The organism is Campylobacter sp. IFREMER_LSEM_CL2090 (assembly GCF_025771865.1).
GTDB classification, from domain to species: domain Bacteria; phylum Campylobacterota; class Campylobacteria; order Campylobacterales; family Campylobacteraceae; genus Campylobacter_D; species Campylobacter_D lari_D.
In genome coordinates, this window is sequence record NZ_JAKMRA010000004.1 from 57672 (window position 1) to 115342 (window position 57671).

The window sequence follows — 57671 nt, forward strand, 5'->3', positions numbered from 1 at the left end:
GAAAGTATCAATGAACATATTTTAAAAACACTTAGTTTACTTTGTGGGGTTGATAAAGAAAATTTAAGCACAAAAGCTGATTTTTATGAAGATAGTGGGGCTATCCATCATTTATTTTCTGTGGCAAGCTCACTTGATAGTTTAGTTATTGGAGAAACACAAATTGCTGGACAATTAAAAGATGCTTATAAATTTGCTCTACAAGAACAAAGATGTGGTGTGCATTTAACTAGAGCAGTCCATTATGCTTTTAAATGTGCAGCAAATATTAGAAATCAAACTGAAATTTCCAAAAATCCTATTTCAGTTGCTTCAGTAGCGGTAGCAAAAGCTAAAGAGCTTATAAATTTAGAAAATAAAACTGCAGTTGTAGTAGGTGCAGGGGAAATGAGCGAGTTAGCCTGTAAACATTTATTAAATGCTAAAGCTAAAGTATTGATATTAAATAGAGATATACAAAATGCCCAAAAGCTTTGTGAGGATTTGGGTGAAAATGCAAGTTGTGAAAGTATCGCAAATTTAAAAGAAGCATTAAATAAATATGAGATATTTTTTAGCGCCACAAATGCTCCACATGCTATCATAACTAATGACATATTAGAAGAAAAAGATTATAAAAGATATTTTTTTGATATAGCAGTGCCTAGGGATATTGATGTAAAAGCAAATGAAAAAAATATAGTTTATGCTGTTGATGATTTAGAAGAAGTTGTAAGAAAAAATTTAACACTAAGAGAACATCAAGCCCAGATTGCTTATTCTATAGTAGGCACTATGACAAATGAGTTTTTCCAACATCTAAGCAAACTAGCAACCTTACCTTTGGTTAAGCAATTACGCTTGCAAGCTGATGAAATCGCTAAAGAACAATTACAAAAGGCCATAGATAAAGGATATTTAAAACACTCAAATCATGAAGAAGCAAGAAAGCTTATAAGACAGGTGATGAATGCATTTTTACATCATCCTAGTGTAAATTTAAAAAAACTAAGTGGAACTATGCAAAATGACTCTGTTGTAAATGCCATGCGTTATGTGTTTGATTTAAAAAATGAAAGCATGGAAGGTTTAAACTTCTATAAATGTGAATTTAATTTGGAGAATAATCATGAAATTTAGTAAATTTTATGCCATAAGCACAAAAGAAAATCCAAAAGATGCTACCCTGCCAAGTCATATATTTTTAGTTAAGGGTGCTTTTGTAGAACAAATTGGAAGTGGTTTGTATAATTTTTTACCTTTAGGAAAAAGAGTTTTAGATAAGATTAAAAATATCATCAAAGAAGAAATGGATAAAGCAGGGGCTTTAGAAGTAAATTTAAGTTTTAATACCCCAGCTGAACTTTGGAAAGAAAGTGGGAGATTTAATGTTTTTGGTAAAGAGCTTTTACGCTTTAAAGATAGAAAAGAAAATGATTTTGTCTTAGGACCAACCCATGAAGAAGCCATAGTAGCTTTGGTTAGAAATAAAGTAAATTCTTACAAACAACTTCCTTTGCATTTATATCAAATAGGACTTAAATTTAGAGATGAGGCTAGACCTAGATTTGGACTTTTAAGATGTAGAGAATTTTTAATGAAAGATGGTTATAGTTTTCATAGCAGTGAAGCTGATTTAGACAAAGAATTTAATCTTATGCATGAAACTTATAGTAAAATTCTTACAAGATTAGGGCTTGAATTTAGAGCTGTTGAAGCTGATAGTGGGGCTATTGGTGGAAGCGGTTCAAAAGAATTTATGGTTTTGGCTAAAAATGGCGAAGATGATATATTATTATGCGAGCATTGTGATTATGCTGCAAATATTGAAGCAGCAAAAAGAGCTAAAAAAAGTTGTGAAGATGAAAGGCCAGAAGCTGATTTTGCTACACAATTTCACACTCCAAATGTAAAAACTATAGAAGAATTAGCAGAATTTTTTAAAATTAATCCTTACTATACTGTTAAAGCTATTGCTAAAAAAGCTATTTATGAAAATGAAGAAAAAATTGTAGTATTTTTTATACGCGGCGATGATGAACTGCAAGAAGTTAAAGCACTAAATGCAGCAAATGCATTAGAATTAGTTGATGTAAGTGAAGAAGAATTAGAAAAAGCAGGTTTGGTACCAGGATTTATCGGCTTTGTAGGATTAAATGGAGTTGATTTTTATATTGATCGTGAGCTTGAAAATGAAACAAATATGATTATTGGAGCAAATAAAAAAGATTATCATTTAGTCGGAATCAATGTTGTAAATTTAAATAAAGAACGCTTTAAAGATCTTGCAGCAGTTAAAGAGCATGATCTTTGTCCAAAATGTCAGCACAAGCTTAAGCAAAGCAAAGGTATTGAAGTAGGGCATATTTTTAAACTTGGAAATAAATACTCAAAAGCAATGAATGCAAGCTATTTAGATGAAAATGGTAAAGCTCAATTTTTCACTATGGGTTGTTATGGTATGGGAGTGAGCCGTTTAGTAGCTGTCGCCATAGAAGCAAGCCATGATGAAAAAGGTTGTATTTGGAATAAAACTCTAGCTCCTTTTGTTTTAGATATTATCGTTTCTAATATAAAAGATACAAAAGCTATGGAATTTGCCGAGCAAATTTATACTCATTTTAAAGATAAAGAAATTTTGTTTGATGATAGAAATGAGCGTTTTGGTGTAAAGATTAATGATTTTGAATTAATGGGCTTTCCTTATGCTTTAGTTATAGGTAAAGGCTTAGAAAGCGATGAAGTAGAGTTAATCCATAGAAATACCTTAGAAAAACAAGTTTTAAAAACCCAAGAAGTAATTTCACACTTAGAGAAAATTTTATGATAGCAAAAACAAATTTAAGTGCTTTTTTGATTTTAGAATTGATTGCTAGTATTTTATTTATAGTCTTTTTTGGTTTTTTAAATTTTTTTATGATAGTTTTTGCAAGTATGTTTTTAGGAGCAATGTTTTTAGCAAAGACTTGGACAAATCTCATCACTATGCAAAATGCCAATACTAATTTATTTGGTATGATTAAATTATTTTCCTTAACTATAGTTGGAATTTTACTTTTAATACCAGGAATTTTAAGCACATTTTTGGGAATTTTACTCTTATTTTTTATGACGATATTAAAATTATTTACAAAACAAAAAAGAAAATATCATCAAACAAACAACGAAGAAGAAATCATAGATGTAGAAATCATACAGGAGCATAAAAAATGCAATTAATCATCGCAACAAGAAAAAGCCAACTTGCATTATGGCAAAGTGAGTATATAAAAAATAAATTATTACAAACACATTCTGATTTAGAAATTTTTTTAGAGGGTTTTAAAACCAAAGGTGATGTTTTACTTGATTCTCCTTTAGCTAAAATAGGTGGAAAAGGACTTTTTACAAAAGAACTTGAAGAAAGTATGTTAAGAGGTGATTCACACTTAGCTGTGCATAGCTTAAAAGATGTGCCAAGCTTCTTTCCTGATGGCTTAGTTTTAGCTGCTATTTCAAAAAGAGAAGTGGTAAATGATGCTTTTTTAAGTGAGTATTATGAAAGCTTAAATGCTCTTCCAAAAGGTGCAAAAGTAGGCACTACAAGTCTTAGAAGAAGAATGCAGCTTTTAGCGTTAAGACCTGATTTAAATATCATTTCTCTAAGAGGTAATATCAACTCACGCTTAGAAAAACTTAAAGCTAAGGAATTTGACGCTATTATTTTAGCTCTAGCTGGCATTAAACGCTTGGGTTTAGATAAAGAAATAAAATACATTAGGGCTTTTGAACTTGATGAGATGATACCTGCAGCTTCTCAAGGAGCTTTAGGTATAGAAAGCATTGATGATAAACAAATTTTAAAATACCTTGAATGCTTAAATGATAAAAATGCCTTTGTAGAAACTCATATAGAAAGAGATTTTATAAAAACCCTAGAAGGTGGTTGTCAAGTACCTATAGGAATTAATGCAAAAATCATTGATGAAAAAATAGAAATTCGCGCCATAGTGGGCTTACCCGATGCAAGTAAAATTTTAAAAGAAAAAAGAGTAATTGATAAGCAAAATTACTCAAATGCAGGCGAGCTTTTAGCCAAAGAAATGATAGCAAAAGGTGCAAAAGAAATTTTAAAAGAAGCAGAGAGTATGATATAAATGCAAAAATTCGTAGAGCTTTTAGAAAAAAATAATTTATTAAAAACCATCCATGAGCCAGTAGATGTAGAACTTGAAATGGCACATTTAGCTTATATAGAAGTTAAAAAAGAAGACTCTAAAGCCTTGCTTTTTACTAATGCAGTAAAAAATGGCAAAAAATACGATTATCCTGTATTATTAAATACTTTTTGCAGCAAAAAAGCTTTAAATTTAGCATTTGGAAAAGATTATGAAGATGTAGCTAAAGAAATTAGCTCTTTACTTAAAATGCACATACCGCAAAGCTTTGGTGCGAAATTAAATTTTTTCAAAACCTTGCTTGATTTAAAAAATATCCCACCAAAACGCATCAAAAAAGATGGAGAATTTAACTACAAAAGCTTAAATTCTTTATATGAAATACCTATTTTAAAAACTTGGGAAAAAGACGCTGCACCTTTTATCACTATGGGGCAAGTTTATACTCAAAGCATAGATGGAAAACAAAATAATCTTGGAATGTATCGCTTGCAAGTAGTTGATGAAAAAACCTTGCTTATGCATTGGCAAATTCACAAAGACGCGAGCCACTTTTTCCATGAGTATAAAAAAGCAAATCAAAAAATGCCAGTAAGTATAGCCATAGGTGGAGATCCTTTATATATTTGGTGTGCTCAAGCGCCTTTACCAAAAGGTATTTTTGAACTTTTACTTTATGGTTTTATCAAGAAAAAACCTGCCATTTTGGCAAAATGCAAAAGCAATCATCTTTATGTGCCTTATGATAGTGATTTTGTAATTGAGGGCTTTGTAGATCCAAATGAATTTGCACCCGAGGGACCTTTTGGAGATCATACGGGTTTTTATACCCCTGTTGAGCTTTGTCCTGTTTTAAAAGTAGAAAAAATCTTTGCTAAAAAAAATGCGATTTATCAAGCTACTGTTGTAGGAAAACCACCTTTAGAAGATAAATACATGGGGCTTGGTACAGAAAGAGTTTTTCTACCTTTACTTCAAACTAACGCACCTGATTTGATAGATTATAACATGCCTGAAAATGGAGTTTTTCATAATTTAATCTTAGCCAAAATAGAAGCAAAATATCCAGCTCATGCAAAACAAGTAATGCATACTTTTTGGGGGGTAGGGCAAATGAGTTTTGTAAAACATGCTATTTTTGTCGATGAAAATGCACCTTGCTTGCAAGATTATGACAAGCTCATACCTTATATACTTAATCGCTTTGATGAAGAAAAATTACTTATTAGTGAAGGAATTTGTGATCAACTCGATCATGCTTCAAGCACTTATTGTTACGGTGGTAAAGCAGGACTTGATGCGTGTGGCGGTGAGAAAAAAGTTGAACTTGAAATTCTAAGTGATGAAGCTTTGTTTTCACTTTTTAAAGAAAAAGATCAAAATATTTTAAAATTAAAACAATTTTACACCCAAACCTTTGCTCCAATTTGTGTGATCTTAATTGATAAAAAAGAAAAAATTGCTCAAATTTTTGAAAAACTACAAATTTATAAAAAACATTTTAGAATTTTAGTTTTTTTAGATTCAGATGCTATTTTAGAAAATCCTTATATGTTAATTTGGCGTGTGGTAAATAATATCGATGCAAAAAGAGATATATTTATCAAAAAAGATTGTGTTGCAATTGATGCGACAAATAAAGGATCATTAGAAGATTATCATAAAGAATGGCCTTTAATGACAAATTGCTCTAAAGAAGTTATAGACAGACTTATTGCAAAAAAATTACTTGTAAATGATGAAAAATTCTTCAAAAAGTTTGAAATTTTTTAATTTTAAACTTTTTGAGAACACTTTTTGCTTATTAAATATATATATTTTTAATTTAAATATTAAGTTTTTTAAAATTGTGTCGATAGTGTGTTTTAGAGTCTTTTAAAAAGGAGTTTAAAATGGACATTAGCAATATTCAAAGGGATACAAATATAACTCATTTTAACACAAAAAGTGTTGAAAAGCCATCTCAAGAGAATAAGCAACAGGTTGATTTAAATGATCAAGATGAGAATTTAAATGAAAAATTAAAAAACGCAACAGAAAAACTTAATAGACAAATGGAAACATTGGAAACAAATGTGCGTTTTGCGTATAATGATAAAATAAACGAAATGTATGTAAATGTCACCGAAAAAGACACAGGTAGGTTAATACGCAAAATTCCTAGTGAAGAAGTTATGAAATTAATAGAACATTTTAAAGGTGTTATTGGCACCATTTTTGATAAGGAGAGTTAATCATGGCAGTAGGTAGTTTAGGAAGCTTAGGTATAGGTTCAGGAGTTTTAACAAGCGATACACTTAATAAGCTTAAAGAAGCAGAAATGAATGCTCACTTAAAGCTTTATAACACGCAACTTGAAACTAACACTTCAAGACAAAAAGACTTAGCAGAGCTTGAAGCTAAACTACTTGCTTTTCAAACTGCTGTAAATAGTCTTGGCGATACTTCTCAATTTAACAAAAAGAAAGTTTCTCCTAGTGTAAGTGGCGATAGCGCTGCTGCTAGCTTGGTTGTAGGCTCTTTATCTAATCTTTCAAATATGAAAGTCATAGTCGATCAACTTGCTCAAAAAGATGTTTATCAAAGCAATGGTTTTAAAGACAAAACCTCTACCGTCATGGGCAGTTTAGGTATAGAAGGTGATTCTAACGGCAAAGCTTCTTTTACTATTACCCAAGATGGAAAAGACTATAAAATAGAAATTGACAAAAGTACAACCGTAGCTCAACTTGCTGAAAAAATCAATTCCGCCACAGGTGGTAAAATAGAAGCTAAGCTAGTAAATACCGGAGATAGAGACAATCCTTATCGTTTAGTAGTGCAAAGCACTGAAACAGGAACTAAAAATAATATTTCTTTTTCAGGTAATGATGATTTATTAAAAGCTATGGGTTGGGAGCTTGATAAAAATAGCATTAGTGCGGGTGGTTTGTATGGTTTTAGACCAACAGGCACTGAAAATAAAGATAAAGATAAAATAAGTGGAAAATTTAGTGGAAATCTTGATGAAAAACTGCTTGGTGCAGGAGAAAGCACTTCTTTTACTTTTGTTATAAAAAATGGTGAAAGATATGATAGATTTACTATTGATATAGACGAGAATACTACTTATAAGAGCTTAGCAGAAGATCTAAAAAAACAAACTAATGGAAAAGTGGAATTAAGCTTTGGGGAAGATGGAAAATCTTTTACTTTTAGAGCTACCAATGGTGGTGAATTAAGTCTTTTTGATGGTGGTTATGCAACTGATGCTGATGGCAATATAGATCAAGCAAATTATGCTAGAGATGATAAAGCTACTTCACTATTAAGTAGTAAATTTGGCATTACCTTAGATACAAGCACACCACAGGGCTACAATGTAGCTTCAAACAATGAAAATCATATCCAAAAAGGTATGGATGCTATCTTTAGTGTAGATGGTGTTAAGATGATTAGATCAACTAATACCATTACAGATATAGGACCTGATATTACCCTAGAGCTTAAACAAAAGGGTGAAATTAGTTTCAATGTTACTCAAGATACTGAAGCCATAGCACAATCTTTAGAAAGTTTAGCTACTGCTTATAATGATTTAATGATCAATCTTAATGCAGCGACAAAATACGATCCTGATGCAGGGACAAAAGGAAATTTCGTAGGTGTAAGCTCGATTTATAATATAAAATCACAAATTAACAATATTTTGCTTCAAACTATCACAGTAGATGGAACAATCACAGTTGGAGATAGCGATACTTCAGATGGTGTTAAAGTCTCTTCAAAAGTAAGTTTATCTTTAGCTGATTATGGTTTAACTTTAAATGATGGGGTTTTAACCTTTGACTCTGGAAAATTTAATGCCAAATTTAACGAAGATCCTGAAATGGCTGAGAAATTTTTCGTAGGACACAATGGCTTTGAAGACATTGATCTAACAGGAGATAGAGTAAGTAAGCTTGATAGTGGCGATATAGAATTCAAAGAAGGTAATTTTACCATTACTTATAATGATGAAACTATAGATTTAAGTAAAACTGCCAATGGAGATCCTTTTAAACTAACTGGTGCGGATGATATAGAAAAAGCTAAAAATTTAGTTGATCATATAAATAGTTTTGGTTTAGAAGGTTTAGAAGCTAGTTTTGAAATCATTAATCAAGGTAACGAGAATCAGCAAATTCAATTTAGAATCAAAGGAACATCAGGAAGTAACCTAGAAATTCAAGGTGATAAAGAATTTTTGAAAAAATTTGGCTTAAGTCCAAAAACTATATATTCAGTTTATAAAGAAGAAACTGGAACCTTTGGGGTATTAAAAAACACTATGGGTGAGATGATGAGCTCTGATGGTTCTTTTGGTGGTTATAAAGACTCTTTAACTAAAGAATCAAAAAATCTAAACGAAACTATAGAAAATACTAAAAAATCCATAGAAAGCAGATATGACACAATGTGGTCAAGATGGGCAGCATATGATGGTATAATTGCAAAATTAAATAACCAAGCAAGTGTTATTACAAATATGATTAATGCAGCAAATAATCAAAATTCTTAAAAAATAGAGAGGATTTAAATGCTAAATAGTGCAGTATATAATGCGTATTCACAAAATCAAACTGGTGTAGAATCCCAAGAAAAACTTATAGAGATGTTATATAGCGGGATTTTACGCTTTGCAAGTAGGATAAAAATAGCTATTCAAAATGGAAATATAGAAGAAAGAGTGTATTATGTAAAAAGAGCTAGTGCTATTTTTATAGAATTGTTAAATTGCCTTGATTATGAAAAAGGCGGAGAAATAGCACACTACTTAAGTGGCCTATACACTAGAGAATTACAACTTCTTTCTTTGGCAAATATAGAAAATAGTGAAGCAAGAGTAGATGAAGTTATCAATGTAGTCAAAGGCTTGTTAGAGGCTTGGAGAGAAGTTCATCAAAAATGAGTGAAAAAAAATGGATAGATGAGTTTAAACTAGCTGTATATACTGAAGATGTGGAAAAAATAGTTAAACTCATAGAAAAACCTGACTTTAAAGATTGTCCCAATGAGACTTTAGCTCTTACTAATGAGGCAATAGCTTTTATGAAAAAAAAGCAAGATGAAGTAGCAAAAAATTTACAAAAACTCAAAAAAGCATCTGCTTATATGAAATAAAACATGGCGATAAGCCGAGTTCTGTCAAGAGCGATCATTTATCTAGACTTGTTTTTGCAAACAAGTTCAAGCGAAGGGTTATATTATAAGACTAAAACCACCCCTTCTTGCTGCGGATTGGGTTTACATAGCTAGCTTTGTTACCAAAGCTACTGGTAGGCTCTTACTCTACCGTTTCACCTTTTCCATATAATATGGTAGTTTTCTTTCTGTTGCACTTTCCCTTAGGTTACCCTAGCCATCCATTAGATGGAATCCTTGTCTTATTGCAGCTCGGACTTTCCTCTTCAAAAGAAGCGATCGCTTGCCATGTTTAGATAAATTTTATCAAAAAAATCATTTTTATACTAGAGTAAAAATAAGATTTAATGTAATTTTTAATTCATTTTCATATTTTACAAGCTCTAAATTTTTGACTTTTATATAAGGATCTAGTTCTTGCAAAAATTGCATTAAAAAATAAAAATCACCATTAAAACTCAATCTTAAATCATAATAAGTAAAATACTGATCTTGACTTTCATGACTTTGGATTTGTAAAAACCTTACTTTAGTGAGATTTTTTTCTATATTTTTTAAAACACTTTGATAATCTTTACTTTCTTCTAAGGATATTTCATTATCAAAAGATTGCAATTTTTCATCTTTAAAATCAGAAATCAATTCTTGTTTTTGCTCATATTTTGCTTGTAAAATAAATAACTCATCTTTTGATAATTTCATTTGTTTTTCGAAATACTCAAAAATACTCATATAGATTATAAAAAAACCAAATACAAAAGCCATTATCAAAGTCAATATAAATTCGCGTTTAGATAATCTCGTAAAGATATTTTCTAAATTTTCTAAAGATTTTTCAAAAACAAGAGTAATTTTTTCATCGTTAATCTCTTTACTTTTTAACACGAAATGATATTTTTTAAAATCATCATAAAAATCATAATCTTTATTAAGCTTTATGATAAAATCATTATTTTTTATATATAAAGCTTCTATATAACTTTGATGAGAATTTAAGACTTTTAAAAAATTATAAAAATCCTTATAGCAGAGCGTATTTGCATAAAATTTTTGTAACAAATCAATTTTTTGTTCATTTTTTTCTTGTAATTTTTCAACTTCTTGATTTTGTTTTTGATTTATTTTTGCTTGCTCTAAGATATCATCTTGATTTTTGATTAAATTTTCATATTTTATTTTTTCTTTTTCATAAAATGATTTTTGCGTATATAAATACAAAGGATAAACTAAGGCTAGTAAAATCCCGCATGTAAAAGCTAATAAAATTTTAAAACTAAAAGATTTTAAATGATTTATTTTTGCTTTATTGGCAAAATTAATTTTAACTCGATCACATTTTTTTAATAATTTTTGATAGAAAATATTACTATTAAATTTATCAAAACTGCTAAGATTTTGAGTATCGTCTATACTTATGGTGTTTTTATATGTATTTTTTAATTTTTCATCATATATTTTACTATAAGTATTTAATGGCATAACTTTGCAATTTTGAAATTCACATCCCAAATACTCCACTAAAACTATGTATTTTTTCTTAAATAATAATGCAAGATTTTCACTATTTGTATCATTCCTAAAATACACTTCAAAGAGCAGGGGTTCTGGGATTACATAATCAACATCTAAAATATCTTCATATTTGCACAAAAATACATGAGTAAAAGATTTATCTTGAAAATACTTTAGCTCATATGAAAAATCATCTTTAAGACCAAGTTCCTCAAAGCTCTTTTTTAAGATTTCATCTTCACTAATAGGATTTGTAAGTTTTACATATAAAAGTTTTTCATAAGTAAGAAAATCTTTTTTGATGATTTTTTTACTCATCATAAAGGATTTTTTTGAGATTTTGCTCGTTTTTATGCCAATTTTTTTCTAATTGAACGAACAATTTTAGCATTACCTTTTTTTGTGCTAATTTTTCTATCTTCATCCTAGCTTCTTTACCTATACGCTTAATTGTAGCTCCATCTTTACCTAGTATCATTCCTTTATGAGAATTACTATCTGTAATGATGATGGCGTTAATATAATAAATTTGCTCTAGCTCTTTGATTTTTTCTATTTTTACTTCAGTGCTATAAGGAATTTCATCACTTAAATTTTCATATATGGCTTCTAAAATAAAATCTCTATAGATATCCTTTTCATTTGTGGTAGTAATAAACTCAGGATCAAAATAATACGGATGTTCAGGCAAATACTTAATCATCTCATCTAAGAGAATTTTTTTATAAAATTTTTGCTTAGCAGAATAGGGGATAATGGCGCTAAAATGTGAGTTAAACTGAGAATACTCGCTTAATTTTTTAAGTAAGACTTCTTTTTTTACCAAATCAACCTTATTGATTAATACAATATGCGGCACTTTAGGATTTAAACTTAAAAAATTTTCATAATCTTTAATATCATCATAAATACTAGCCACAAATAAAATCACATCACAATCTGCAATGCTTTTAATCGCCAAATCAATCATAAGCTGATTCATAGCTTTAGAGCTTGCATGCAAGCCTGGTGTATCTATAAAAATAAGCTGATGATTCTCATGCATTATAATTGCATTAATCTTTCTTCTTGTGGCATTTTGCTTATGAGAAACCATAGCCACTTTTTCTTCTAATAAAGAATTAAGGATAGAACTTTTTCCTGCATTAGTTCTACCTACTATGCTTATAAAGCCACTTTTCACAAGATATACCTAGCTAAATCTTTATTTTCTATGATATCTCCAAGTTTAACTTGCACTTTAAAATCATCTATTTTATAAACTTTTCCAGCATATTCATCTGCTTCAAAACTAATATCTTCCAAAAGTTTTTCTACCACCGTGTGTAAGCGTCTTGCGCCAATATCTTGCATTTCTTCATTAGCCTTGCTTGCTATTTTTGCTATTTCTCTAATAGCCTCATCTTCAAAAACAAGCTCTACATTTTCAGTTTTTAAAAGCTCAATGTATTGTGTTAGTAATGAATTTTTAGGTCTTGTTAAAATAGCATATAAAGCATCCTCATCTAGCGAATCAAGCTCAACTCTTAAAGGAAAACGCCCTTGAAGTTCAGGGATTAAATCACTTGGCTTGCTTAAATGAAAAGCACCTGCTGCGATAAATAAAATATGATCAGTTTTTAAAGGTCCAAATTTAGTTTGTATAGTACTACCTTCAACTATAGGAAGCAAATCCCTTTGCACCCCTTCTTTGCTTGGATCTTGGCGGTTTGAATTTGAGCTTGAAACTGCTACTTTATCTATCTCATCGATAAAAATAATCCCTTCATTTTCAGCTCTTCTTAAAGCCTCGCCTTTAATGCTTTCCATATCAAGAATTTTTTCACTTGCTTCTTGAGCTAAAGCTATTCTTGCATCTTTTACTTTCATTTCTTTTTTAACTTTTTTATTACCCACGCCAATAACTTTTACTATATCTTGCATAGCACCCATTTCAGGTGGTAAATTTGGATTAGTATCAAACACGCTTTGTGAAATTTCAACTTCTATTGTGCTATCATCTAAATCACCAGCTTTTAATTTCACGCGCATTTTTTCTAAAGAATTTTGATACTCTTCTTGTTTTTCTTCACTAACACCCTTTGGTAAAGGTGGTAAAAGTTTTTCTAAAATTTTATTTTCTATAAATTCATTAATTTTGTCTTTATTTTTTTCTTTTTCTTCGTTTTTTACTAAATTTAAAGCAGCATTAGCTAAATCTCTAACCATGCTTTCTACATCACGCCCAACAAAACCAACTTCAGTATATTTACTTGCTTCAACTTTTACAAAAGGAAGTCCCATCATCTTAGCAAGGCGTCTTGCAATCTCTGTTTTACCAACCCCAGTTGATCCTATCATTAAAATATTTTTTGGCATGATATCATCTTGAAGTTCAGGGCTAAGCTGCATTCTTCTATAACGATTTCTTAAAGCAATTGCTATAATTTTTTTGGCGTTTTTTTGTCCAATTACATAATCATCTAAAAATTTCACAATCTCTTTTGGAGTTAAATTCATTTATCATCCTCAATTACATAAGTTTTAATATTTGTATTTGTATAAATGCAAATTTCACCAGCTATTTGCAAGCTTTCTTTGACTAATTCCTCTTCATCTAAATTTGAATGTTTGGCTAAAGCTCTTGCAGCAGAAAGTGCATAGTTACCCCCACTACCAATAGCAGCTATAGCACCATCTTCAGGCTCAACTACATCTCCAGTTCCTGAAAGTAAAAATATATGATCTCTATCTAATACCAACATCATTGCTTCAAGTTTTCTTAGGTATTTATCCTTACGCCATTCTTTTGAAAAATCTATTGCAGCTTTTAACAAATCACCCTTAGAACTAGAAAGTAGTTTTTCAAACATGTCAAAAAGATTAAAAGCATCAGCGGTGCTTCCTGCAAAACCTGCTAATACTTTTCCATTGTTTAATTTTCTAATTTTAACTGCATTGTTTTTTAAAACAGTGTTTCCAAAACTTACTTGTCCATCTCCACCAATTACAGACTTATTTTTACCTTTATAAGCTAAAATTGTAGTTGCGTGAAACATTATTCTCCTTTAACTTCTAGCTTAAATACAGCATGAATTGCATGGCCTAATTTTGCTGAAATTTCATGCACACCAAGCTCTTTTATGGTATCACATTCTAAGCTTTTTTTATCAAGCTCTATACCTTTTTGATCTTTTAATGCATGTGCGATTTCATCTTTAGTAACCCCACCAAACAAGCTTCCATTAGCTCCCACAGGCTTAGCTATACAAATAGTGATTTTAGATAATTCCTCTTTTAATTTTTCCAAATTTGCAAGTTCAAATCTTAAATTTTCAGCCTTTTTCTTTTGCTCTGCTTCATATTGTTTTAAAACTTCATGTGTAGCAGCTTTGGCAAAACCTTTGGCAATTAAAAAATTTTGTCCATATCCATCTTTTACTTCTTTAACTTCTCCTGCTTTTCCTAAGCTTTTTACATCTTTAATTAATAATACTTTCATTGTTTTCCTTTTTTAAAATTTTCTTCCATTTTTACCTGCGATGATAAATCTCAAAGCATTTAATCTTATAAAGCCTGCTGCATCTTTTTGATCATACACAGCATCTTCTTCAAAAGTACAATAAGCCTCACTAAATAAGCTATCATTTGCGCTTTCTCTGCCTATTACCATTACATTGCCTTTATATAATTCAAGTTTAACTTTGCCATTTATATATTTTTGCGACTCATCAATTAAAGCTTGAAGCATTAATCTTTCAGGCGAGAACCAATAGCCATTATAAATTAAACTTGCATATTTTGGCATTAATTCATCTTTTAAATGTGCTGCTTCTCTATCAAGAGTGATACTTTCTATAGCACGGTGTGCCTTTAAAAGTATGCTTCCACCCGGAGTTTCATAACAACCTCTACTTTTCATACCCACATAGCGATTTTCAACAATATCAAGACGACCTATACCATGTTTTGCACCAAGCCCATTAAGTTTTGCTAAAAGCTGCGCAGGAGACATTTTTTCTCCATTAATAGCACATAAATCGCCTTTACTAAACTCAAGATCTATCACTTCGCTTTCATTTGGAGTTTCTTTTAAATCTTTCACCCAACGCCACATATCCGCTTCAGGTTTAGCAGCAGGATCTTCAAGTACTAAACCCTCATAAGAAATATGCAATAAATTTGCATCCATAGAATAAGGTGACTTACCTGGCTTTTTAGCTATATCAATACCATGTTTTTGTGCATAAGCTAAAAGTTTTTCACGGCTATTTAAATCCCATTCTCTCCAAGGAGCAATAATGGCTAAATTTGGATTTAGCGCCAAAGCACCTAATTCAAAACGCACTTGATCATTTCCTTTACCTGTTGCTCCATGACTAATAGCATCTGCATTAGTTTTATTTGCTATTTCTACTAAAGCTTTTGCTATCAAAGGTCTTGCTATACTTGTACCTAGTAAATATTCTCCTTCATAAATAGCATTTGCTCTAAACATAGGAAACACATAATCTTTTACAAATTCATCTTTTAAATCTTGAATAAAAATATTTTCTTCTTTTACACCCAAAGAAAGCGCTTTTTTTCTAGCAGGTTCAAGCTCTTCGCCTTGTCCAATATCTGCTGTGAAAGTTACTACTTCACATTTATACTCATCTTGTAGCCATTTTAAAATTATACTTGTATCAAGTCCGCCAGAATATGCTAAAACTACTTTTTTAATATCTTTTTTCATTGTCTTTCCTCTTTGTAAAAAAATGATTGTAAAATTTAACGAATTTAGCTTAATATAATGTAAAATATTTAGACATTTTATAACATTTTCTTGTATTTTTTGATAAAATATTTTTATGAGAATAGATAAATTTTTAAATGTAGTTAATATTACTAAGCGTCGTGCTATTTCAGAAGATATGTGTAAAAGTGGTGTAGTAAGTATAAACAATCAAGTAGTTAAAGCTAGTAAAGAAGTAAAAATTGGCGATGAAATAAGCATTAAATTTATAGAATATACCAATACCTATAAAGTCTTAGATATACCAACAACCAAAAGCATACCAAAAGCTATGCAAGAAAAATATGTGGTAAAAATCCAATGAAAGAAATGATTTTAAGCCAAAATGAGCTTTATAAGCTTTGTGAAATTTTACCTAAAAATGGAGTTATTTTACTTCAAGGGGATTTAGCAAGCGGTAAAACTACTTTAGTACAAAATTATGCTCAATTTCTTGGAGTAGAAAAAACGCTTAATTCTCCTACATTTTCTATCATGCAAGAGTATGATTTTCAACAAGGTAAAATGTATCATTATGATATTTATCAAGAAGGTTTTGATGGACTTTTAAAAAATGGCTTGATTGAAAATTTTTTTGAAGAGGATTTGCATTTGGTAGAGTGGGGTGATGAAAAATTAAAAAAATATTTAGATAAATATCAAATTTTTAATATAATTTTACAAATCATTCCTTATGAAAATAAAAGAAAGTATATAATACATGAGTAAGCTAGAAGCTAGAAATTTAGAAAAAATCATTAAAAAAACAAAAATCATACACGATGTTTCGCTAGAAGTGCAAAGTGGAGAAGTTGTAGGACTTTTAGGGCCTAATGGAGCAGGAAAAACTACGAGTTTTTATATGATATGTGGGCTTATTTTACCAACAAGTGGACAGGTGTTTTTAGACTCACAAGATATCACAAAAGAACCGCTTAATAAAAGAGCAAAGCTTGGCATTGGGTATTTACCTCAAGAAAGTAGTGTTTTTAAAGACTTAAGCGTAGAAGAAAATTTACTTTTAGCCGCCCAAGTAATATATAAGGATAAAAATTTATTAGAACAAAAGATAGAACAAATGCTAGAATTACTTAGCATAGAGCCTATTAGGCACAGAAAAGGTATGAGCTTAAGCGGGGGTGAAAGAAGGCGTTGTGAAATCGCAAGATCACTTATGTGTGATCCTAAATTTTTACTTTTAGATGAACCATTTGCTGGGGTTGATCCTATCGCAGTGAGTGAAATTCAAAGCTTGATTAATGATTTAAAAGCTATGAATATAGGTGTTTTAATCACTGATCATAATGTAAGAGAAACTTTAGCAATTTGCGATAGAGCTTATGTGATTAGAAGTGGAAGGTTGCTAGCTAGTGGTAATGCTAATGAAATTGCGCATAATGAAGATGTTAAAAAATATTATCTTGGAAGTGAGTTTAGACTTGAATAATGCTTAAACAAAAAACCTCTATAACACAAAAAGCAAAACTATCACAAACCTTAAGATCTTGGCTTCCTATATTGCAAGCTAATATTGAAGATCTAAAAGAAAGTTTAGATGAATTTGCTAAAGAAAATCCTTTTATAGAGATCAAAGAAAACTCAAGCATTACAAACAATCAAAACAAGTATTATCAAGAGTATTTTAGTAAAAATACCACTACGCAAATGATTGATGCAAAAAGCTTGGAAGTAAAAAATGTATATGAACTTTTAAGCGAGCAAATCATACCACCATTTTTTCCCACTAAAAAATCCCAAACCATTGCTGAAAAAATCATAGAATGTTTAAATCATGAAGGTTATTTTGAATATGATGAAGAAATTTTAGGTGAATTTGATCCTTTAGAAGTAGAAAAAATCAGACAAAGATTTAAGTATCTTGAGCCTATTGGAGTAGGTGCAAAAGACAATCAAGAAGCTTTTATTTTTGCATTAGAGCATTTTGACTTAGATGATGAGCTTTATGAGTTTTGCAAAATGTTAATTTTAAATTTAGAAAATGCAAAAGATTTTATCAAAGATCCTTTGTATAAAAAGGCTATAGCGATAATTAAAAAAATCTCCATTCCACCTTTTTTGGAGTATTTTGAAGAGAGCATGGAAATCATTCCTGATATATTTATTTATCAAGAAAATGGTGAAATTAAAATTAAAATTAATGATGATTATTATCCTGAAATTGCTTTTGAAGCAGATGGTTTAGATCATGAGTTTTTAAGTGCTTATTTAAAAGATGCAAAAAATTTAATCGATGCACTAGCTATGCGTAAAGCTACCCTTTATAAACTAGGGCTTATGATTATAGAATATCAATATGATTTTTTCATGGGTGGGGATATCAAACCTATGCAGCTTAAAGATTTAGCACAAGATCTTGAAAGAAATGCTTCTACTATTTCAAGGGCAATTGCAAACAAATACTTAAGTTGTGATAGAGGTTTAATACCTTTAAAATCTTTCTTTACCACCGCAGTTGATGATGGCGAAACTTCTAATGCTACAATCAAAGATTTTCTTAGTAATTTAATTAAAAAAGAAAATCCTAAAAAACCTTTGAGTGATTTGAAAATTCTTGAACTCACTCAAAAAGAATTCCCAAGTGTGCAACTAGGGCGTAGGACTATCACTAAATATCGTATGCAACTTGGTATAGGAAGCTCAAGTGAGCGTAAAAAATTATATGAATTGATGTAGGAAAAGATGAATTTAGAAAGTATTTTTGAAAAAACCATAAAACAAAATGTGCGTTTAGTAGCAGCTAGCAAGTATGTTCAAGATGAACAAATTCGAGAACTTTTTAAGCAAGGTGTTGTAGAGTTTGGAGAAAATCAAGTCCAAGCTTTAGCTTTAAAAAAAGAAAAACTTCAAGATTTAGAAATCAAATGGCATTTTATAGGCAATCTTCAAAGTAACAAAATCAATCTTTTAATCAAACAAAACCCATTACTTTGGCAATCTTGCAATGGCTTAAAAATCGCCAAAGCCGTAGATAAAAGACTTGATTATAAATTAGATACTTTATTAGAAATCAATACTGCCAATGAAAGTTCTAAAAGTGGCATAGAGCAAAATAAGGCCATAGAAGAGTATTTACAAATACAAGAAGAGTGTAAAAATTTAAACCTTACAGGCATTATGTGTATAGGCTCTATGGATGAGGAAAAAGTTCAAGAAAGCTTTGAGCAAACTTTTAAAATCTATGAAATTTTACAAAAACACGGGGCAAAAATTTGCTCCATGGGTATGAGTGGGGATTTTGAACTAGCTATAAAATGTGGTTCAAATATGGTGCGTTTGGGGAGTATTTTATTTAAATAAACCCCATTTGTTTTGCTTTTTCTATCATAAAATCTGCGCCATTTTCACTTTTTAATCCTTGCAAGGCTATAGATTTTTCTTCTAGTGAGAAATTTTCTACCAAATTTAAAAATTGATGTTTTTCTTCTTGGGTTAAAATTTCACATAAATTACGCTCTTTTAAATACAAAGCATTAAAATATTGATGATTTTTAGCCGCATATGGATAAGGAATAAAAATACAAGGAAGTAAATTTGCACTAAGCTCAAAAAGACTACTTGCACCTGATCTTGATATAGCTAAATCTGCTTTAGAAATTTTATCTATAATGTTTTTATCGAAGTCAAAAAGCTCTACTTTGACATTTAAATCCTCATAAGCTTTTTTACATCTTTCATAATCATTCTTACCACATTGATGGATGATATTTATGCCTTTTTCTTTAAAGTATAAAGCATTTTCTAAAGCAAGGTCATTAATAAATTTAGCCCCTTGAGAGCCACCAAGAAAAATAATATTTTTTAATTCTTTTCTCACTCTTGCTTTTTGAGAAAAAATCTCGCTGATAGGATAAGGACAAAAGAAAGTATTTGCTTTATCAATCTGATCGTCAAAAGCAGTAAAAAAAGCTTTAGAAAAAGGCTTTAAAATTGAATTTAAACTTCCTATTTTTGAATTTTGCTCATGGATTAAAAGTGGGATATTTGCCATTAAAGCACCAAAAGCGCCTGGGGCACTGCTATATCCACCCACACTAAAAACTGCTTTAATATTATGTTCTTTTAAAATTTGTTTTGTTTTTCTTGCAAGTTTTAAAATATGTAAAAATGATTGAACTTTAGCTAAGCCTTTTTTATTAACAACGCCTTGAGAGCTTAGAAAATATTTTTTATAAAAACCATTTTCATTTTCAAACCAAAGTCTATCTTGGCCATTTTCACTTCCTATGTAAATACATTCTATGCCTTGTTTTCTTGCACTTTGCAATAAACATCTAGCTATAGCCAAATGCCCTCCCGTGCCTCCACCTGTAATTGCTATCATTTGTCCTCTTTATTTAGTTTTTCTTCTAAAAATTTAATTCTTTCCTCTAGTTTTTGAATTCTCTCTTTTTGGCTTATTTGAAATTCTTTAATATAAGCAGGTATACCAATAGCTGTTAAATTTGGCTCAACATCTTTTAATACAACTGCATTTGAACCTATTTTTGCATTTTTACCTATGGTAATATTACCTAAAATTTTAGCCCCAGAGCCTATGATCACACCATCTTCTATAGTAGGATGTCTTTTGGTATTTTTATCTAAACTTGTACCACCTAAGGTTACTCCTTGATAGATAATCACATCATTACCAATTATAGCTGTTTCACCTACTACCACACCTATTGCATGATCTATAAATATCCTTCTACCTAGCGTAGCTCCAGGATGCAAATCAACCCCTGTTAAAAACTGAGAAATTCCACTAATCATTCTTGCTATGCGTTTATAATTTTTGATATAAAAAAAATGCGCAAAACGATAATTTACCACAGCCCAAACACCAGGATAGTTAAAAACTAATTCAATCCAAGATCTATATGCAGGATCTTTTTGTTTTGGCATAGAAAAATCTTCTTTGATTAGTTTAAAAATACTCATTTAGAACCTATACTTTTTAAGTATCCATTATCATTTAAAAATAAATAAATTTCACCCAAAATATGTTTTTTTTGATTTTCATTTACAAGTTTTGAAGCATAAATTTTTTCATTAATATTGTCCATAATTGCATGCACATCATAATCAAGATCTTCTAAGGTATCTAAAATAGATTGAGCCTCTAGCACGCTTTCTACTTCAAAACCCTTTTCATTAATACTTATACAAGCTTCAGTTGGATGTGTAAAAAGATTATGCTTCATGCCAAGCACTTCTTGATAAGCTCCCACTAGGAAAAATCCTAAAAAATAATCTTCAGCTTCTACATCAATATCATGTAAAAACAAAGGATTATCTTTAGAATAAGAAATTTCTCCATCGCTATCACAAGTTATATCCCATATACTTGCACTTCTAGTTGGCTTTTTATTGAGTCTATCAAGTGGCATGATAGGGAAATTTTGCTCTAAACCCCAAAAATCAGGTAAAGACTGAAATACTGAAAAATTCACTAAATATTTTTCTTGCACTTCATTTTGCAAACTCGATAAATCAGCTTGATCACCCACCAAAGAAATAGCTTTTCTCATAATCAAATGTACTAAAATTTCACTATTAGAGCGATCTTGTAAATCTACATAACCCAAATCAAACAAGGTTAAAATACTCTCCATATGATCAATGCTATCATGTAAATACTCAAGTGCATTAGAAGCTTTAATGTTTTTATACAAATCATAAAGTTCATCAATAAGTTTTGGGTTTTTATCTTTTAATAAAAGCTTGCTTTCTGTGTATTCTTGAGAAAAAAGCTCTAAAACAGGCGCTACTAAAACAGCATGATTTGCTGCTACAAAACGCCCACTTTCTATAAAAATATCAGGCTCTAAATCTTTTTTTTGTTCTGCAATACCTTTTAAAATAAACACAACATCGTTTGCATACTCACTTAAGGTGTAATTTCTGCTTGTTTCGTTTTTAAACTGAGAGTATTCTACCGCTAAACCTCCACCAAGATTAATAGCTTTTAAATTTTTTGCCCCCATTTTTCTAAGCTCGGTGTAGATATTACCCGCTTCATTTAGAGCTTTTTTCAAAGGATGAATTTCAGTAATTTGTGAGCCTAAATGAAAATGTATCATAGTAAATTGCTCTAAAAGTTTATTAGCTTTTAAAAGATTTACCGCTTCAATCAGTTCAGTGGATGTTAAACCAAATTTTGAATTTATACCACCACTTTTTGCCCAAATTCCTACTCCAGCTGAATGCAAACGCACCCTTAAGCCTATATTTGGCTTTGGCTTAAAACGATTTTTAGCAATTTCAATCATCGCTTCAAGCTCATTAAGTCCTTCCATAGTTAAAGTGATATTATGACCCATTTCACACGCTATAAAGCCCATATTTATGAGTTCTTTATCTTTAAAGCCATTAACTGTTATAGGTGCACCTTCATTGTTATAAGCCATAGCTAGCAAAAGCTCAGCCTTACTTCCTGCCTCTAAGCCATAGTTGTATTCTTTACCTAGATTAACTAAATTTTTTACAAAACCTGGATATTGATTGACTTTTAAAGGATATACAGCGTTAAAAGAACCTTTATAGTTAAATTCTTTTTTTGCTTTAGCAAATTTATTATAAATTTGCTCAATTTGCTTATGGATTAAATGAGGAAAACGAAGCAACAATGGCCCCTTATAACCATCATCGCGCAAAGTATTTACTATATCTATAATGGCAGGTTTTTTACCATGATTTACACATACTTTGCCATTTTCAATGATAAAATTATTTGCACCCCAAATATTAATACCATAATCAATCATAACTCATTCTCCAAATTTGCTAATTTTATATTTTTAGTATCTTTATTTTCTAAATTTTTATAAAAAATCTCTTCTTTTTTCATTTCATCTTCGCCTATACACAAAAAGATTTCAGCATTAGCATTATCTGCTTGGTTTAAATGCTTTGCAAGTTTTTTTGCTTCATAGCTTAAATATACCTTATGTTTTTTTCTTAAAGTATTTGCTAATTTAAAAATAGTATCTATATAAGCTTCATCCATAGCACAAAGATAAATTCCTTCTCTTGATTTTACGCTTTGTTTTTGCTCTAAAATAGCCATAATCCTTTCTATACCCATAGCAAAACCCACGCCATAACCACTTTTACCATCTAAGTATTCAATTAATCTATCATACCTTCCACCACCTGCTACGGCAGCTTTTGCACCGATTTCATCGCTAACAAACTCAAATGCACTTTTAGAATAATAATCAAGCCCACGCACTAATTTTTCATCACATTCAAATTCAACATCATTTTCTTTTAAAAGTTTTTGTAATTTTTCATAATCTTTCTTGCAACATGAGCATAAATTTTCACTTAGTTTTGGCGCATTTTCGATTAAACTTTGACAATGATCATTTTTACAATCAAGCACTCTAATAGGATTTAAGTCTTTTCTTCTTAAGCAATCTTCACAAAAACCTTCTTTAGAATTTAAAAAAGCTATGAGTTTTTCTTTATATACACCCATACATTCTTTACAGCCTAAAGAATTAATCTTCAAACTTGTGTGAATTTCTAAGCGTTTGAAAATTTCATTTAGCATTAAAATAATACTCGCATCCTCATACACACTTGCTACACCAAAGCTTTCTACTCCAAATTGATGAAATTCACGCAATCTTCCTTTTTGTGGCCTTTCATAGCGAAACATAGAGCCATGGTAAAACCATCTTTTAACACTTTGAGCCTTGTCCATTTTAGCTTCTATGTATGATCTTACCACCCCAGCTGTCCCTTCAGGCCTTAAACACACTTCATTGCCTGCTTTATCAACAAATTCATACATTTCTTTGCCAACTATATCAGAGCTTTCTCCAACACTTCTTTTAAAAAGCTTAGTAAGTTCTAAATGCGGACAATTAATAAAAGTAAAACCATAGTTTTTAGCTACTTCTTCACAAGTTTTTACCACTTTTTCATAAAGAGTAGCTTGATCATCTTGTAAATCTTTCATTCCTTTTAAAGCATTAATCATCTATAAATTCCTTAATCTTTTCATGTAAAATTTCAATACTCAAAGAAGCATCTAATTTTAAAATTTTTATATCTATCTTAATTTTTAAAAACTCTAAAGTTTCTTCTAGGGCATTTTGTATATTTAAAAAATATTCAACCCCTCTTTTTTCAATACTATCTAGATCTTTTTTAGAAAGTCTTTGTGCGATAAGCTCTTTAGAGCCATGCAAAAACACAACCTTTTGTGGAAAAAGTCCACCTGTGGCGAAAGAATTTAACTCAAATAAAATATTTTGATCAAAATCACATCTTGCATAAGCCATATTAGAAATAAAACTACGATCTGAAATGATAAGTTTGTTTTTATTTTGTGCTAAATGCATGTCGATTAAATTTGCTCTATCTGCTAAAAAAAGTAAAAGCTCAGCTTTTTTAGAAAAATGTATTTTGCTTTCTAATAAAATTTTTCTCAAATGCACTCCAAGCTCACTTCCACCTGGTTCTTTAGTAAAAAATGCATTATGAAAATATTTTTTTAAAAGTTCTATCTGTGTGCTTTTACCCACACAATCAACCCCTTCAAAAGCTATATACAATCTCTCTCCTTTAATAAAGGTATAATTTCTTTTGGCACAAGCTTGCTCACATCACCATTATGGGCACAAATTGATCTTACTATGGAGCTTGAAATAAAAGAATTTTTTAAATTTGGCATAAGATATATAGTTTCAAAATCTTCCCAAAGCATGTGATTTGCATAGCCAAGTTGTAATTCATACTCAAAATCACTCACCGCTCTTAAGCCTCTTATAATGATATTTATTTGCAAATTTTTAGCAAGATCTACTAGTAAGTTATCAAAAGTTGTAATTTTAACATTTTTTAAGTCTTTTGTAGCAATTTTTACCATTTTTTCTCTATGCTCTAGACTAAACATAGGCTTTTTACTTTCACTTTTAGCTATAGCAACTACCACCTCTTCAAACATCTTGCTAGCTCTAATGATAACATCTAAATGTCCATTAGTGATAGGATCAAATGTTCCTGGATACACACAACTAGCCATCATTGCCACCTTTGGTATAAATTATGCTCAATATTTGCTAAATCAAGCCATTTTCCTATGATAAATTCATATAATTTTTCTAAATTATCAATCTTAGCATAACTTGCCATTACAGGAGGAGCGATGATAACTCCATAACTAGAAAGTTTAGCCATTTGTTCTAAATTTAAAGTAGAATAGGGCATTTCTCTTACTCCAAGTATGAGCTTTTTGCGTTCTTTTAAAGCCACTCCTGCAGCTCTTGTAAGTAAAGTATCATTTATACCGCAAGCAACTTTTGCTAAAGTATTAATCGAGCAAGGTGTGATAAAAGTCGTTTCTATGCCAAAAGATCCGCTTGCTACGCATTGACTAATGTCTTCATTATCTAAAAAATTTACATGTTCAAGCTCAAATTTATCTTTTATGTGTTGCAAAAAGTCTATATTTTGCAAAAGGGAATTTTCTTTTATAAAGCTTATTTTTGCATTTTTACTCACAATAGCATAAATTTGTCCTTTTTCTTTTAAATGTTTTAATAATAAAAAGCCAAGCTCGCAAGAACTAGCTCCGCTAATACCTACTAAAATTTTTCTCATTTTAGCTCCACATAATTTTTACTAATAACTTTACCATGCACGACTTTTCCATCTTTATTTTTAAGGCGAATTCTTTGGTTTAAATTCCCACTTTGCAAGGCTTTTAATTCTATCATCATGCTTAAATCCCCATCTTTGATAATACCATAAACAGAATCATTTCTTTGTATAAGGGTTTTGGTTTTAAACATATTATATTTTAAAATCATATTTTCTCTTATATTGCTTTTGGCTATTAAATTTGTGATTTCATCTTTTTTTAATACACCTTGGGGAGCTTTATCAAAAGGAATTTTTAAAATTTTAAAACTAGCAGGACTTAAATTTTCATTACGCGCAATAGGACGCGTGGTTTGTAAAACTTCTAATTTTGCCTTTAAAAAATACTTAAAAAATATATTTTTTTTAAACTGCTCTGGAGTTTTAAATTCAGCCTTTATAAAACCATCGGCTCTATCAAAATTATGATTACCTAGCTTTAAAAAAATATATTGATTAAAATCAGCAGGCAAACTTGATTGAGTGTTAAGATCCAAAGAAATGATTTCTAACTGCGGATAATTTATTTTAAATTCTTTAATCAAAGCTAATTTTACTTCATCAAAATTCGAAGCAAAACTTAAAGTATAGAAAAATAAAACTAGAATGATTTGTTTAAAAAACAATACAGCAACCTCTTATATAAAATATATTAATTATATAATACATCAAAAAAGTTTGATTTTAGTTAAAAGAAGTGGAGCGGGAAACGAGATTCGAACTCGCGACCCCAACCTTGGCAAGGTTGTGCTCTACCCCTGAGCTATTCCCGCATTTTGAAAGTAGAGTGTGATTTTATCAAAACTTTATTTTATTGTCAAGTTTTTAAAATTAAGGAATGTTTTTTGCTTGTGATTATTAAATTTTAAAAGGAGCAACTCATGCAAGTAAATGATAAAAATAGTCCGCTAGCCTTAAACAATATGACAAAAATCAAAGAAAAAAACACATCTTCAGATGAATTTCAAGCTACACTTAATGCACTTAAAGACAAAGAGGAAAAAGAGTATAAAAAAGATAGCAACAATGCTTTTAGTAATACAGATTTAAATATAGGTTCAATTTCTAAAGATTATAGCGTATATGCTTGGGAGAAATTACGCCAAAGCAAATACCAAAAAAATGAAGAAAATATCTTAAACAATCTTTTTAAAACTTTAGATAAAGCAAGAAGTTAATCATTCAAAATAGGGTAGTGCAATACTCTATTAAATTTTTAAAACTTTAACTTCTTGATCTTTTACTAATTTTGTATCATCAATTTGCGTGATTAAAATATGCGTGTTTTCACATAAAGGTTTTAGCATACCTGAACCAAATTTAGCTTCGCTTGGTTTAAAATACCCATCGACTAATTTTCCAAAAGCAAAATCATTTCTTTGGCCTTTGAAATTTAAATCTTTAGTCAATCTTGCTTTATCAAATTCCAAAAGTTCTTTACCATAAAGTAAATTGAGTATATTTTTTGCAAAAATATGCGTTGAAACTAAAGAGGCCAAAGGATTTCCCGGTAGGGCTAGAAAAAGCATATCGCTTTTGCTAAAAAGTTTTACATGCTTACAAAGTTTAGCATTTACTTTTTCAAAAATAGGGCTAAAATCACACTCAAGTAAAGCTTGTTTGATAAAATCAGCCTCACCCACGCTAGCTCCACCACTGCTTACAAGCATATCAAATTCTTTATTTTCTAAAAGCTTTTTATATGCATTTAAATCATCTTTTATAAGTCCTAAATACTCAACATCAGCATAATCTTGCAAAATAGCATAAATTCCAAAAGCATTTGCATTATATATGCTGTATTCATCAGCATTTTCCCAAGGTTCTACAAGCTCATCTCCACTTGAAAAAATCCCAACACGCAATTTTTTAACGACATTTAACTCATAAATTCCTTGAGCAGCAAGCATAGCTATCATACCTGAAGTGATTTTTTGTCCCTTTTTAAACAAAAGCTCTCCAAGCTTTGCTTCCTCGCCTTTAAAGCGAATGGCATTGTTTTCTTTAGCGTTTTTGGCATTGAGCTTTTCATCTTCAAGCAAAGCTTCTTCAAACATTAAAATGGTATTTGCATTTTGAGGAATTTTAGCTCCTGTCATGATTTTATAGCATTCATTTTTTTCTATAATATAATCATTTTTATCGCCTGCTAAAATACTTCCTTTTATTTTTAGCAATTCATTCTTATGTGTATAATTTAGCGCATAGCCATCTAGGGCAGAATTATCAAAAGCGGGTAGGTTTTTTTTCACAAAAACATCTTCATATAAAATACACCCCAAAGCTTGTGTCAAATTTACTTTTTGAAATTCATTTTTTGTTTTGATTTGTTCTTTTAAAAAATCTAAAGTTGCAAAAATATCTCTCATTCTTCAAGCCTTCTTATACTTGCGCCTAGTTTTTTAAATTTTTCTTCTAAATTTTCATACCCTCTATCAAGATGATAAATTCTATGAATTTTACTAGTTCCCTTAGCTGCTAAAGCCGCTAAAATCAAAGCAGAAGACGCACGCAAATCAGTAGCCATAACATCAGCTCCCAAAAGCTCTTTAGTGCCATTTATAGTAGCAATATGCCCGTTTAATCTTATATCAGCTCCCATTCTTAAAAGCTCACTTACATGCATAAAACGATTTTCAAATAATCTCTCATCAATAATACTTGCACCATTTGCTTTTAAAGCTAAAGCCATAAATTGTGCTTGCATATCCGTTGGAAAACCTGGATATTCGCTAGTTAAAATTTCAACTGGTTTGATTTCTTTAGCAGGATTTATACTAATACTATCTTCATTAATATCAAAACTAAAGCCCATTTGCTCTAGCTTTGCTAAAACTGCGCTAAGATGGCTTGCATTGACTTTTTTTAGAGTGATTTTTGAGTTAGTGATAGCTCCTGCACACAAATAAGTTCCTGCTTCAATACGATCAGGAATGATTTCAAAAGGTTTAAATTCTAAAAGTTCTCCACTTGTGCCATAAATTTCAAGTTCAGAAGATCCTATGCCTTGTATATCAAGCCCAGCCCTAGCTAAAACCTCACAAAGTTGCACTACTTCAGGCTCTTTAGCAACATTTAAAAGTCTAGTTTTACCATGAGCTAGGGCTGCTGCCATAATGATATTTTCACTGCCTGTAACAGTGATTTTATCAAACATCACATCAGCACCCCTAAGCCCTCCACTAGCTACTACATAGCCTTGTTTAATCTCAATATTAGCTCCCATTTTTTCTAAAGCTAAAAGGTGTAAATCAATAGGGCGTTGGCCTATAGCACAACCTCCCGGTAAAGAAACTTCACAATTTCCAAATCTAGCTAGTAAAGGCCCTAAGGTAAGTATAGAAGCACGCATTTTACGCACGATGTCGTATTTTGCTATGGTTTTATTTAAATGTTTTGTATTTATTTTTGCAAAATTGTCTTTAAAAGTATAATTTGCTCCTAAATTTTCAAGCAAAGAAAGTAGGGTACAAATATCTGCTACATTTGGTAAATTTGAAATTTGCACTTCATTTTTAGCTAAAATACTTGAAGCTATCAAAGGAAGTGCAGCGTTTTTTGCACCACTTATTATTACTTCTCCATTTAATTTTTCAACACCATCAATCTCTAAATAAGTCATTAATTTTCCTTGAAATATATACATTTAATGATATAATAATATTTTACTACAAATATTATATAAATTAATAAGATTAAAGGTATTTTTTGGGAGTTTTTCTAGTCATACTTGGTGGGATATTTTGGGCCATAAGTGGGGTTTTGGCTGAGTATTTGTTTAAAAATCATTATTCTGCTGAATGGGTAAGTTTTTATCGTTTGCTTTTTACCGGCGTTATTTTAATAATTTTGGGTGTAAAAAATTTCAAACTAAAATTACTAAAGCAAAAAGAAGAACTTAGCTCTCTTTTAATTTTTTCTATCTTTGGTTTATTGATAACTCAATATGGTTATTTTAAGGCTATTTATTATACCGATGCAGGAACTGCCACGATGATACAATACAACGCACCATTAATCATAATGCTTTTTATGTGTTTTAAAAATAAAATTTTACCTAAAAAAATAGAGCTAATCGCTTTGTTTTTAATACTTTTTGCCTTATTTTTACTTATAACAAATGGGGATATTAATGCATTAAAACTTGACATAAGAGGTGTTATTTGGGCTTTTTTTGGAGCTCTTGGAGTGGCATTTTATTCTTTGAGTGCTAGACTTATCATAGCAAAATATGGCTTATTTTTAATCATGGGTTTGGCTAGTTTATTTGCTTCTTTTTTGCTTTTTGTATTATTACAGGGAAATATCCCAAAACATGATTTTTCTTTAAATTCCTTTTTGGCTATGAGCGCGATTGTATTTATAGGTACAATAGGGGCTTTTTGTTTATATTTAAAAGGAGTTGAATTAATAGGGGCTTTTAAAGCTAGTATGATAGCTTGTATAGAACCTGTGGCTGCTGCTTTTATGAGTTTTTTATTTTTAGGAACTATTTATAGCATAATTGATCTTTTTGCTTTTGCTTTGATTATTCTTAGTGTGTTTTTAAATGCCAAAAAACACTAAGAATAAGTGATTAAAAAATACTAGATAAAACTATCTAGGTTCTATCGTGAAGTTTTTTGGCTACCTCTGCAGCTAATTTTAGCTTTTCATTATCAAAGTGCGTATAAATTCTTGAAGTATTTAAACTCGCATGCCCTAGTGCTTCTTGGACTAAAACTAAATCTTTTTGTTTTTTATAAAGTAGGGTAGCAAAAGTATGTCTTAACATATGGGCTCCATTTTTTTGCTTGCGAATTCCTGCTTTAAATAAAATTTGTTCTACTATACGCGAAACATAAGCTTGGGTTAGGGCTTTGCCATTGCGATTAACAAATAAAAGTCCATCATAAGAAAGATAATTTATCCTTACATCTTTTAAAAGATGTTCTATAAGCTCTTTTTTAATCATCACAACGCGGTATTTATTACCTTTAGCTCTAATGCGTATAATATAAAGATCATTTTCTTCACTAATATCTTTTAATTTTATATTAATAGCTTCACTAACCCTAATTCCTGTAAAAATGATGATTTTAATAATCAAGCGATTGCGTATGGTATTACTTTTAAAATCTGTATTATCAATAGCATCTAAAAATTTACTCACTTCATCTTCACTCATATACTCAGGTAGCTTAACTCCTTTAGAGCCACTTACACCTGCCCAATTTTTAAGGTTGATATCAAAAATATGTGCTTTTTGATCTTCTTCATTTTGTTTATCTAAAAATGCAAAAAAATTAATCACAGCTATACGGTAGTTTTTCTTACTCGCATCAGACAAAGAAGCACTAATACTTGCTAAAATTTCTACTAAAAGCTCTTCATCTATTTGTTTTAGTGAATAAAGCTTATAAAATAACAAATACTCATAAAGTTTTTTCAAAGGATTAAAATATGTATTTACACCGCTAAGTCCTGCATTTCTTGCTTTTTTTACATAAGCATCAAGCTCTTGTACATTTTTAACACCCTTACTTAAGGCTAAATTTACTACAGCCAAGGCTTGGGGGTCTTTTAATTCTTTATTTGATAAAGAATTAAGTTTAAATTTCACATATCTACAAAGCCAAAATAAAAATGACTTTTCAAAATTTTCTTCACAATCTAGAGGATATTTCATCACTCATTCTCCAAAGCTTTCAAAGTAGCCATTTTTGCATGAATATATGCACTATCAAATAGCTTTTTAGAGTTTTCTTTTATAATCAAACCAAGTTCAGTACAACCCAAAATCACTCCTTGAACCTCCGAAAATTGAGCAATCAAATCACATAAATATCTTTTTGATTTTTCATTTATAATACCTTTACAAAGTTCATTAAAAATAATGTCATTAAGCTTTAAAATATCATCATTTTTGGGAATAAAAACTTCAATCTTTGAATTAATTAAAAGTTGTTTATAAAAATCTTCTTGCATAGTGTATTTTGTCCCTAATAACAACACTTTATCGATATTTTGCTCTTGAAGTTCTAAAAGCATAGCTTTAGCTATATGTAAAATAGGAATTTGAATGTTTTTTTGTATATTTTCATAACATTTATGCATAGTATTAGTGCAAATTAATATAAAATCAACTCCACTTTTTTGCAAAAGTAGGGCATGTTGGGTTAAAATTTCACTTGCTTTTTGCCAATCATTCTTTCGTTGGCATTCTTCTATTTCTTCAAAATCAATGCTAGTTAAAACTATCTTGGCACTATGTAATTTTCCTAATTTTTCATTTGTTAATTTATTGATAATTTCATAATAACTAAGTGTGCTTTCATAACTCATTCCGCCTATTAAACCTATGGTTTTCAATTTTTTTCCTTTTAAAATTAATATAAAAATTATAAAAAAATCTTACTTAAAAAATATCAAGCTATAATTATAAAAAACAAAATAGGGTGATGATATGTTTTTCAAGAAAAAAACCGTGCAAAAGCAAGTAAAACAAAACAATATTTCAAAACAAGATAATACTTTAAATAACGACTTTGCACAAGAAAAAAGACTTTACGAATTTAGAGAAAATATGAAAAAACTTAGTAAAAATGAAAATAGTGCTAAACTTTTAGCAAAACAACTTTCAAGATTAATTCAAAAATCCAAATAAAATCAAAAACTCCACACAAGTTAAACTTTTGTATTAATTTCTTTTTTTACTCATCATTTTAACTTTTTTAGTCTATAAAAATATTTTAACTTAAACTTAATATATATGTAAAATTATATGATAAATAGTAAAATATTGAAATTATATATATTTTGTATTGAAAACTATAATTTTCAAACTTTTATATTTATCTGTTCTTTCATAAGTAAAATGTATTTTAAAACACCTATAATATAGTATTTTAAAGCATTTTATTTTTTGGATGAAAATAATTTATCCATAAAAAAATAAGTATAATTTTTTGAAAAATATTATAAGTTATTTTATGCAGCTATAAAAGACTAAAGATGTATATTTTTCATTTCAACTAAATTTTAGTTTATATTTTTGCTTAAATAAATTTGAAGTTTAAAAATGTAGATTAGTTATTTTCTTGACTTTTAGGATAATCAAAAAACACAACTTCCCCGCTGTGTTCTTTTATATCTTTAAATTCTTTTATATCAAATTGCATACATAAAATAGCAGAAGTTGGAAAGTTTTCTAAATCTATATGAGCTAGATACTCACAAAGTTCTTGCAATAAAGGATTGTGCATAATTAGCACTACCCTACTCTCTTTTGATTCTTTTATAAAATTTAACACATCCTTTAAATTACCATCATAAAAGCTTTTTTCTATCTTGATATCTTTTTCTTTTAAAGAAAAGCTTTTACAGAGTTTTTGTGCTGTTTTTATACAGCGCTTAGCAGGACTTGAGATAATGCTTTGGGCTTTAAATTCTAAATCCTTAATCCTATAAATCATAGTTTTTAAATCATCTTTTCCACTAGAACTAAGTTCTCGTTGTAAATCTTGATCGTAATTTTCTTTTTGAGCTTTAGCATGACGAATAAAATAGATATATTTCATCTTATAACCTTAAATTTACCCAAAGCATATCCACATATAAAGCCAAAAATATGTGCATACCAAGCTATATTAACACCCATAAAAATAGGCACAAAACTCATTAACAATATAGCCACAATAAGTCCTTTGGTGGCGGTTTTATCCAAATATGCATAATACCCCATTAAAACACATATAGCACCACTTGCACCCACTACATTTACAAAACTACCATCAAAACTTAAATACACATAAAAAGCACTAAGCAAAGAGCAAAGAATTCCACCGATTAAATAAAGCATGGCAAATTTAAAACTTTTTAAGTATTTTTCAAGCATAGAACCAAATTGAAAAAGCACTATCATATTTAAAATCAAATGAGGCCAATTTCCATGCATAAATATTGAGCTTAAAATTTGCCAATAAAATCCTTGAAAAAAAAATAAATTTAAACCCAAAATAGTATCTAAATTTAAAGAACCAAAATAAAGATAATTTACAAAAATAAATACAATAACATTAAAAGCGATTAAAAATGAAGCTACCATTGCCCTACTTTGTATTTTTAATAATTATAACAAAAAGCTATTTAAATTCTAGCTTACACATAAAATTCACATTAATAAGATACAATATCGTCAAAAATATAATAAGGTTAAAAATGAAAAAACTAGCTTTAGCTTTTTTGATTAGTTTAAATACTCTTAATGCTGGTATAGTCATAGCACCTGATTCTTTGCCGGTAAATATCAAACAATTTATTAAAGATTACTTTAATGCAGAGATTGGTCTAGTAGAACAAGATGGATATTCTTACGAAATTTATTTAAGCGATGGAAGTGAAATTGAGTTTTCACTCAATGGAGAATTTAAAGAAGCTGAAAATTTCAGATCTTTAAATTATGCTATTTTGCCTTTAGCAATACAAAATACCATTAAAAATACCTATCCAAATGCAGCGATTATTGAAATAGAAAGAAAAATTTCATATTACAAAATAGAACTTAATAATCAAATGAAACTTTATATTGATGATAATGGGACTATTTTAAGACAAAAATTTGACGATTAAAATTGTTTAAGATCAAATAAGCAAGTTTTAAATTTTCTTCTAAAAAGGCTTTAACCCTTATCAAAACTTATAAAAATTTCAATTGCTCCGGCAGAATAAGGAGCTTTATCATAGACTCCGTATTGATTTTCTCACCTTAAATATTGCTTTTACTTTGTTTGGACAAAATCATAATTAGTACTACTCTTTGTCAAATTAGATAAACAAATATCAAATTTTTCCTAAAATATTTAGTATAAATGTATTTTCATTATAGGTATATAACTCACACATAAGCTAAAATTTTTTAAATATTTACTCCTCTTGCACTCTTACTATCAGGCTTTTTGGTAGTTTAAAATATTCAATCCATTCTTGTTCTTTTTGTCTCATTTGTCCTTGATCTACCTCATGATCATATCCTTGTAAATGAAGCATAGCATGTATAAAAAGTAATGCCATCTCTTCTTCATTACTGTGTTTATACTCCATTGCTTTTTTACTTACTTCATCTAAATTTATCACAATGCTGCCAAGTAAATTTTCACAATTTTGCATCAAAGGAAAAGATAACACATCTGTAGTTTTATCTATACCTCTTTGACTAAAATTAATCTCACGCATAACTCTTTCATCTACCAAAACAAGCTCTACATTTTGATCGCTCATTTTCTGGGCTATTTTTTCAAGAAAAGAAATATCCATTTCTTCTTCACAAAAAATCATTATTATCCTTTTGATTTTATAATTTCAAATTATATCAAAATTAAGGAAAAGCATGAAAAAAGCTCTTTGTATTATAAGTGGTGGTATGGATAGTACTTTATGTGCATATTTAGCTAAAAAAGAAGGATATGAGATCATTGCTTTACATTTTGACTATAACCAACGCACCATGCTTAAAGAAAGGGAATGTTTTAATAAAATTTGTGAAAAACTTAACATAAAAACAAAATATATTTTAGATGTGTCATTTATAGCAAATATTGGAGGAAACTCACTAACAGATTTAAATTTAGAAATTCCCAAAGAAAAACTACATGAAAAAGAAGTCCCAAACACCTATGTTCCTTTTAGAAATGGTATTTTTTTATCTATCGCAGGTGCTATAGCTGAAAAGGAAAATTGTGAAAGTATTTTTATAGGAGTGGTACAAGAAGATAGCAGTGGTTATCCTGATTGTAGTGCGAAATTTATACAAAAAGCTAATGAATTTATCAATGAAGGTACAACAAAAACTTGCAAAGTACAAATAAAAACCCCATTAGTTCATCTAAGTAAAGGACAAATAGTTGAATTAGCCCTAAAAGAAAAGGTAGCCTTAGAATATACTTGGTCTTGCTATGAAAGAGAAGATAAAGCTTGTGGTAAATGTGATAGTTGTTTATTAAGACTAAAAGGCTTTAAAGAGGCTAATGTAAAAGATTTTATAGAATATGTTTAAAAATTTACTTTCATTTTATTTTAGTTTGTATAATTTGCTTTTTTAAACATTAAGGAGAAAACATGAAAAAAATATTATTTGGTTCATTTTTAGCTGCTTCGATTTTGGCAAGTAGTGCTTTGAGTAAAGAATTTAGCTTAGATAAAGCACACACAAATGTAGCTTTTAAAATCAAACATTTACAAATTAGCAATGTAAATGGAAATTTTAAAGATTATGATGCAGTAATTGATTTTGATAGTGCTAAATTTGAATTTAACAAACTTCAAGCAAATATAAAAGTTGCTTCTATAAACACAGAAAATAAAGCAAGAGATGCGCATTTACAACAAGATGATTTTTTTAAAGCAAAAACTCATCCAAACATTACTTTTACTATGAGTAAATATGAAAAAATCTCTAATGAAAAAGGTAAAATGTATGGCTCATTAAGCATTGCTGGAGTAAGCAAAGATGTTGTTTTAGATACTGAAATTGGCGGCGTTATTAAAACAGATAGTGGCAAAGAAAAAGCAGGTTTTACTCTACAAGGACAAATTAAAAGAAGTGATTTCAAATTTGCTCCTGATACTTCTAGCTTAACACTTAGCGATGAAGTACAAATTAGCATCGAAGCAGAAATCAACGAAAAATAATACTATAAAAGCATTTTACTTTTTGTAAAATGCTTTGATTTTTATTTAGCTACCCAACCTTCTTTTTTCCAAATTTTTTGAGCTTCTTTACTTTGTGTAAATTTGATGAATTCAGCTACTTTTGGATTTTTTAAACCTTTTTGCGTTGGAACTATTTCAGCCGCTCTGTAAATGATTGAATTTTTATCCGCTAAAATAAATTTATTTTCTTTCTCTCCAACTGCTTTAATCCAATGTGTCCAAATGATTAAAGCATCGATATTTTGATTATTTTTCCACTCATCAACCGCTGCTTTTGAATTTTTAGCATATACTTTAATGTTTTTTCTTAATTTTTCTAGGTTTTCAATTTTTCCTGTTTTTAAAGCCATATCCTCATATAAGCCAACCTGCCCTGCTCCATCAACCACCATAACATTAACACCATCTTTTAAAAGATCTTCAAATTTTTTAATTTTTTTTGGATTATTTGCTCTCACAATCATACCCGAGCCTCTAGCATTTAAAACCTGAACATCTTGTATTTTGATTTGTTTTGGCATTGCTTTAACAAAACCATCCATCATAGAAGTATTACCTGAATAAATAATATCAGCATCTGTTTTTGCTTTTTTTATCCATTTAGGTGTTGGTCCTGCATTAATAATAACTTTTTCTCCATGTTTTTCTTCAAATTGCTTAGCAAGCTCTTTCAAAACAGGAGCAGGACCACCTGGACCATAAACTAAAATTTCAGCATTTAATGCAGCTGCAGCAAATAAACTTAAAAATAAAAATTTTTTCATATTTTTTCCTTAAATTAATAAAATAAAATCGTAAATATATCTTTTTAAAGTTGATATTTTTTTAATCAAATAAACTAATTTTTTTCTCTCGTGCTAAAAAATACTCCAAAAACTCTTCTTCGCTTTCTTTGATTAGGCAATATTTAAAATCAAAAAAATTCTTTAATTCACTCAAATTTATATAAGAAAAATCACAAAATAATGAATTTTTTAATGCTATTTTGAAATCTTTAACGCCTTGGAGCTTTTGGCATATAAATTCAAAATCTTTTTCGTTTTCCACAAGTAAAATTACTCTAGAACTTCCACCAAAAGCACAAATTTCATTTTTTGAGTTTAAAAAATATGCCTTAAAAAGATCTAACTTTTTTTCATTAAAATTAAAAGATAGATTTTGCTTTTCAGCAAAATCAATAAATCTAGCAAAAATATCTGCATAAAAAAATGCAAATTTTAAATCTTTAAAATACAAATTTTTACAAAGCAAACTCGTTTGAAATAAAGATTTAGAGCCTAAAATTTCGTATTTACATGCTTTTAAAGTATGAAAATTTGATTTAAGTTTTAAAATAAATTTTTCATCATCAGAGCAAAAGAAAGTTTTTTCTTTTGAATTTTTTAAAAGATCAAAATCTAATAAAATATTTGAGTTTAAGACTTTAAAATTAAATGCCTTTGCAAATTTTAATTCTACATGATTGCAATATATAAATTCATAAGATTTTTCTTCACTTAAAAATCTAAAAAGTCTAAAAATAGTTGCTTCTAAATCATCAACTTGAAGATAAAACACATCTTTATCTTCAAGTTTTAATCTTTCCTCACTTACTATAACATAAGCACCAAGTTTTATAGCAAAGCTTGCTTGTTCATTATTTTTAGCAAAAAAAACACTTGCTTGTTTGACTTTGTTTAAATCTATACTAAAATCATAAACACTAGAAGTTGCTCCATAATTTAAAACTCGAGCATTAATAAGTTCGATAAAGTTAGAAATATTCATCTAGCCTATTAAAGCTCCATTTTCGATAAAGCCTTGCGGGCTTATCAAAACTAATTTTTCATCTTTTTGAGCACTTAAAATCATACCTTGGCTTTCATGACCAAAAATTTTAGCTTTTTTTAGATTTGTAATTACGCAAACTTGCTTGCCTATTAACTCACTAGCTTTATAAAATTTAGCAATACCTGAAAGCACTTGTCTTAGTTCGCCATTTTCAAGTTCAAGTTGAAATTTTAAAAGCTTTTCACTGCCTTCTATATTCTGACAATCTTTTACTAATGCTACTTTGATTTCGATTTTTTTAAAATCATCTATTTTAATTTGAGCTAATTTTGGCTTCTCTTCTAATTTTTCTTCTTTTTTGTTTTCTTGGGTTAATTCAACTTTTGGAAACAAAGCTTCACATGCACTTGATTTTAAATCACATAATTGATTATTTAAAATTAGTTTTTGATAATTTTCGTTTGATATTTCAAAATTTAAAGCCTTTGCAATTTTTAATGCTGTCTTTGGCATAACAGCTGAAAGTAAAATAGTTGCTTTTGTTAAAATATTAGCACATAAAGCCACTAAAGCATTAGCTTTTTGCGTTTGATTATTTTTAATCAAATTCCAAGGCTCATATTTACTAATACTTAAATTTGCTAAAGATAAAGCCTTGAAAAGTTCCTCTAAATAGCGATTTGGCTGGATATTTTCCAAAGCATTGATTGCATTATCTAAATACTCTTTGCATTCATTTAATTCTTGATTAAAATACAAATTCACATCTTTACACTCAATAATATTTTGAGAATACTTAGCACTCATACCGATAATTCTATTTAATAAATTTCCAAGCTCATTGCTCAATTCTGCATTGATTCTAGTGATTAATGCTTTTTGCGAAAAATCCCCATCATTACCAAAAGGAACTTCTCTGAGTAAAAAATATCTAAAAGCTTCTAAACCAAAAGTATCTGCTACTTCTTTAGGCGCTACAACATTGCCTTTAGATTTGCTCATTTTTTCACCATCTTTAGTCCACCAACCATGTGTTGCTATAAATTTAGGTAAAGGAAGTTCTAAACTCATCAAAAACGCAGGCCAATACACTGCATGAAAACGCAAAATATCTTTGCCTACAAAGTGTATATGAGCAGGCCAAAGATCCATATTTTCATCATCAAGTCCATAGCCCAAAGCACTCACATAATTCATCAAAGCATCAAGCCAAACATACACCACATGTTTTTCATCATTTAGTTCTTTTGGAAGCTTTATACCCCATTCAAAACTCGTTCTTGTAATGGAAAGATCTTTTAAGCCACCTTCTACAAAATAAATCAACTCATTAGCCTTATTTTTAGGTAAAATCGGCTCTTTTTCTTTGTACCATTTAAGAATTTGATCTTGATATTTAGAAAGCTTGAAAAAATAACTTTCTTCTTTTAAAAGCTGTGTTTTCTTACCACAATCTGGACAATGACACTCATTTACAAGCTGAGTTTGGGTAAAATAACTCTCACAAGAAACACAATAAAAGCCTTCATAAGTGCCTTTGTAAATATCACCTTTATCAAACATTTTTTTAAATGCTTTTTGAACGCTTAATTTGTGATTTTCATCCGTAGTTCTAATGAAATAATCATAAGAAATTTCAAACTCATCCCAAAGTTTTTTAAACTTAGCACTAATTTCATCTGCATATTCTTTAGGGGTAAAATTTCTAACGCTAGCAGCTTGCTCTATCTTTTGGCCGTGTTCATCTGTGCCTGTTAAAAAGAATGTTTTTTCTCCCTGTAAGCGATAAAATCTAGCCAAAGTATCTGCTATAATCGTAGTGTAAGCATGACCAATATGAGCCACATCATTTACATAATATATCGGGGTAGTAATATAACGCATTTTCAACCTTTATTAAAAATCAAATCCACCTTCTTTACCTTTAGACATACTCTTATAAACTGCTTCTATATACTCTTTTCTTAAAGAACACTCAAAAATCATAGAGCAAGGTAAACAAGATTTTAATTTTTTTTCGTTTTGACAAGCTTGAAGTTCATTTTTTTTAACTTCTAAAGCCAACTCAAATTCATCTTTAACTTCAGCCATTAAAAACCTTTATAAGCTTGTTTTAGTTTTTCAATTTCATATTTAGAACCCAAAAAGCATGGCGTACTTGCATGAATTTTTTCAAATTCTAAATCAAGTAAAGAATCATTTTCTCCATTGGTAGAAAATCCTCCTGCTTTTTCAAAAATAAAAGCAAAAGGAAACACCTCAAAATATGCTCTTAATTTTCCATTTGGTGCATCGCTTGTTGCAGGATATGAAAACAACCCTCCACCTTTGAGTAAAATTTGGTGCAAATCACTCACCATAGCACCAGAATATCTCAAGCGATAACCCTCATCAAATAAAGCTTTTATAAAAGCTCTATGAGTATTTGACCAATTTTTTTGTGTCCCACCGCTTGCATTTAATTTGCCTTTTTCATTTAATTTTAAATCCTTAACAAAAATAAATTCATCATTTTCATTTAACCTATAAAGCTTAGGAGTATCTATACACACTATAAGCTCTAAACGCACGCCATAAATAGCATAAATTGCTGCTTTTAGATTTTTTGCACTAGCCTTTTGCTCATAAATAGCAAAAATAGAACCTATAGCAAAATTCACATCTACTAAAGAAGAACCATCTAAAGGATCATAAGCAACAACATATTTTTCATTTTCATTGATTAGCAATTGCTCTTGTTTTTCCTCGCTAATTAAGCTTTTTAAACCTTTGCTTTGCTTTAAAATTCTAGTGATAATCTCATCGCTTTTTACATCAAGTTTTAATTGATTATCTCCTGTGGCATTTTGAGAAGTGGTATAATCAAAATCTTTTAAATATCTAAGTTCTTTTGAAATTTCAATCACTGCTTTTTGTATATCGTCAATTAATTCTTGCATATTTTACCTCTATACTTTTTTTGAATTTTTTAATATAAAATCACAAATACTTTCCAAATCATCCAAATAAAGCCAAGTTAAATTTTTATTTTCAATTTTCTCATAGCTTGCAATAGCCTTAGAATAAGCAAAATAGCTCTCATCTACTTCTTTACAAAAAACGCTAATTCTTGGCATATCTAAGGTTTTTAAGCCCTCTATAAGTAAAAAATCAAATTCTCCTAGCTTAGAAATAGCTTCATCTAAAGTACTTGGAGAATGTGTAAATAAAGTTGTCCTTGTAGGACTTAAAACCATTACATCAGCACCACTTTGAAAAAATTTAAAACTATCTTTTTTTGCTATATCAAAGCTTGCTTTATCTTTTGGATCGTGTTTTATAATGCATACTTTATAATTTTGTTCCATAAAATACTTAGCAACTTGAGTAATCAAAGTCGTTTTACCTGAATTGGAAGGCCCGCTAAAAGCCATTGCTAATCTTTTCATAACTTCCTTAAATCAAATAAAATAAATGAAATTATATCTTTTTAAAAGTTAAAAGCTTATAATTATAAAAAAATTAGGAACAAAAATATGAAAAAAGTTTATATGATTATTTTTTTAACACTTATTTTTACCGCATGCTCTAATAAAACCCAAGAGCAAAGTGAAATTAATTTAAAAAGCCAAACTCTAATGTATGCACAAAAAATTAATTTTAATTATAAAGATAATAGAGTAGTTGCTTTATTGAGCTATTTAAACCCTGTATTAGATGAAAAAAGCCAAAAAGAAGTTTTTGTACTTAGTTTTTTGCCAAATATCAACATCAAGCAAGAGCAAATTTCAATACTCATAGATGGAGAAAAAACTAATATAAAAACCTTAGATCAAAATGATGAATTATTTAAATATATCATTAAGAGTGATTATGCAAGTTATTACAAAATCACTCTTAATGAATTAGTGCAAAAACCTATTTTAAAACTTGATTTGTGTTTTGAGAATCAGTGTTCTGAGCTAAAGTTTCAAAAAATTTCGAAATCGGTGTATTATCGTTCAGAAGATGCAAATAAACAACATAATTAGCTAAAACTTTCTTAGCATATACCCTGCTTTCTGCATAAGGAACAAGCTCCATTGATAAAAATGGCTCATATTTTCCCGCTCTAAACATATCTTCTCTTTTGAGCATTCTAGTAGTAAATCCTATACCTCCATTATAAGCATAAGCCACAAAAACCGGGGAATTAAGTTTAGATTCTAAATAATCTAAATGATGATTTGCAAAAGTATAAGCTGTTTTTGGTTCAAAAAGCATGTCTTGATCAAAATTTGGAATTTGCAGTTCTTTATTGCCTATATGATTAGCTAAAAATGGAATAAATTGCATAATACCCAAAGCATAAGAAGTTGAAATGGCTGTTGGTATAAAACGACTTTCTTGTCTAGCTAAAGCTAAAATCATAGCTTTTCTTTGCGTGGAATAATCTTTTAAATATTCAAAATAAGGCATAATAAAATAATGTTTTTTAAAACCTTCGGCCCTTTCTTTAATATAGGCATAAATAGCGATATTTTCCTTGGTATAAAAATCTTTTGCAAGTTTTTCTAGCTCATTAGGAGTACCTTTTGCAATTTCTTTTGCGAGCTTTTGCCAAGCAAAAGGATCTTTCATATCAAAATCATTTTTTTGTTTTTTTGGCTTTAATTCTTCTATTTTAGGTAAAGGCAAGCCTTTTAACTCTCTTGCATAAAGACTATAAATATTTAAAGAATCACTTTGAGCAAGCTCATCAATGTACTTTTTATCTTGAGTGATCAAATATAGCCAAAAATTTGCATTATCTACTAAAGGTTTGCTTTTAAAAGTATCTTTTGCTACTTGAAAAAATTCCAATGCTTTTTTATCGTCATTTTCTAAAATAGCATTTACACCTAGATAAAAAGCATTATCTTGAAAAGTTAAATTTGCATCTACATTGACTAGAGATTTTCTTATCAATGGACTTTTTTTCTTAATGATAATTTCTTTTACAAAATTTGTAAATTCTTTTTCTTTAGCTAATTCATTTACAAAATCTTTTTCTAAGAAAAAATCTTTTTTATCTTTTAAGAAATTATAGATTTTATAAAAATTAGCACTATCATAATTTAAAACCGCATAACTTAGAGGATCTTTAGCATCAAAAGCTTCTAAAAGTTTTGTTAAATTTGGATTATCCTGTGGGATATTTTTTTTCATCTCATTACGCACTGAAGCATTAAGATCTTGTATAAAAGTTAAACTATTTAATCTTATAAGCTGACAAGTAGCATTAGCATCTAAGATATTTTGCGTATTAAATTTATAACAAGCTTCATATTCTTTATTATACCCCAAAGGCGGAATAATGGCTTCAATGGCATTTTTAATACGCCCTGCATAACGATAAATATGTTCTTTTAAACCTTCAACTTCTTCTTTTTTAAATTCATTTTTTTCTAATAAACGATATAAATAATAATCCTTAGCTAAAGAATTTGGTCTTTGCTCTAATTCTTTATAAGAATACATTGCACTATTTGCAAAAACCACTCCAGCTAAAAGTAACACTACACTTTTTTTCAACACTTATAAACTTCCTAAAATTAAATTTGATAAAAATATTTGGATAAATTTTAATCCTAAAATAATAATCAAAGGTGCTAAATCAATACTCCCTATAGTAGTAGGAATAAACCTTCTTACAAAAGCATAAGCAGGATTAGTTAAACGATATAAAATTTGCACTATAGGATTATATGGATCAGGCCTTACCCAAGAAATCAATGCTGCAATGATTATAATCCATACATAAATTTCAATAACTAAAGAAAAAATTTGCACCAAAGATACAATCAAACTTGTTCCAACTCCCATTTTACTCCTTTATAATTTCTTTAACAAAAGGCTTAATTAAAGTATAAATTTCACTCATTTCAGGTCCGTGAGTAACTCCTGTTAATACCAAACGCAAAGGCATAAAGAAATTTTTACCTTTTAAATTTGTTTTTTCCATCAAAATCTTTTTAAACTCATCATATTCTTGAGGTAAATCTAAATCTTTTAAAACTTCTTTAATCAACTTACATTCTTTTTCAAATTCATTATAATTTTTAACTGCAAAAATTGCTTGTATTTTTTCTCTTATCTCATTTAGCGTGCTAGCTTCTTGAGTATAAAATTTTGCAAGCTCAGCTACATCTTTGCCTAAATTTAATAAAGAATTTAATTTATCATTATCAAGCATTTTTATATGCTCACGGTTAATTTGCATTAAACGCTTAGTATCAAATCTTGCAGGAGATTTTGAAACTTTTTTCAAATCAAACCATTCTATGGCTTCTTCTAAAGTAAAAATCTCTTTCGGAGTTTTATTACCTAAAAGTATTAAATAATTTGCAATAGCACTTGCTAAATATCCATTATCAAGCATCCATTTTACACTAGAATGAGCCTCTCTTTTGCTCATTTTAACACCTTCTTCATTTAAAATGATAGGCAAATGTGCATAAGTCATGCTTTTATCATAACCCAAACTTGCTCTAATATGTTCTTGCTTAGGAGTATTTGAAACATGATCTTCGCCCCTTATAATACAAGTAACACCTTCTAGCATATCATCAACCGCACAAGCAAAATTATAAGTTGGGGTTTTATCAGCCCTCATAATCACAAAACTATCAATATCTTCAGGATTAAAACCAATCTCACCTTTAATATAGTCTATAAATTTCATTTGCAATTGAGGTTTTTTAAGACGGATTATGAAAGGTTTTTCACAATTTAATACATCAATATCTGCAAGTTTTTCACAAGTACCATCGTATCTATATGCTTGATTTTTACTTTTAGCTAGTTCTTTTTTATGAGCTAATTCATCCTCAGTACAAAAACAAGCAAAAGCTTTTTTTTCACTTACTAGCTTTAAAGCCATTTGACGATGAAATTTCAAATTCTCACTTTGTACATAATAATGCTGCCAAGTTATACCAAATTCTTTCAAAATAGCTTTTATTTCTTCTTCTTTTCCAGCTATATTTCTAGCATTATCCGTATCTTCAATACGCAAAATAAAATCAGAATTTTCTTGTCTTGCTTTAATATAATTAAATAAAGCTGCTCTTAAATTTCCAATATGCATATCTCCAGTAGGCGATGGTGCAAACCTATACATTATTTATCCTTTTAAAAAACTTTTTTATTATTATACAATTAAATACTTGCTATTTCTTTTAAGTTCACACAAAATTCACTCAATAGTAATATGATTTCATAAATAATTCAACATAAAGGATAAAAAATGAAATTAAAAATAGCTTTAGCAACATTAGTTACTGCAGGTTTTGTTTTTGCACAAGATATGATTGTAGGAGTTAATGCTTTACCAGCAAATTCTAAAAATTTCATACAAAAACATTTTACAGGTTCAAACATTGCTTTAGTTAAACAAGATATTGATAGCTTTGATGTTTATTTAGACAATGGAACTGAGCTTGAGTTTTTTATCAATGGAGATTGGAAAGAAATCGATGCAAAATACAGACCAATTGATACTTCTTTTTTAAGTCCAAATGTTTTAGCAACGATTAAAAAAATGCACCCAAATGCAAGCATAATTAAAGTTGAAAAAGAAATTCAAGGTTATAAATTTAAACTTAATAATATGATGGAAATTTATACTGATGTAAATGGAAATTTCTTAGGACAAAAATTTGATGATTAGAATTTAAGCTAAGCTTTTTTGCTTAGCTTTTATAAGAATTTAGAGCAAGCTCTTGTATATTATAATTAGCAACTCTCTTATAAGTAAAGCCTTTTTTCTCTAAAAAATCAAGTAAAATTTTCTCCATTTTTTCTAAAGCATTTAAGACTTCTTTTGAAAGTTCAAAACTCAATGGCTCTATACGCTTTGGCACACAAGCTAAAATTTGAGTTTTAGGTAAATCTCCCATAAGTTCCATGTATTGTAAAGTTTGAAGCATTTCAACCTCATGCGCACTACCACTCCAATTAACTTTTTTTGGCATTGCATCATAAGGAAAGAAAAAAATATCTCCAATCTTAGCATCATCTGCTGCAATACAATCAATCACAATCATTTCATCATATTCGGCTATAATATAGCTAAGTTGTAAAGCCAAAGTTCCACCATCTACAAAACTCACCGAGTTTTTTTCATGATAAAACTTATAATTTTTTTCTAAAAGTTTGCAAAGATGAACGCCTAAGCCCTCATCTGCAAACATAATATTACCAATACCTAAAACTAGAAGTTTCAACGATTTTCTCTTACAAATTTATAACCGCTAAAGATAGCATCTAAAGCACCATCTTTACCTTTAACTGAGTTAAATACAGCCATATAAATATGCACTGGAACAAAAATCAACACAACCCACATTAAAATTCTATGATAGGTTCTAACATCAGCCAATCCACCTAACATTACCTCAATAGGTCTTAAGATATTATATAAAAATCCACCCAAGCCTTCATGATATACATGCATATAAAGGATTAATCCTGTCAAAATAAGCCAAAACATAACAAGATAAAAGAAAAGGTAAGTTACAAATTGCAAAGGATTGTATACACCTTGTAAATGCGGGTGTTTTCCTAGGAAAATGTAAAATTTAATCTGCTCTATCCATAATTTTACATTAAAAATATCTTTTATACTCTTTCTCTCACCATCACTTTTTGAATCAAAAAAGAACAAATATGTTTTAAAAATCACACAAGCTATTAAGATAAAACCAAAAATTTGGTGCACCATGCGATATTTTGCCTGCATAAATAAAGTCGGTTCAGATGAAATAGATGGAGATTGAAATACATAAGAAATATAATACCCAGTCCCCACTAAAATCACGATTGCAACCGCTCTTAACCAATGTGTAAAACGAAGACCGATACTAAATTCGTATTCGGCCTTTCTGTTTGATTTTAAGGAATGTTTAGAATCCATACTAAAGTCCTTTCCTTATAAATTTACATTAACTTTATACTCGCTAAGATTATTACCTTTAGTATCCATTACATGTACTGCACATGCTATACAAGGATCATAAGAGTGAATAGCTCTTATTACTTCTAAAGGCTGTTTAACATCAGCTAGTTTCATACCAATAAGACATTGTTCATAGCTACCACCTACTCCATTTGCATCTTTTGGACTTGCATTCCAAGTAGAAGGAACTACTGCTTGCCAATTTTCAATTACACCATTTTTAATCCTACACCAATGGCTTAACGCACCACGAGGTGCACTTCCCATAAATCTACCTTTGTATTCTTTGTTTTTATCAATTACATAAGTAGTACAAGTGCTTTCATCTGTTTTTAAATTTTCAACCAAAGAATTAAATGCTTTCAAGCCATGATCAGCAATAATTTTAGCTTCAATTGCTCTAGCACCTGTTCTTCCTAAAGTGCTCATAAGTGCTTGAACTGGTAAATTCGTAGCTTTTAAGAAAGAATCAACTGCTTCTACTACAATTTTATTACCCTTAGCATAATTTACTAAAATATTTGCTAATGGTCCAACTTGCATAGGTAAATTTTCATATCTTGGAGCTTTAATCCAGCTATATTTGCCTTTAATATCAAATACCTTACTATGAACTATATTGCCTTTATCATCGATGCTTTCACCATCAATTAAGCCTGTATAGTTTGGATTAGTTTTACCATCATAAGGATGTAAAGCTTCATTGTCTGCATACCATGATCTTGTAGCTTCTTCGGTGATTTTAGCTTCATCTACTTCTTCAACCTTACTCAAATCACCATTTCTAATAATACCACCTTCAAACAACCACTCATCACTTGAAATTTGGAATTCTCTCTCAGTATAAAAGTTATTTACCCCTACATCATTTAATACACTTGCTTCTTTAGAGTAAGCTTTAGCTGCCATGATTAAATCCGGATAATAAGCACGATTAATAAAATCAGCTACTTCTTGGAATTTAGTCATATATTCAGCCATTCTTGATGGGTTTAAAAGATCCATAACACAAGTTACACCACCTACTGTTAAACTTTGTGGGTGAGGATTTTTAGCACCAAAAATCGCCATAGCTTGAGCTATTGTTCTTTGAATTCTTAAACATTCTAAATAATGTGAAAGCGCAATAAGGTTTTGCTCAGGAGTAAAGCGATAAGTCGCATGTCCATAATAAGCATTTGCAAATGGTCCAAGATTTCCTTTATCTACAAAGGTTTTTAGTCTTTGCTGAACTTCTAAAAGCTTATCTGCACCTGTTGCATAAGGCATATCAGTATATTTAAATGCTTCATCACTTGCTTTTTTTACATCAGCACTTAAAGCACTTACAACATCAACAAAATCAAGACCATGAAGTTGATAAAAATGTACAGGATGATCATGCATGTATAAAGCTGCATTCATTAAAGTTCTAGTTAAAACTGCATTTAGTGGCGGAGTAATACCTAAAGCATTTTCTACTGCGATAATCCCTGCTCTATAATGTGAAAAAGTACAAACACCACAAATTCTTTGAGTTAAAAAGCCTGCATCTCTTGGATCACGACCTTTTACAATAGTTTCAATCCCTCTCCATAAAGTCGATCCTGAATATGCTTCTTTAATGACATTATTTTCATCAACCACTACTTCAACTCTTAAATGTCCTTCTATTCTAGTAAGTGGATCTATAATAATTCTTTTTGACATTTTTAATCCTTATTTTTTTCTAATGAAGCAATTACAGCATGCGCAGCAACAGCTACGCCTGTTACACAAAGCACACCTATACCAATTTTATCTGAAATGCTATCAGCACCCAAGCCATAAACAGTATCAAATAATCTTCCTGCCATCACTTCTTCAAAAGGTCCCATAGTATCCCAAAAATCAGGTTCAGAACAGCCTATACAACCATGTCCTGCTTGGATTGGCCATGAAGTATGTTGATTAAATCTCTCTCTTGAGCAATTATTAAAAGTATAAGGGCCTTTACAACCTACTTTATAAAGACAATATCCTTTTTTTGCTCCCTCATCACCAAATTGTTGCACAAATTCACCCGCATCAAAGCGTCCTCTTCTTTCACAAAGATCATGAATTCTTAACCCATAAGCCCATTTTGGTCTATTGTAGGCATCAAGTGCTGGCAATGTTTGATACAATATGTAATGAATCACATTACCTATAATATTTTTTTCACTTGGAGGACAACCTGGTACATTGATAACTGTTTTATTTGTTACTTTACTTAAGCTTACAGCATTGCTTGGATTAGGTCTAGCAGCTTGGATACCACCAAAAGCTGAACAAGTACCTATAGCAAAAATAGCTAAAGCATCATTACAGGCTTGTTCTGCTAATTGTCTTCCTGTTTTTCCATGTGGTCCTATAGTTAAAAAGTTTTCTGTAGCACCTGTTGGTATACCACCTTCTACCATTAAGATATATCTACCTTTGTATTTTTCCATAGCAGCTTCAAGATTATGTTCAGCTTGCCAACCTGCAGCACCCATTATAGTTTCATGATATTCTAAAGAAATATGATCAAAAATCAAACTATCAATAGTAGGAGCATCACTTCTTAACAAACTTTCAGAACATCCTGTACATTCAGCCATATGAAGCCAAATCACTGGAAGTCTATCACTAAGCTCAGCAGCTCTTGCAACTACTGGAGTAAAGCTAGCAGGTAATGCTAAAAATGCAGTCATAGCACTAGCCCATTTCATAAAATCTCTTCTTGAAAAACCTGATTGCTCTAAGGCTTTAGAGATAGAAATCTCATTTTTCAAAAGAGGAAGTTTTTCTAATGCGTCTAAACGGCGATTAAAAATATCTAAATCACTCATTTGTTGTTCCTTAAATTATAGAAATATCATTAAAGATTTTAAAATATTTATTGTTAAGAATAGATAAAAAATGATAATTTTTTAATCAAATATACGAAGTATTTACAATTTAGTATTATTAAGATAATTTTACTCTAAATAAGCAAGTATTACACTTGCTTATTGTTTAACAATGATGATTTCATCATCTTTAGAATCTATAACAATCTCATCGTTTTCATGTAATTGATCAGATAATATCATATCACTTAATTTATCTTCTACCATGTCATATAAAGCTCTTTTTAATGGTCTTGCACCAAAATCCACATCAAAACCAACTTTTGCTATTAAACTAGCAGCATTATCACTCAAGCTTGCTTTAATACCCCTATTTTCAAGACTTTTTTGCAAGGTATTAAAAAGTAATTTAACTATTTTTTTAGCTTCACTTTCTCCCAAAGGGTTAAAAGTGATAATATCATCTAAACGATTTAAAAACTCCGGTCTAAAAAAGTTTCTAAGAGCTTCTTTAATAGCTTTTTCTTTTTCTTCGCCCTTTAACTCCATAATAAAATTTGCACCTATATTAGAAGTTAAGATAATGATAGTATTAGTAAAATCAATCGTTACGCCTTTACTATCTGTAGCCCTGCCATCATCTAAAATTCCCAAAAGTATATTAAATACATCTTTATGGGCTTTTTCTACTTCATCAAATAAAATCACACTATAAGGCTTTCTTCTAACAGCTTCAGTTAATTCCCCACCTTCTTCATGCCCTATATATCCTGGAGGTGCACCTAAAAGTCTTGATACACTGTGTTTTTCCATAAATTCACTCATATCAAAACGCACCATAGCTTTTTCATCATCAAATAAAAATTTAGCCAAAGCCTTCGCACTTTCTGTTTTACCTACTCCAGTTGGCCCTAAAAATAAAAAGCTTCCTATAGGCTTAGTTGCTTGATTTAACCCTGCTTTGTTACGCTTAATAGCTTTAGCTAAAGCACTCAAAGCCTCATCTTGCCCTATGACGCTTTCTTGTAAATACTCTTGAATATGTAAATATTTTTGTTTTTCAGAAGTGAGCATTTTTTGCACACTAATGCCTGTCCATTTACTTAAAATACCAGCTACTAAATCCTCATCTACTTGATTTTTAAGCAAAACTCCTTCTTGGGTCATTTGTTTCCATTTTTCTTCTAAATTTAAAACCTCTTTTTCACACTCTAAAATTTTGCCATATTCTATTTCAGCAGCCTTTTGGAAATCTCCTTTATTTTTAGCCAAAATAGCTTCATTTTTTAAAGTATCGATTTCTTTTTTCTTTGCACTTATGCCATTAAATACTGCTTTTTCATTTTCAAATTTAGCATTAAGTTTGATTTGCTCTTCTTTTAAATTTGCTAATTCTTTTTTAATCTCTTCCAATCTTTTTTCATTAGCTTCATTTTCTTCCATTTTTAAAGCTTCATTTTCTACTTCCAAACTTTCAATTTGCTTTCTAACCTTTCTTAAAGAATTTGGCTCACTTTCTATTTGCATTTTTAATTCCGCTGCAGCCTCATCAATTAAATCAATCGCTTTATCAGGTAAAAATCTATTAGCTATATAACGCTTAGATAGCTTTGCAGCTGCCACTAAAGCACTATCATTGATAGTTACATTATGATGAATTTCTAATTTTTCTTTTATACCTCTAAGCATAGCCAAAGCTTCATTTACACTAGGTTCAGCTACATTTACAGGCTGAAATCTTCTTTGTAAAGCTGCATCTTTTTCAAAATATTTTCTATATTCTTTTAAGGTTGTAGCACCTATAGTATGGAGTTCACCTCTTGCTAAAGCAGGTTTTAAAATATTTGCTGCATCCATGCTCCCTTCATTTGCACCTGCACCTACAATGGTGTGAATTTCATCTATAAATAAAATTACATTCTTATGTTTTATTACTTCATTTACAACTGCTTTTAATCTATCTTCAAATTCACCTCTGTATTTTGCCCCTGCTATTAAAGCACTCATATCTAAAGCTATAACTTTTTTATTTTGCAACGAAGTAGGAACATCTTTTTTTACTATCCTTTGCGCTAAAGCTTCCACCACAGCAGTTTTTCCTACCCCTGGCTCACCTAATAAAATAGGATTATTTTTAGTTTTTCTGATTAAAATTTGCATTAATCTTTGAATTTCTTCTTCCCTACCTATAACAGGATCAAGCTCATTGTTTTTAGCTTTCATAGTCAAATCAATACCAAATTTAGACAAAGAATCAAGTGTTTCATCACTTGTTTTGGTTTCTATTTTAGCTCCTGCTCTAATAAATTCCAATTCTTTTTTAAACTCATTTAAATCTACAAATTTAGACAAAAGTTCTTTAATAACCCCGCTAGCACTTTCTGAAACAAGCCACATATCCACAGCTAAATAACTATCTTTATTTTCTAAAGCCAAGCCTTTTGCTTTTTCTAAAGAATTAATAAATTCATTTGAAAATTTAATATTGTCTTTATTTACATTTGAGCTAGTAGGAAAAGATGAAATTTTACTTTTTACTTCTAACTCAAATGCCTCTTTAGAAACATTTAATTTATTAAAAACTTGATTAAGCAAACTAGAGCTATCAACACTTAAAGCCCATAATAAATGCAAAGGTTTTATTTCACTATTCTTAGAATGAATGGCCAAAGAAATTGCACTTTCTATATTTGAAAGCATAGAATCTGTTAAAAAATCTTGTATATTTGCCATTTTTACTCCTTTTTACTTTTATATGAAGTGTATTATATAACTTTAGTCTATTATTGTCAAGTTTATTTAGTTATATTTATAAATAATTTTTTATATATATACACTAATATCATAAAAATATTTACTTTATTTACGATTTTTTAAGCAAAAATAACTAAAATTAGATAATTATTTTATGAATTCATATTTATTTTGGAGTTTTTCCTTTGAAGACAAAAAGAAATCTTATTATCGCAGCTAGCATTTGTAGTTTAATAACCGCTTCTTTTATTTTTACTAACTTGCAAGCTAAAAATCCCGCTCCTAGCGAAGCAGAAAAAAAAATAGAAGCTTTATCTAAACTTACAAGAACTATGTCTATCATAGAACAATATTATGTTGATGATGTTAATTATACAGATTTGGTTGATAAATCCATAGCAGGTTTACTTACAAATTTAGATGCCCACTCTTCCTTCTTAGATGAAAAAGGTTATAAAGAGCTTAAAGAACAAACTAATGGGGAATTTGGTGGACTTGGCTTTACTATTACCCAAAAAGATGGAGCAATTAGTGTTGTAGCTCCTATAGAAGGAAGTCCAGCGGATAAAGCAGGTATTAAAACTGATGATATTATCTTAAGAATTAATAATGAATCAACTTTAGGTATGACTTTAAATGAAGCTGTTTCTAAAATGCGTGGAGAGCCTAAAACAAAGGTTACTCTAACTATTTATAGAAAAGGTGATACAAAGCCATTTGATGTAAATTTAAAAAGAGATATCATAAAAGTAGATAGTGTTTATACAAAATTAATTGAAAATGAAAATTTACTTTATTTAAGAGTGACTAATTTTGATAAAAATGTTGTAGATGAAGCTAGTAAAGCGATCAAAAAACATTCTGATACAAAAGGAATTATACTAGATCTTAGAACCAATCCAGGCGGTATTTTAAATCAAGCAGTGGGTTTAGTAAATCTTTTTGTAGATAAAGGAGTAATCGTTTCACAAAAAGGTAAAATTGAAAGCGAGAATGTAGAATTTAAAGCAAATCCTAGTAAAAAAATCACCAATGCACCTTTAGTAGTGCTTGTAAATGGTGGTAGTGCAAGTGCAAGCGAGATTGTAAGTGGGGCTTTGCAGGATTTTAAACGCGCTATTATCATAGGAGAAAAAACCTTTGGAAAAGGTAGTGTGCAACTTATATTACCTATGGATGAAAAAGGTAAAGAAGGCTTGAGACTTACTATAGCAAAATATTATTTACCAAGTGGTAGAACTATACAAGCTGTTGGAGTTAATCCTGATATAGAAGTATTTCCAGGAAAAGTAAGTAAAGAAGAAAATCACGGCTTTGAAATCAAAGAAAGTGATCTTAAAAAACACTTACAAGCTGAACTAGATAAAATCGGACATCAAGAAAAGAAAAAAGACAACAAAGAAGATAAAAATATCATCACCAAAGAACAAATTAATAATGACATACAACTAAAAACCGCAATAGATGCAATTAAAATTTTAAACATTACAAAAGGAGAGTAAAATGGCTATGAAATTAGATCTTTTATATGAAGGAAAAGGTAAAAAAATGTTTAAAACTGATGATGAGAATTTGCTCATCACAGAATTTAAAGATGATTTAACAGCTTTTAATGCAGAAAAAAAGGGTAATGAAGCAGGAAAAGGTGCATTAAATTGTAAAATTAGTACTGAAATTTTTCATCTCTTAGAAAAAGAAGGCATTAAAACCCATCTAGTAGAAACCATCAGTGAAAAAGAACAAATTGTTAAAAAATGTAATATTATACCCATTGAAGTTATTACTAGAAATGTAGCTACAGGATCTTTAACGAAAAGATTAGGCATCAAAGAAGGCACGATTTTACCTTTTGCTGTAGTTGAGTTTTGTTATAAAAATGATGATTTAGGTGATCCTATTATCAATGATGAGCATTGTTTGATTTTAAATCTAGTAAAAAGTGAAAAAGATTTAGAATTAATCAAAAATACCGCAAGACATATCAATTCTATTCTAGTAAAATTCTTTGAATCTAAAGGCTTAAGATTGATTGACTTTAAATTAGAATTTGGTATTGATAATGAAGGAAATATGATCTTAGCTGATGAAATTAGTCCTGATAGCTGTAGATTTTGGGATAGCAAAACTAATGAAAAATTAGACAAAGATCGCTTTAGACAAGACTTAGGTAATGTAAAAATGGCTTACGAAGAAGTCTTAAAAAGAATTTTAAGTTAGGAAAAATAATGAAAGTAACTATAAATATCACACTTAAAAATGGGGTTTTAGATCCTCAAGGCAAAGCCATAGAAAAGGCTTTGCATTCTTTGGATTTTAATAATATTGCAAATGTTAAAACCTCAAAACAAATTAGTTTTGATATAGCTTGTGATGATAAAGAAGAAGTTTTTAAACAAGTTGATTTAATGTGTAAAGAATTACTTGCAAATACTGTGATAGAAGATTATGAGATAATATTATGAAAGTAGCTATTATTCGTTTTCCTGGAACTAATTGTGAGTTTGATACAGCTTATGCCTTTGAAAAATTAGGGATAAAAACTGAAATCATTTGGCATGAAAGACAAGATTTTAGTGCAGATTTAATCGTATTACCTGGAGGTTTTTCTTATGGAGATTATTTAAGATGTGCTGCTATTGCAAAACTTGCTCCTGCTATAAAAACACTTAAAGAGCATGTTCAAAAAGGTGGATATGTTCTAGGCATATGTAACGGCTTTCAAATTTTATTAGAACTTGGACTTTTAAAAGGAGCTATGAAACATAACAATAGTTTAAGTTTTATTTCTAAAATGCAAGCATTGCAAGTAGTATCAAATAATAATGCTTTTTTGAAAAATTTTCAAAAAAATGATATCATAGAATTGCCTATTGCCCATGGAGAAGGAAATTATTTTAATAGCGAAGATGGTATTAAAATGCTAGAAGATAAAGATATGATCTTACTAAGATATATCAACAATCCAAATGGCTCTTTAAACGATATAGCAGGAATTTGTGATGAAAATAAAAAAGTCTTTGGATTAATGCCACATCCTGAAAGAATGTGCGATGATATTCTTGGATCAAAAGTAGGACTTAAAATGTTTGAAGGATTTTTAAATTGCTAAAAATCTTCAAATTTTTTTGTCTTTTTTTACTAACTTTTAACTTATATGCTCAAGAAAATAGTGTTTTTGAAGATTATAACACTTTAGAAAAAAATTACAATCAATTAGATGATCAAGCTAAGCAAATTTATCAAACCATCGCTCCAAGTGATGAGAGTAATTATGAAAGTAAAATCGATGATGAAAATTTCATCCCTCAAGGTTCTTTAGTATTAAACGCAAAAGAATACACTGATGAAGCTTTCATAGATGAAGCTTTTGCTATAGATCTTGAGGTTATTACCACAACTAATGTGAGTTTTGATTTAAATGTGAGTTTTGAAAAAAGTGATGATATGCTTTGGATCAATCCTAATCCTATTTGGGAACAAAAGGCTAATTCATATCATACAAAATTATGGTTTGAAGCTAAAAGTTTAAATTCTAGTTTAAACAAAATCATCGTTTCATTAAGCAGAAATGATCATATTTTTCAAAGCTCATCATTAATTATAAAGCCCATTAAACTTAAAAAAATCGATGCTCCTTCTAATAAATACTCACATATAGTTGCAAGCAATTTGGAAGTTAAACAAGTAAAAGCGAGTAGTTTTGATAATGATAGTATAATTTTATTTATAGAACTTGCAGGAGAAAACACAAATCTAGCAAGTTTTAACATAAAAGATATCCAAAAACAAGGTGTAGAGGCTATTAAAGGCGATTTTGAAAAACAAAGTGGATTTTATTATGCTATTTTAGATAAAAGTAAAACGCGTTTTGAGTTTTCTTACTTTAATTTAAATTCTAAAGAATTAAAAGATTTTTCCTTAAAAATAGAACTTAAAGAAGATAGTATAAGTACACAAAGTGATTTAAATCCAAAAACTAATGATTTTAATTTTTACAAACAAGTTTTTTTATGGAGCTTGTGTGGTATTTTCGCTTTATGGTTTGTATTTAAAAAAAGCTACACAGCTTTAGGTTTGGCAATTTTGGCTCTAATAGCAAGTTTTTTAGCTCAAAATAACATATATAAAGCTATATTAAAAGCTGAAAGTAAAGTACAAATTTTACCAACTCTAAACTCAACTCATTTTTATTCTGGGAAATACAAACAAGAAGTAGAAGTGTTAGATTCAAGAGATGAATACAGAAAAATTTTATTTAATAATGGAAAAATAGGCTGGGTGAAAAGTGAAGATTTATCAAAGATTTAAAGCTTTAATATTTTGGGTAGAATTTATTTTATCTATTATATTTTTATGTATTGCCTTTTTATTATTGCAATCGCAAGAAAAAATTTGGAAAATCAGAAAAGTATGGTCAAAACTGCAAAAATATGTAATAAACTATAAAATTCAAACCCAAGGTTCTATACACCCTCAAGCTAATTTGCTTTTAATCAATCATCAAAGCTTGCTAGATATAGTTGTTTTGGAAGATTTATGCCCAAAAAATATATCTTGGATAGCTAAAAAAGAACTAGGCGAACTCCCTGTTTTTAAAACTTTGATTAAAAAACCAAAAATTATTTGTATAGATAGAAGTCCAAAGGGTCTAGTAAAGCTTTTAAAAGAAGCCAAAGAAAGATTAAATGAGGATAGAATTTTAGCCATTTTTCCAGAAGGCACAAGATCTAAAACACAAAAACTTTTAAAATTTAAAGTCGGAGCTAAAATTTTAAGTGAAAAGCTTAAGTTAAAAGTCCAGCCTGTGGTAATTGTTGATTCAGCTAAAATTTTAGACACCCAAAACTTTAGTGCAAATAGTGGTGTTTTAAAAGTGGTATTTCTAGATCTTGTCGATACAAGTAAAGATGATTGGCTTGAGCAAACTAGAGAAAAAATGCAAACAATCTTAGATAGCGAAAGGTCACAAGCTTGATTGGTACGATTTTAGCTGTAGGTTTTGGAGGCTTTTTAGGGGCCATATCCAGAATGCTTACTAGCAACCTTTTTAATAAAATCATTCCTCATAACTTTCCTTATGGGACATTAATGGTCAATATAATAGGATCATTTTTAATAGGTTTATTTTTTTCTTATGCAAATTCTAAAGGTGTGCATATTTTTACTAAAAATTTAATTAGCACTGGTTTTTTGGGTGCCTTTACAACTTTTTCAACTTTTTCTTATGAAAATTTGTTATTTTTGCAAAATGGTGATTATTTTCACTTTTTTATAAATATTATTTTAAATGTTATCCTTTGTCTTTTGGCAGTATGGATTGGTTTTTTAATTTTTAAATAAAGGAGATATAAATGCAATTTCAAACTGAAGTTAATCAACTTTTACAACTTATGATTCATTCTTTGTATTCTAACAAAGAAATTTTTTTAAGAGAGCTTATTTCTAATGCAAGT

The 57671-nt window shown here is 29.5% G+C and carries 65 protein-coding genes, 1 tRNA gene and 1 other RNA gene (2 of these 67 cut by a window edge); 30 read left to right on the forward strand and 37 right to left on the reverse strand.

Annotation, left to right across the window (positions count from 1 at the left end; all coding sequences use genetic code 11):
- The 9 genes from hemA to L8V85_RS03280 form a co-directional block, all read left to right on the forward strand.
- Positions 1 to 1119, forward strand: partial view of a glutamyl-tRNA reductase gene (gene hemA, locus L8V85_RS03240; RefSeq protein ID WP_263670241.1) — the 3' portion only. The gene continues 189 nt to the left of window position 1, outside the view; 1119 of the gene's 1308 nt are visible here — the last part of the coding sequence; its start codon lies beyond the left edge, outside the window; it ends in the stop codon at positions 1117 to 1119.
- On the forward strand, positions 1106 to 2806 hold the full coding sequence (locus L8V85_RS03245) for a proline--tRNA ligase (protein ID WP_133318978.1): 1701 nt from the start codon (positions 1106 to 1108) through the stop codon (positions 2804 to 2806). Before hemA ends, L8V85_RS03245 begins: the two co-directional genes overlap by 14 nt.
- Complete coding sequence (locus L8V85_RS03250) at positions 2803 to 3198, forward strand: FxsA family protein (protein ID WP_263671354.1); 396 nt, start codon at positions 2803 to 2805, stop codon at positions 3196 to 3198. Before L8V85_RS03245 ends, L8V85_RS03250 begins: the two co-directional genes overlap by 4 nt.
- Positions 3189 to 4115, forward strand: a complete 927-nt coding sequence (gene hemC, locus L8V85_RS03255) for a hydroxymethylbilane synthase (RefSeq protein WP_263671353.1) — start codon at positions 3189 to 3191, stop codon at positions 4113 to 4115. The genes L8V85_RS03250 and hemC overlap by 10 nt, the downstream gene beginning before the upstream one ends.
- On the forward strand, positions 4116 to 5909 hold the full coding sequence (locus L8V85_RS03260) for a menaquinone biosynthesis decarboxylase (protein ID WP_263737463.1): 1794 nt from the start codon (positions 4116 to 4118) through the stop codon (positions 5907 to 5909).
- A 119-nt stretch (positions 5910 to 6028) separates the two neighbouring features.
- Positions 6029 to 6370 (forward strand): FlaG family protein, encoded by a 342-nt coding sequence (locus L8V85_RS03265; protein ID WP_133318891.1) that lies wholly within the window; start codon positions 6029 to 6031, stop codon positions 6368 to 6370.
- Positions 6371 to 6372: 2 nt separating this feature from the next.
- Positions 6373 to 8676 (forward strand): flagellar filament capping protein FliD, encoded by a 2304-nt coding sequence (fliD, locus tag L8V85_RS03270; RefSeq protein ID WP_263737464.1) that lies wholly within the window; start codon positions 6373 to 6375, stop codon positions 8674 to 8676.
- Between the two features lie 18 nt (positions 8677 to 8694).
- On the forward strand, positions 8695 to 9066 hold the full coding sequence (gene fliS, locus L8V85_RS03275; RefSeq protein ID WP_133318893.1) for a flagellar export chaperone FliS: 372 nt from the start codon (positions 8695 to 8697) through the stop codon (positions 9064 to 9066).
- On the forward strand, positions 9063 to 9278 hold the full coding sequence (locus L8V85_RS03280; RefSeq protein ID WP_263737465.1) for a hypothetical protein: 216 nt from the start codon (positions 9063 to 9065) through the stop codon (positions 9276 to 9278). Before fliS ends, L8V85_RS03280 begins: the two co-directional genes overlap by 4 nt.
- Here the strand turns inward: L8V85_RS03280 and rnpB are convergent.
- The 7 genes from rnpB to L8V85_RS03315 form a co-directional block, all read right to left on the reverse strand.
- An RNA gene (rnpB, locus tag L8V85_RS03285) (RNase P RNA component class A) lies at positions 9273 to 9594 on the reverse strand. The two genes, L8V85_RS03280 and rnpB, sit on opposite strands and share 6 nt — an antisense overlap.
- A 26-nt stretch (positions 9595 to 9620) precedes the next feature.
- Positions 9621 to 11132, reverse strand: coding sequence for a hypothetical protein (locus L8V85_RS03290; RefSeq protein WP_263737466.1), 1512 nt, complete (start codon positions 11130 to 11132; stop codon positions 9621 to 9623).
- Positions 11122 to 11994: a GTPase Era gene (gene era, locus L8V85_RS03295; RefSeq protein ID WP_263662445.1), complete on the reverse strand. Its 873-nt coding sequence runs from the start codon at positions 11992 to 11994 to the stop codon at positions 11122 to 11124. The genes L8V85_RS03290 and era overlap by 11 nt, the downstream gene beginning before the upstream one ends.
- Positions 11991 to 13310, reverse strand: a complete 1320-nt coding sequence (gene hslU / locus L8V85_RS03300) for an ATP-dependent protease ATPase subunit HslU (RefSeq protein ID WP_133318898.1) — start codon at positions 13308 to 13310, stop codon at positions 11991 to 11993. The genes era and hslU overlap by 4 nt, the downstream gene beginning before the upstream one ends.
- Positions 13307 to 13849, reverse strand: a complete 543-nt coding sequence (gene hslV / locus L8V85_RS03305; protein ID WP_133318899.1) for an ATP-dependent protease subunit HslV — start codon at positions 13847 to 13849, stop codon at positions 13307 to 13309. Before hslV ends, hslU begins: the two co-directional genes overlap by 4 nt.
- Positions 13849 to 14292, reverse strand: a complete 444-nt coding sequence (rplI, locus tag L8V85_RS03310) for a 50S ribosomal protein L9 (protein WP_039618280.1) — start codon at positions 14290 to 14292, stop codon at positions 13849 to 13851. Before rplI ends, hslV begins: the two co-directional genes overlap by 1 nt.
- Positions 14293 to 14304: 12 nt before the next feature.
- The gene (locus L8V85_RS03315; RefSeq protein ID WP_263737467.1) at positions 14305 to 15525 is read right to left on the reverse strand and encodes an argininosuccinate synthase; all 1221 of its coding nucleotides are present in this window, start codon (positions 15523 to 15525) and stop codon (positions 14305 to 14307) included.
- 115 nt (positions 15526 to 15640) lie between these two features.
- Between L8V85_RS03315 and L8V85_RS03320 the strand changes: the two genes are divergently transcribed.
- The 5 genes from L8V85_RS03320 to L8V85_RS03340 are packed head-to-tail and all read left to right on the forward strand — an operon-like array spanning position 15641 to position 18882.
- Positions 15641 to 15889, forward strand: a complete 249-nt coding sequence (locus tag L8V85_RS03320) for an RNA-binding S4 domain-containing protein (protein WP_066007995.1) — start codon at positions 15641 to 15643, stop codon at positions 15887 to 15889.
- A complete protein-coding gene (tsaE, locus tag L8V85_RS03325) occupies positions 15886 to 16293 on the forward strand; it encodes a tRNA (adenosine(37)-N6)-threonylcarbamoyltransferase complex ATPase subunit type 1 TsaE (protein ID WP_263666543.1) in 408 nt (135 codons plus the stop codon). The genes L8V85_RS03320 and tsaE overlap by 4 nt, the downstream gene beginning before the upstream one ends.
- On the forward strand, positions 16286 to 17011 hold the full coding sequence (gene lptB / locus L8V85_RS03330; RefSeq protein ID WP_039618272.1) for an LPS export ABC transporter ATP-binding protein: 726 nt from the start codon (positions 16286 to 16288) through the stop codon (positions 17009 to 17011). Before tsaE ends, lptB begins: the two co-directional genes overlap by 8 nt.
- Entirely contained in the window at positions 17011 to 18258 is a 1248-nt protein-coding gene (locus L8V85_RS03335) for an RNA polymerase factor sigma-54 (protein WP_133318902.1), read from the forward strand. The genes lptB and L8V85_RS03335 overlap by 1 nt, the downstream gene beginning before the upstream one ends.
- 6 nt (positions 18259 to 18264) lie before the next feature.
- Positions 18265 to 18882, forward strand: a complete 618-nt coding sequence (locus L8V85_RS03340) for a YggS family pyridoxal phosphate-dependent enzyme (protein WP_258107345.1) — start codon at positions 18265 to 18267, stop codon at positions 18880 to 18882.
- Here L8V85_RS03340 and L8V85_RS03345 read toward each other — a convergent pair.
- The 9 genes from L8V85_RS03345 to L8V85_RS03385 all read right to left on the reverse strand — a co-directional run bounded on the left by L8V85_RS03345 (position 18875) and on the right by L8V85_RS03385 (position 25991).
- Positions 18875 to 19906, reverse strand: a complete 1032-nt coding sequence (locus tag L8V85_RS03345) for a UDP-N-acetylglucosamine--N-acetylmuramyl-(pentapeptide) pyrophosphoryl-undecaprenol N-acetylglucosamine transferase (RefSeq protein ID WP_220566373.1) — start codon at positions 19904 to 19906, stop codon at positions 18875 to 18877. The genes L8V85_RS03340 and L8V85_RS03345 overlap by 8 nt on opposite strands.
- Positions 19903 to 20505: a serine O-acetyltransferase gene (gene cysE, locus L8V85_RS03350; protein ID WP_263661350.1), complete on the reverse strand. Its 603-nt coding sequence runs from the start codon at positions 20503 to 20505 to the stop codon at positions 19903 to 19905. Before cysE ends, L8V85_RS03345 begins: the two co-directional genes overlap by 4 nt.
- Complete coding sequence (speA, locus tag L8V85_RS03355; RefSeq protein WP_263659697.1) at positions 20502 to 22331, reverse strand: biosynthetic arginine decarboxylase; 1830 nt, start codon at positions 22329 to 22331, stop codon at positions 20502 to 20504. The genes cysE and speA overlap by 4 nt, the downstream gene beginning before the upstream one ends.
- Positions 22328 to 23554 (reverse strand): histidine--tRNA ligase, encoded by a 1227-nt coding sequence (hisS, locus tag L8V85_RS03360; protein ID WP_263737469.1) that lies wholly within the window; start codon positions 23552 to 23554, stop codon positions 22328 to 22330. The genes speA and hisS overlap by 4 nt, the downstream gene beginning before the upstream one ends.
- On the reverse strand, positions 23547 to 24131 hold the full coding sequence (gene tmk, locus L8V85_RS03365) for a dTMP kinase (RefSeq protein WP_263664685.1): 585 nt from the start codon (positions 24129 to 24131) through the stop codon (positions 23547 to 23549). The genes hisS and tmk overlap by 8 nt, the downstream gene beginning before the upstream one ends.
- On the reverse strand, positions 24122 to 24601 hold the full coding sequence (gene coaD, locus L8V85_RS03370) for a pantetheine-phosphate adenylyltransferase (protein WP_133318979.1): 480 nt from the start codon (positions 24599 to 24601) through the stop codon (positions 24122 to 24124). The genes tmk and coaD overlap by 10 nt, the downstream gene beginning before the upstream one ends.
- On the reverse strand, positions 24601 to 25179 hold the full coding sequence (locus L8V85_RS03375; protein WP_263659693.1) for a UbiX family flavin prenyltransferase: 579 nt from the start codon (positions 25177 to 25179) through the stop codon (positions 24601 to 24603). Before L8V85_RS03375 ends, coaD begins: the two co-directional genes overlap by 1 nt.
- Entirely contained in the window at positions 25176 to 25844 is a 669-nt protein-coding gene (gene flgA / locus L8V85_RS03380) for a flagellar basal body P-ring formation chaperone FlgA (RefSeq protein WP_258107350.1), read from the reverse strand. Before flgA ends, L8V85_RS03375 begins: the two co-directional genes overlap by 4 nt.
- Positions 25845 to 25916: 72 nt before the next feature.
- Positions 25917 to 25991, reverse strand: a tRNA-Gly gene (locus L8V85_RS03385).
- A 108-nt stretch (positions 25992 to 26099) separates the two neighbouring features.
- Between L8V85_RS03385 and L8V85_RS03390 the strand changes: the two genes are divergently transcribed.
- Positions 26100 to 26396 (forward strand): invasion antigen C, encoded by a 297-nt coding sequence (locus L8V85_RS03390; protein WP_039668370.1) that lies wholly within the window; start codon positions 26100 to 26102, stop codon positions 26394 to 26396.
- Positions 26397 to 26426: 30 nt separating this feature from the next.
- On the opposite strand, the gene L8V85_RS03395 is transcribed toward L8V85_RS03390, so the two are convergent.
- Together L8V85_RS03395 and murA are read right to left on the reverse strand one after the other, a co-directional pair.
- The gene (locus L8V85_RS03395) at positions 26427 to 27587 is read right to left on the reverse strand and encodes a molybdopterin molybdotransferase MoeA (protein WP_263737470.1); all 1161 of its coding nucleotides are present in this window, start codon (positions 27585 to 27587) and stop codon (positions 26427 to 26429) included.
- Complete coding sequence (gene murA / locus L8V85_RS03400) at positions 27584 to 28840, reverse strand: UDP-N-acetylglucosamine 1-carboxyvinyltransferase (RefSeq protein ID WP_258107352.1); 1257 nt, start codon at positions 28838 to 28840, stop codon at positions 27584 to 27586. Before murA ends, L8V85_RS03395 begins: the two co-directional genes overlap by 4 nt.
- An 86-nt stretch (positions 28841 to 28926) precedes the next feature.
- Here murA and L8V85_RS03405 point away from each other — a divergent pair, with 86 nt between their 5' ends.
- Complete coding sequence (locus L8V85_RS03405; protein WP_263737471.1) at positions 28927 to 29784, forward strand: DMT family transporter; 858 nt, start codon at positions 28927 to 28929, stop codon at positions 29782 to 29784.
- Between the two features lie 34 nt (positions 29785 to 29818).
- On the opposite strand, the gene L8V85_RS03410 is transcribed toward L8V85_RS03405, so the two are convergent.
- On the reverse strand, positions 29819 to 30886 hold the full coding sequence (locus L8V85_RS03410; RefSeq protein ID WP_263737472.1) for a tyrosine-type recombinase/integrase: 1068 nt from the start codon (positions 30884 to 30886) through the stop codon (positions 29819 to 29821).
- Complete coding sequence (locus L8V85_RS03415) at positions 30886 to 31569, reverse strand: aspartate/glutamate racemase family protein (protein WP_263737473.1); 684 nt, start codon at positions 31567 to 31569, stop codon at positions 30886 to 30888. Before L8V85_RS03415 ends, L8V85_RS03410 begins: the two co-directional genes overlap by 1 nt.
- A gap of 94 nt (positions 31570 to 31663) precedes the next feature.
- Here L8V85_RS03415 and L8V85_RS03420 point away from each other — a divergent pair, with 94 nt between their 5' ends.
- Positions 31664 to 31864, forward strand: coding sequence for a molybdenum cofactor biosynthesis protein (locus L8V85_RS03420; protein ID WP_263737474.1), 201 nt, complete (start codon positions 31664 to 31666; stop codon positions 31862 to 31864).
- 421 nt (positions 31865 to 32285) lie between these two features.
- Here L8V85_RS03420 and L8V85_RS03425 read toward each other — a convergent pair whose 3' ends face one another.
- Positions 32286 to 32777, reverse strand: coding sequence for a SixA phosphatase family protein (locus L8V85_RS03425; RefSeq protein ID WP_133318916.1), 492 nt, complete (start codon positions 32775 to 32777; stop codon positions 32286 to 32288).
- On the reverse strand, positions 32774 to 33304 hold the full coding sequence (locus L8V85_RS03430) for a rhomboid family intramembrane serine protease (protein WP_263725610.1): 531 nt from the start codon (positions 33302 to 33304) through the stop codon (positions 32774 to 32776). Before L8V85_RS03430 ends, L8V85_RS03425 begins: the two co-directional genes overlap by 4 nt.
- A gap of 113 nt (positions 33305 to 33417) precedes the next feature.
- Here L8V85_RS03430 and L8V85_RS03435 point away from each other — a divergent pair, with 113 nt between their 5' ends.
- The gene (locus L8V85_RS03435; protein ID WP_133318918.1) at positions 33418 to 33828 is read left to right on the forward strand and encodes a PepSY-like domain-containing protein; all 411 of its coding nucleotides are present in this window, start codon (positions 33418 to 33420) and stop codon (positions 33826 to 33828) included.
- Between the two features lie 294 nt (positions 33829 to 34122).
- Here L8V85_RS03435 and ybeY read toward each other — a convergent pair whose 3' ends face one another.
- Positions 34123 to 34533: an rRNA maturation RNase YbeY gene (ybeY, locus tag L8V85_RS03440; RefSeq protein WP_263737475.1), complete on the reverse strand. Its 411-nt coding sequence runs from the start codon at positions 34531 to 34533 to the stop codon at positions 34123 to 34125.
- Between the two features lie 52 nt (positions 34534 to 34585).
- Here ybeY and queC point away from each other — a divergent pair, with 52 nt between their 5' ends.
- Both queC and L8V85_RS03450 read left to right on the forward strand, forming a co-directional pair.
- Positions 34586 to 35251, forward strand: coding sequence for a 7-cyano-7-deazaguanine synthase QueC (gene queC / locus L8V85_RS03445; RefSeq protein ID WP_263659687.1), 666 nt, complete (start codon positions 34586 to 34588; stop codon positions 35249 to 35251).
- 62 nt (positions 35252 to 35313) lie between these two features.
- A complete protein-coding gene (locus tag L8V85_RS03450; RefSeq protein ID WP_133318921.1) occupies positions 35314 to 35886 on the forward strand; it encodes a YceI family protein in 573 nt (190 codons plus the stop codon).
- Positions 35887 to 35927: 41 nt separating this feature from the next.
- Here L8V85_RS03450 and L8V85_RS03455 read toward each other — a convergent pair whose 3' ends face one another.
- From L8V85_RS03455 to mobB, 6 genes are all read right to left on the reverse strand, one after another.
- A complete protein-coding gene (locus tag L8V85_RS03455; protein WP_263660322.1) occupies positions 35928 to 36671 on the reverse strand; it encodes a substrate-binding domain-containing protein in 744 nt (247 codons plus the stop codon).
- Positions 36672 to 36732: 61 nt separating this feature from the next.
- Entirely contained in the window at positions 36733 to 37674 is a 942-nt protein-coding gene (locus L8V85_RS03460) for a hypothetical protein (protein WP_263659685.1), read from the reverse strand.
- Entirely contained in the window at positions 37675 to 39561 is a 1887-nt protein-coding gene (gene metG, locus L8V85_RS03465) for a methionine--tRNA ligase (RefSeq protein WP_263737476.1), read from the reverse strand.
- A 12-nt stretch (positions 39562 to 39573) separates the two neighbouring features.
- Positions 39574 to 39768 carry a hypothetical protein gene (locus tag L8V85_RS03470; protein ID WP_263660319.1) on the reverse strand — a complete coding sequence of 65 codons (195 nt, stop codon included), beginning with the start codon at positions 39766 to 39768 and terminating at the stop codon, positions 39574 to 39576.
- Complete coding sequence (locus L8V85_RS03475) at positions 39768 to 40616, reverse strand: class 1 fructose-bisphosphatase (protein ID WP_263737477.1); 849 nt, start codon at positions 40614 to 40616, stop codon at positions 39768 to 39770. The genes L8V85_RS03470 and L8V85_RS03475 overlap by 1 nt, the downstream gene beginning before the upstream one ends.
- Positions 40617 to 40625: 9 nt before the next feature.
- Entirely contained in the window at positions 40626 to 41105 is a 480-nt protein-coding gene (mobB, locus tag L8V85_RS03480; protein ID WP_133318927.1) for a molybdopterin-guanine dinucleotide biosynthesis protein B, read from the reverse strand.
- Between the two features lie 87 nt (positions 41106 to 41192).
- On the opposite strand from mobB, the gene L8V85_RS03485 reads away from it, so the two are divergent.
- Positions 41193 to 41687, forward strand: coding sequence for a hypothetical protein (locus tag L8V85_RS03485; RefSeq protein WP_263737478.1), 495 nt, complete (start codon positions 41193 to 41195; stop codon positions 41685 to 41687).
- On the opposite strand, the gene L8V85_RS03490 is transcribed toward L8V85_RS03485, so the two are convergent.
- From L8V85_RS03490 to gltX, 3 genes are read right to left on the reverse strand one after another with little or no spacing between them, the layout of a single operon-like run.
- A complete protein-coding gene (locus L8V85_RS03490; RefSeq protein ID WP_133318929.1) occupies positions 41575 to 43212 on the reverse strand; it encodes a lytic transglycosylase domain-containing protein in 1638 nt (545 codons plus the stop codon). The genes L8V85_RS03485 and L8V85_RS03490 overlap by 113 nt on opposite strands.
- Complete coding sequence (locus L8V85_RS03495) at positions 43213 to 43500, reverse strand: YggT family protein (RefSeq protein WP_012661430.1); 288 nt, start codon at positions 43498 to 43500, stop codon at positions 43213 to 43215.
- 1 nt (position 43501) lies between these two features.
- A complete protein-coding gene (gene gltX, locus L8V85_RS03500; protein WP_263725602.1) occupies positions 43502 to 44797 on the reverse strand; it encodes a glutamate--tRNA ligase in 1296 nt (431 codons plus the stop codon).
- Between the two features lie 126 nt (positions 44798 to 44923).
- Here gltX and L8V85_RS03505 point away from each other — a divergent pair, with 126 nt between their 5' ends.
- The gene (locus L8V85_RS03505) at positions 44924 to 45346 is read left to right on the forward strand and encodes a PepSY-like domain-containing protein (RefSeq protein WP_133318931.1); all 423 of its coding nucleotides are present in this window, start codon (positions 44924 to 44926) and stop codon (positions 45344 to 45346) included.
- Positions 45347 to 45368: 22 nt separating this feature from the next.
- Here L8V85_RS03505 and L8V85_RS03510 read toward each other — a convergent pair whose 3' ends face one another.
- The 5 genes from L8V85_RS03510 to L8V85_RS03530 all read right to left on the reverse strand — a co-directional run bounded on the left by L8V85_RS03510 (position 45369) and on the right by L8V85_RS03530 (position 52197).
- Positions 45369 to 45902 (reverse strand): HyaD/HybD family hydrogenase maturation endopeptidase, encoded by a 534-nt coding sequence (locus L8V85_RS03510; protein WP_263725601.1) that lies wholly within the window; start codon positions 45900 to 45902, stop codon positions 45369 to 45371.
- A complete protein-coding gene (cybH, locus tag L8V85_RS03515) occupies positions 45899 to 46591 on the reverse strand; it encodes a Ni/Fe-hydrogenase, b-type cytochrome subunit (RefSeq protein WP_263737479.1) in 693 nt (230 codons plus the stop codon). Before cybH ends, L8V85_RS03510 begins: the two co-directional genes overlap by 4 nt.
- 15 nt (positions 46592 to 46606) lie before the next feature.
- Positions 46607 to 48322, reverse strand: coding sequence for a nickel-dependent hydrogenase large subunit (locus tag L8V85_RS03520; protein ID WP_263725600.1), 1716 nt, complete (start codon positions 48320 to 48322; stop codon positions 46607 to 46609).
- 2 nt (positions 48323 to 48324) lie between these two features.
- Positions 48325 to 49464 carry a hydrogenase small subunit gene (locus L8V85_RS03525; protein ID WP_133318935.1) on the reverse strand — a complete coding sequence of 380 codons (1140 nt, stop codon included), beginning with the start codon at positions 49462 to 49464 and terminating at the stop codon, positions 48325 to 48327.
- Positions 49465 to 49623: 159 nt separating this feature from the next.
- Complete coding sequence (locus L8V85_RS03530) at positions 49624 to 52197, reverse strand: ATP-dependent Clp protease ATP-binding subunit (RefSeq protein ID WP_263664698.1); 2574 nt, start codon at positions 52195 to 52197, stop codon at positions 49624 to 49626.
- A gap of 206 nt (positions 52198 to 52403) precedes the next feature.
- Here L8V85_RS03530 and L8V85_RS03535 point away from each other — a divergent pair, with 206 nt between their 5' ends.
- The 8 genes in view from L8V85_RS03535 to htpG are tightly spaced (at most 11 nt apart) and all read left to right on the forward strand, a layout consistent with a single transcriptional unit that may run on beyond the window.
- Positions 52404 to 53720 (forward strand): S41 family peptidase, encoded by a 1317-nt coding sequence (locus L8V85_RS03535; protein WP_318529730.1) that lies wholly within the window; start codon positions 52404 to 52406, stop codon positions 53718 to 53720.
- 7 nt (positions 53721 to 53727) lie between these two features.
- A complete protein-coding gene (purC, locus tag L8V85_RS03540) occupies positions 53728 to 54435 on the forward strand; it encodes a phosphoribosylaminoimidazolesuccinocarboxamide synthase (RefSeq protein WP_133318981.1) in 708 nt (235 codons plus the stop codon).
- An 8-nt stretch (positions 54436 to 54443) separates the two neighbouring features.
- On the forward strand, positions 54444 to 54680 hold the full coding sequence (gene purS / locus L8V85_RS03545; protein ID WP_220566240.1) for a phosphoribosylformylglycinamidine synthase subunit PurS: 237 nt from the start codon (positions 54444 to 54446) through the stop codon (positions 54678 to 54680).
- The gene (gene purQ / locus L8V85_RS03550; protein ID WP_220566239.1) at positions 54677 to 55327 is read left to right on the forward strand and encodes a phosphoribosylformylglycinamidine synthase subunit PurQ; all 651 of its coding nucleotides are present in this window, start codon (positions 54677 to 54679) and stop codon (positions 55325 to 55327) included. Before purS ends, purQ begins: the two co-directional genes overlap by 4 nt.
- A complete protein-coding gene (locus tag L8V85_RS03555; protein WP_263737480.1) occupies positions 55321 to 56526 on the forward strand; it encodes a hypothetical protein in 1206 nt (401 codons plus the stop codon). The genes purQ and L8V85_RS03555 overlap by 7 nt, the downstream gene beginning before the upstream one ends.
- Positions 56504 to 57193 carry a lysophospholipid acyltransferase family protein gene (locus L8V85_RS03560; protein WP_263659676.1) on the forward strand — a complete coding sequence of 230 codons (690 nt, stop codon included), beginning with the start codon at positions 56504 to 56506 and terminating at the stop codon, positions 57191 to 57193. The genes L8V85_RS03555 and L8V85_RS03560 overlap by 23 nt, the downstream gene beginning before the upstream one ends.
- Positions 57190 to 57558 carry a fluoride efflux transporter CrcB gene (gene crcB, locus L8V85_RS03565; protein WP_263659675.1) on the forward strand — a complete coding sequence of 123 codons (369 nt, stop codon included), beginning with the start codon at positions 57190 to 57192 and terminating at the stop codon, positions 57556 to 57558. Before L8V85_RS03560 ends, crcB begins: the two co-directional genes overlap by 4 nt.
- A gap of 11 nt (positions 57559 to 57569) precedes the next feature.
- Positions 57570 to 57671 carry the start of a molecular chaperone HtpG gene (gene htpG / locus L8V85_RS03570; RefSeq protein ID WP_263659674.1) on the forward strand. The gene runs 1728 nt beyond the window's last position, so only the first 102 of its 1830 coding nucleotides appear in the window; its start codon is at positions 57570 to 57572; the stop codon falls past the right edge of the window.

Coding starts and splice junctions, on each gene's coding strand:
- L8V85_RS03250 (WP_263671354.1), top strand. CDS start 2,803: ATGATAGCAAAAACAAATTTAAGTGCTTTTTTGATTTTAGAATTGATT.
- hemC (WP_263671353.1), top strand. CDS start 3,189: ATGCAATTAATCATCGCAACAAGAAAAAGCCAACTTGCATTATGGCAA.
- L8V85_RS03260 (WP_263737463.1), top strand. CDS start 4,116: ATGCAAAAATTCGTAGAGCTTTTAGAAAAAAATAATTTATTAAAAACC.
- L8V85_RS03265 (WP_133318891.1), top strand. CDS start 6,029: ATGGACATTAGCAATATTCAAAGGGATACAAATATAACTCATTTTAAC.
- fliD (WP_263737464.1), top strand. CDS start 6,373: ATGGCAGTAGGTAGTTTAGGAAGCTTAGGTATAGGTTCAGGAGTTTTA.
- fliS (WP_133318893.1), top strand. CDS start 8,695: ATGCTAAATAGTGCAGTATATAATGCGTATTCACAAAATCAAACTGGT.
- L8V85_RS03280 (WP_263737465.1), top strand. CDS start 9,063: ATGAGTGAAAAAAAATGGATAGATGAGTTTAAACTAGCTGTATATACT.
- L8V85_RS03290 (WP_263737466.1), bottom strand. CDS start 11,132: ATGATGAGTAAAAAAATCATCAAAAAAGATTTTCTTACTTATGAAAAA.
- hslU (WP_133318898.1), bottom strand. CDS start 13,310: ATGAATTTAACTCCAAAAGAGATTGTGAAATTTTTAGATGATTATGTA.
- hslV (WP_133318899.1), bottom strand. CDS start 13,849: ATGTTTCACGCAACTACAATTTTAGCTTATAAAGGTAAAAATAAGTCT.
- rplI (WP_039618280.1), bottom strand. CDS start 14,292: ATGAAAGTATTATTAATTAAAGATGTAAAAAGCTTAGGAAAAGCAGGA.
- L8V85_RS03315 (WP_263737467.1), bottom strand. CDS start 15,525: ATGAAAAAAGATATTAAAAAAGTAGTTTTAGCATATTCTGGCGGACTT.
- L8V85_RS03320 (WP_066007995.1), top strand. CDS start 15,641: ATGAGAATAGATAAATTTTTAAATGTAGTTAATATTACTAAGCGTCGT.
- tsaE (WP_263666543.1), top strand. CDS start 15,886: ATGAAAGAAATGATTTTAAGCCAAAATGAGCTTTATAAGCTTTGTGAA.
- lptB (WP_039618272.1), top strand. CDS start 16,286: ATGAGTAAGCTAGAAGCTAGAAATTTAGAAAAAATCATTAAAAAAACA.
- L8V85_RS03335 (WP_133318902.1), top strand. CDS start 17,011: ATGCTTAAACAAAAAACCTCTATAACACAAAAAGCAAAACTATCACAA.
- L8V85_RS03340 (WP_258107345.1), top strand. CDS start 18,265: ATGAATTTAGAAAGTATTTTTGAAAAAACCATAAAACAAAATGTGCGT.
- L8V85_RS03345 (WP_220566373.1), bottom strand. CDS start 19,906: ATGATAGCAATTACAGGTGGAGGCACGGGAGGGCATTTGGCTATAGCT.
- cysE (WP_263661350.1), bottom strand. CDS start 20,505: ATGAGTATTTTTAAACTAATCAAAGAAGATTTTTCTATGCCAAAACAA.
- speA (WP_263659697.1), bottom strand. CDS start 22,331: ATGATTGATTATGGTATTAATATTTGGGGTGCAAATAATTTTATCATT.
- hisS (WP_263737469.1), bottom strand. CDS start 23,554: ATGATTAATGCTTTAAAAGGAATGAAAGATTTACAAGATGATCAAGCT.
- coaD (WP_133318979.1), bottom strand. CDS start 24,601: ATGGCTAGTTGTGTGTATCCAGGAACATTTGATCCTATCACTAATGGA.
- L8V85_RS03375 (WP_263659693.1), bottom strand. CDS start 25,179: ATGAGAAAAATTTTAGTAGGTATTAGCGGAGCTAGTTCTTGCGAGCTT.
- L8V85_RS03390 (WP_039668370.1), top strand. CDS start 26,100: ATGCAAGTAAATGATAAAAATAGTCCGCTAGCCTTAAACAATATGACA.
- L8V85_RS03395 (WP_263737470.1), bottom strand. CDS start 27,587: ATGAGAGATATTTTTGCAACTTTAGATTTTTTAAAAGAACAAATCAAA.
- murA (WP_258107352.1), bottom strand. CDS start 28,840: ATGACTTATTTAGAGATTGATGGTGTTGAAAAATTAAATGGAGAAGTA.
- L8V85_RS03410 (WP_263737472.1), bottom strand. CDS start 30,886: ATGAAATATCCTCTAGATTGTGAAGAAAATTTTGAAAAGTCATTTTTA.
- L8V85_RS03420 (WP_263737474.1), top strand. CDS start 31,664: ATGTTTTTCAAGAAAAAAACCGTGCAAAAGCAAGTAAAACAAAACAAT.
- L8V85_RS03425 (WP_133318916.1), bottom strand. CDS start 32,777: ATGAAATATATCTATTTTATTCGTCATGCTAAAGCTCAAAAAGAAAAT.
- L8V85_RS03430 (WP_263725610.1), bottom strand. CDS start 33,304: ATGGTAGCTTCATTTTTAATCGCTTTTAATGTTATTGTATTTATTTTT.
- L8V85_RS03435 (WP_133318918.1), top strand. CDS start 33,418: ATGAAAAAACTAGCTTTAGCTTTTTTGATTAGTTTAAATACTCTTAAT.
- ybeY (WP_263737475.1), bottom strand. CDS start 34,533: ATGATTTTTTGTGAAGAAGAAATGGATATTTCTTTTCTTGAAAAAATA.
- queC (WP_263659687.1), top strand. CDS start 34,586: ATGAAAAAAGCTCTTTGTATTATAAGTGGTGGTATGGATAGTACTTTA.
- L8V85_RS03450 (WP_133318921.1), top strand. CDS start 35,314: ATGAAAAAAATATTATTTGGTTCATTTTTAGCTGCTTCGATTTTGGCA.
- L8V85_RS03455 (WP_263660322.1), bottom strand. CDS start 36,671: ATGAAAAAATTTTTATTTTTAAGTTTATTTGCTGCAGCTGCATTAAAT.
- L8V85_RS03460 (WP_263659685.1), bottom strand. CDS start 37,674: ATGAATATTTCTAACTTTATCGAACTTATTAATGCTCGAGTTTTAAAT.
- metG (WP_263737476.1), bottom strand. CDS start 39,561: ATGCGTTATATTACTACCCCGATATATTATGTAAATGATGTGGCTCAT.
- L8V85_RS03470 (WP_263660319.1), bottom strand. CDS start 39,768: ATGGCTGAAGTTAAAGATGAATTTGAGTTGGCTTTAGAAGTTAAAAAA.
- L8V85_RS03475 (WP_263737477.1), bottom strand. CDS start 40,616: ATGCAAGAATTAATTGACGATATACAAAAAGCAGTGATTGAAATTTCA.
- mobB (WP_133318927.1), bottom strand. CDS start 41,105: ATGAAAAGATTAGCAATGGCTTTTAGCGGGCCTTCCAATTCAGGTAAA.
- L8V85_RS03485 (WP_263737478.1), top strand. CDS start 41,193: ATGAAAAAAGTTTATATGATTATTTTTTTAACACTTATTTTTACCGCA.
- L8V85_RS03495 (WP_012661430.1), bottom strand. CDS start 43,500: ATGGGAGTTGGAACAAGTTTGATTGTATCTTTGGTGCAAATTTTTTCT.
- gltX (WP_263725602.1), bottom strand. CDS start 44,797: ATGTATAGGTTTGCACCATCGCCTACTGGAGATATGCATATTGGAAAT.
- L8V85_RS03505 (WP_133318931.1), top strand. CDS start 44,924: ATGAAATTAAAAATAGCTTTAGCAACATTAGTTACTGCAGGTTTTGTT.
- cybH (WP_263737479.1), bottom strand. CDS start 46,591: ATGGATTCTAAACATTCCTTAAAATCAAACAGAAAGGCCGAATACGAA.
- L8V85_RS03520 (WP_263725600.1), bottom strand. CDS start 48,322: ATGTCAAAAAGAATTATTATAGATCCACTTACTAGAATAGAAGGACAT.
- L8V85_RS03525 (WP_133318935.1), bottom strand. CDS start 49,464: ATGAGTGATTTAGATATTTTTAATCGCCGTTTAGACGCATTAGAAAAA.
- L8V85_RS03530 (WP_263664698.1), bottom strand. CDS start 52,197: ATGGCAAATATACAAGATTTTTTAACAGATTCTATGCTTTCAAATATA.
- purC (WP_133318981.1), top strand. CDS start 53,728: ATGAAATTAGATCTTTTATATGAAGGAAAAGGTAAAAAAATGTTTAAA.
- purS (WP_220566240.1), top strand. CDS start 54,444: ATGAAAGTAACTATAAATATCACACTTAAAAATGGGGTTTTAGATCCT.
- purQ (WP_220566239.1), top strand. CDS start 54,677: ATGAAAGTAGCTATTATTCGTTTTCCTGGAACTAATTGTGAGTTTGAT.